The sequence below is a fragment of the Candidatus Accumulibacter cognatus genome (genome assembly GCF_000584975.1).
In the GTDB taxonomy this organism is placed as follows: domain Bacteria; phylum Pseudomonadota; class Gammaproteobacteria; order Burkholderiales; family Rhodocyclaceae; genus Accumulibacter; species Accumulibacter cognatus.
The window spans coordinates 1-57046 of sequence record NZ_JDST02000012.1 but is presented as its reverse complement, the minus strand read 5'-3'; the positions used below and the strand labels follow the sequence as shown (position 1 = coordinate 57046).

Genomic DNA, 57046 nt, shown 5'->3' with positions numbered 1-57046 from the left:
ATGTGCTAGCTATACCCTTGCCCTTTGCGTCCATCAACGCAGCCGTCTTTCTCGAGCAACTTTCAATTCGACCCCACAATCGAGGTCGACTCCTAACTTCTGATCTTACCAGATGCCAATTCTTGCATCAATATTGAAATCTATCTGATCAGTAGCCATAATGCGCGGCTGGCTTACCCGAGGCTTCGCATTCATGAGCGACACCACTCTCCTTTCCGCGGAGTAGCCTTTCGACAACCAGGCTGCCCTCCACCCGCCACGCCTTTTGGAGCAAGTGCGGGAGGCCATTCTGCTGCGGCATTACAGCATCCGCACGGAGCAGGCTTACACGGATTGGATCAAACGCTTCATCCATGTTCCATGGCAAGCGCTCTCCCCGTGAGATGGGGGCGACGGAGGTGGAGGCGTTCCTGACCCATCTTGCCGTCGACGAGGAGGTGGCCTCGGCGACGCAAAACCAGGCCTGATCGGCGCTGTGGTTTCTTGACCGCAAGGTGTTGGGCGTCGAGCTTCCGTGGCTCGATGACGTGGTGCGAGCCGGGCCATCGCGGCGCTTGTCGGTGATGCTGACCCGTCTAGAAGTGCAGAGGGTGCTGGAGCGGATGGACGGGGTCCATGGCTTGCTCGCCCGTCTGCTTTACGGCACAGGGATGCGCTTGATGGAGGGGATCCGCTTGCGCGTGCAGGATCTGGATTTCGAGCAGGGCGAGATCCTGATTCGTGAGGGCAAGGAGGCCAAAGATCGTGTCACGATGCTGCCGGATTCGTGGGTGGCGGATCTCCGTGCTCACCTGCTGCGGCGAAGGCAAGTCTTCGACGACGATCTGCGGAGGGGCAAAGCGGCCGTTCACTTGCCGGATGCCCTGGAGAGTAAGTACCCCGCGGCGAATACGAGCTGGGGCTGCCAATAGGTTTTGCCTCGGGCAGTTACTCGGTCGACCCGCGTAGCGGCGTGGAGCGGCGTCATCATCTCGACGAGAAGCAGCTGCAGCGGGCGATGAAGAAGGCGGTGACGGCAGCGGGGATCGCCAAGCTGACAACTCCGCACACGCTTCGCCACTATGCCGAGCAGGGCATAGTCGCCATTCCTTCGCCACACACCTGCTGGAAAGTGGAGACGATATTCGCACGGTGCAGTAATGGCTGGGCCATGCGGATGCCGCGAAGACGATGATCTACGCGCCTGTGCTCAAGCGGGATGAGCGAGACGTTCGCAGCCCGCTCGACGCGCTCGGGTAGCAAGGCGCTCCGCGGCCTCATGCGCGAATCGGCCGGATCAACCCGAAACTTTCCGCCTGGCATGCTCGGCAAACGCCCGAATTGCTGACGAAAGAACGTTTCAAGGTCACTACTCAATGCGGCCACGCCGAAGCTCAAGCGAGGCGAGGACGAGGGGGCTGGCCCTGGAAACGGTCAAGACTTTCATGATCAAAAGTCATGACCTGGCAGCATTCGCCTGGAGCGCGTCCTCTACTCATTGTCCGAGGATTTCCAGCAACATGCGGTCCACTCCCGTTTGCCAATCCGGCAGAACGAGGTCAAAGGCGGCTTGTAGCTTGCGCGTATCGAGACGGGAGTTGTGGGGGCGTGGGGCGGGGACCGGGTAGGCACTGCTCGGTACGGCTTGGATGGCCTCTGAATCTACCCTGATCACCTGTCCGGCCGCGCGTGCATGCTCGATGACATGCCGGGCGTAGCCGTGCCAACTGGTCTCGCCACCGGCTACCAGATGGTAGAGGCCGGCGAGGTCTGGGCGATGCTGTACGCTGCGAATGGCGTGTGCGGTCACGTCCGCCAGCAGATCGGCACCGGTCGGCGCGCCGATCTGGTCAGCGACGACCTGGAGTTGATCGCGCTCGCTCGCCAGCCGCAGCATGGTGCGGGCAAAGTTGTTGCCGCGCGCGGCAAAGACCCAGCTGGTGCGGAAGATCAGATGCCGGTCGCAGCGAGCCACCGCCTGCTCGCCTGCGAGCTTGGTCTTGCCGTAGACCCCGAGCGGGCCGGTCGGGTCGCTTTCTCGCCACGGCGCTTCGCCGCTGCCATCAAAGACGTAGTCGGTCGAGTAATGCACCAGCCAGGCACCGAGCCGCCCGGCTTCCTCGGCGAGCACACCGGGTGCCAGGGCGTTGATGGTTCTTGCCAGTTCGGGTTCGGACTCGGCCTGGTCGACCGCCGTATGGGCGGCGGCGTTGACGATGATGTCGGGAGCGACCGTGCGCACACAGGCAGCCAGCCCGTCGAGATCGGTGAAGCTGCCGCACAGGCCGCCGGCTCCTTCATAATCGAGGGCGACGATCTGGCCGAGCGGTGCCAGGCTGCGCTGCAATTCCCAGCCGACCTGTCCGCGCTTGCCGAAGAGCAGGATCTTCATGGCTGGCGCCCGCCGTAATTCTTCTCGACCCAATCGCGGTAGGCACCGGACTGGACATGGCGAACCCAGTCCTGATTCTCCAGATACCACTGTACGGTCTTGCGGATACCGGTGTCGAAGGTTTCCGCCGGCTTCCAGCCCAGTTCCCGTTCGATCTTGCGGGCGTCGATGGCGTAGCGGCGATCATGGCCGGGCCGGTCAGTGACGTAGCTGATCTGTTCGCGGTAGGGCTTGCCGTCGGCACGTGGTCGAAGCTCGTCGAGCAGCGCGCAGACCGTGTGTACGATGTCGAGATTGGGTTTTTCGTTCCAGCCGCCGATATTGTAGGTCTCACCGGGACGTCCGGCCTCAAGGACGCGCCGGATGGCACTGCAGTGGTCCTTGACGTAGAGCCAGTCGCGAATCTGCTGGCCGTCGCCATAGACGGGCAGGGACTTGCCGGCGAGGGCATTGACGATGATCAGCGGGATCAACTTCTCGGGGAAGTGGTAGGGGCCGTAGTTGTTCGAGCAGTTGGTGGTGAGCACCGGCAGGCCATAGGTGTGATGGTAGGCGCGCACCAGGTGGTCGCCTGCTGCCTTGCTTGCGGAATAGGGGCTATTGGGCTCGTAGCGATGGGTTTCACTGAAAGCAGGTTCGTCGCTGGCCAAAGAGCCATAGACTTCGTCGGTGGAGACCTGCAGGAAGCGGAAGCCCTGTCTGGCCTCGTCGGCTAGGCCGTTCCAGTAAGCGCGCACCGTTTCCAGCAGATGGAAGGTCCCGACGATATTGGTCTGGATGAAGTCCTCCGGGCCGTGAATCGAGCGGTCGACGTGTGATTCGGCCGCGAAGTTGATGATTGCGCGCGGCTGGTATTGCTCCAGCAGGCGGTTGGTCAGTTCGCGGTCGCCAATGTCGCCGTGCACGAAGATGTGCCGCGGGTCGTTGGCCAGCGAGGCGAGGTTTTCGCGATTGCCCGCGTAGGTCAGCTTGTCGAGGTTGATCAGTGCTTCATCGCTCTGCATCAGCCAGTCGATCACGAAGTTGGCTCCGATGAAGCCGGCGCCGCCGGTAACCAGAATCATGGGGAATGCCTTTCAAGCAGGGTTGCGGGGGAAGGTATGCCGCGATCGGCGGGCGAATCATAGCGCGCGCAGGGTCCAGGCGGTATTGGCAGCAGACTCATCTGCCGTAGCTGTCCTCCAGACGAACGATGTCATCTTCTCCGAGGTAACTGCCGGACTGGACCTCGACGATTTCGAGGTCGATCTTGCCGGGGTTTTCCAGGCGATGAATCACGCCGAGCGGAATATAGGTGGACTGGTTTTCAGAGAGCAACAGCGATTCGTCGCCGCGCGCGATCTGTGCCGTGCCCTTGACGACGATCCAGTGCTCGGCGCGATGATGATGCTTCTGCAGACTGAGGCTCGCGCCTGGCTTGACCAGGATGCGCTTGACCTGGTAGCGCGGTCCGTTCGCCACCCCTTCGTAGCTGCCCCAGGGACGATGCACGATGTGCCGGAATTCGGTTTCGCTACGTGTCGCGGACTTCAGTTCTTCGACCAGCGCCTTGACCTCCTGCGCTTTCGACTTGTCGGCCACCAGCACCGCATCAGGGGTGGCGATCACGATCAGTTCCCTGATTCCTACCGTCGCCAGCAATCGTCCTTCGGAGAAGAGGACGCAATCGTGGGTGTCGACGCTATGCACATCGCCGCGTTGCGTGTTGCGGTTGTCACCGGTCTGTGCGATGGTCGACAGGGCATCCCAGGCGCCGATGTCGTTCCAGCCGGCAGCCAGCGGAATCACGACTCCCCGCTCGGTCTTTTCCATGACCGCATAGTCGATCGAGTTCGACGGGCTGGCCGCAAAAGCGACCGGATCGAGGCGGAGAAAGTCGAGATCGCGACGAGCACTCGCCACCGACGTGGCCACGCAGTTGTGGATCGCCGGCGCGAAGCGGTCGAGTGCTTCGAGGTAGATATCGGCGCGGAACAGGAACATGCCGCTATTCCAGAAGTAGTCACCCGAGTCCAGATAGGCTTGTGCAGTTTCGGTATCGGGTTTTTCGACAAAACACGCGAGCGCATAGCCGTTAGGCACCGGATCGCCACGGCGAATGTAGCCGTAGCCGGTCTCCGGGCGTTCAGGCAGCACGCCAAAGGTGACCAGTGCCCCGGCGCTGGCATGCGGGATCGCTGCCCGGACCGCGTTCTGGAAAGCGACGACATCGCCAATCACGTGATCCGAGGGAAGTACCAGCAGAAGCGGCGGCGCTTTTTCACCCGCTTCGCAGAGGGCCTGCAGTGCAGCCGCAGCAACTGCCGGCGCGGTATTGCGCGCTGCCGGCTCAAGCAGGATGTCGGCCTGCTGCCCGATTTCCAGGAGTTGTTCGGCGACCAGGAAGCGGTGGTTTTCGTTGGCCACGGCAATGGCCTTGCCGAGTCCTGCGAGGCCGTCGAGTCGTCGCAAGGTATTCTGGAGCAGCGAAAAATCATCAATCAGGCAGAGAAACTGCTTGGGATAATGCGTTCTTGAAAGCGGCCACAACCGGGTTCCGGAGCCTCCACAAAGGACGACCGGACGAATCACAGGGGAGTTCATTGACAACGTCTCCAAAACAGGGCCGACTCGCTGTGAAGGAATGGCAGGAGGCGGCATTATAAGCGCTTCGATGTTGTCTCCCAGCCTTGCAGGCGGCCGGCATCTCCTATAATGCGCACTTCCCGGCTACCGCCTTCATCACCCTGGCCCACCGATGCGCATCCTATTGGTAAAGACCTCGTCGCTCGGTGACGTAATTCACAACCTGCCGGTGCTCAGCGATCTGCGTCATGTCTTTCCCGGAGCGCTGATCGACTGGTGCGTCGAGGAGTCCTTTGCTGACATCCCCCGTCTGCATCCAGCGCTCGACCAGGTCATTCCGGTTGCCCTCAGACGTTGGCGCCGGAATCCTGGCCGGCTCGCCACCTGGCGTGAACTGCGCGATTTCCGGCGACTCATCCATCGCAAGGCGTACGACATCGTGCTCGATACGCAAGGCTTGCTGAAAAGCGCACTGATTGCCCGGCAAGCGCAAGGCAGGCATTGCGGTTACGCCGCCGAAGCCGCGCGTGAACCCATGGCAGCACGGTTTTATGACCAGACCTTCGTCATTCCACGCAATGTGCATGCGGTGCAACGCAATCGCTGGCTGGCCGCTGCTGCTTTCGACTACCCGCTCGACCTGCCGCTCGACTACGGGATTTCGGCGCCGCCGATCGAAATCGGCTGGCTACGTGGCGATCGTCTGGGGGTTCTGCTGACGGCGACCAGTCGCGACGACAAGCTGTGGGATGAAGGGCGCTGGTGCGAACTGGGCCAGGCGCTTTGCGAGCGCGGGCTGACGCTGGTTCTGCCGGCCGGCAACGCGATCGAGAGGCAACGTGCCGAGCGTATCGCCGCAGTACTCACCGCTGCTGTCGTGCCACCGCCGCTGAGTCTGCCGCAGGTCGCCGCCGTGCTTGCCCGGGCCAGTCTGGTCATCGGCGTCGATACCGGCCTTGCACACCTCACCGCAGCCTTGCGCGTACCGGTCATTGCCCTGTACATCGCGACCGATCCGGCGCTGACCGGGGTTCATGGCAGCGGCTTCGTACGCAATCTCGGCGCTGCCGGCGCTCCGCCGTCGGTCAGCGAGGTGCTGACGGTTGCCGAGCACGTCTTGCGCCGATGAGCCGTCTGCTTTACTCGCTGCTTTTTTATCTGGCGATGCCGCTGGTCTGGCTGCGTCTGTTCTGGCGAGCGCGCAGGCAGCCCGAGTACCTGCAGCAGCTGGGTGAGCGGCACGGCTTCTACGCTTCGCGCCCACCTCGGCCGCTGCTCTGGCTGCACGCCGTTTCGGTCGGCGAGACACGTGCTGCGGCCCCGCTGATTGATTCGCTGCTGCGTGCCTACCCCAGGCACAACGTGCTGCTGACGCACATGACGCCGACCGGTCGCGCTACCGGTCAGGAGCTGGTGGTGAGGCACCCGGGGCGGCTGACGCAGGCCTATCTGCCTTACGACCTGCCCGATGCCTGCGGGCGCTTTCTCGATCACTTCCAGCCCGAGCTCGGGTTGCTGATGGAAACCGAAGTGTGGCCAAACCTGATCGAGACGGCCAGGCGGCGCAAGCTGCCGATGGCGTTGATCAACGCTCGTCTGTCGGAGCGTTCGCAGCGTGGCTATGCACGTCTGCCGAGCCTGATCGGGCCAGCCCTGGCATCGCTGAGCGCGGTTGTGGCACAGACTGCGGCCGACGCCGAACGTCTGCAGAGGATCGGCGCACGCCAGGTCAAGGTCTGCGGCAACCTGAAATTTGACGTCACCCCTGCGCCGGCCATGCTTCAGCAGGGATCACGCTGGCGGCAAGCGCTCGCTGCCCGCCCGGTCTGGCTCGCTGCCAGCACCCGCGAAGGCGAGGAGGCGTTGATCCTCGATGCCTTGACGGAACTCGACATTCCCGACCTGCTTTTGCTGCTGGTGCCGCGCCACCCGCAACGCTTTGCCGAGGTTGCCGAACTGATTGGCCATCGCCGGCTGGCGTTCTGCCGCAGAAGCCGCGAGGAATTGCCGAACCGCAATACGCAGGTCTGGCTGGGTGACAGTATGGGTGAAATGGTCGCCTACTACGCGCTCGCGGATTTGGCACTGATCGGGGGGACCTTGCTGCCGTTTGGCGGCCAGAATCTGATCGAGGCGGCAGCCTGTGGCTGCCCGGTCCTGCTTGGCCCGCACTGCTTCAACTTTGCAGAGGCTAGTGCGGACGCCATCGCCTGTGGAGCTGCGCGTGCAGTTCCGGATGCGGGTGCAGCGGCGCTGGCGGCCAGGGATCTGCTCTTGCATCCGCAAGCGCTACTGGCCATGCGTACTGCCGCGGCGACCTTCAGTCAGGCCCACCGCGGTGCGACGGCGCGCACCATGGCATTGATCGAACAGCTTCTCGTGAAAGTTGCGTCAACGACTCACGAAACTCACCCGTCCTGCCAGTGAGAGAGGGTTCGTGGAGCGAGGGCAACAACCGTTGATGGCTTTCATGATCGGGGTTGCCCGCAACCGCCATGACCGTCAGGGTGCCTCGAACAGTGAGTTGATTCGTTCGAGATCGCTTTCGGTGAGCGCTCCGACCGCAGCCTTCAACCTGAGCTGGTTGATCAAGGTGTCGAAACGGGTTTTGGCCAGATCGCGCCGAGTGACATAGACCTGATTCTCGGCATTGAGTACGTCGATGTTGATGCGCACACCGACTTCGTAACCCAGCCGGTTCGATTCCAGCGAACTCAGACTCGACACCAGTGCCGCCTCGAGTGCGCGGACTCCGGCAAGACCATTGACCACGCCGAGATAGGCCTGGCGTGCGCCAAGCGCCGCGTTGCGGGTCGCATTGTCCAGCGCAGCCTGTTCCCCAGTGCGCCTGGCGATGGCTTCACGTACTCGCGAGTTGACGGCACCGCCCTGAAAAATCGGGATATTGAGCTGCAGACCAAGCTGACCAGAGGTGGTGTCGATCGAACCGACCCCAAATTGTCCTGGGCCGTTGTTCTGCCCGTAGTTGGCGACTATGTCCACTGTCGGGTAATGCGCGGCGCGGCTGATGTCGACTCCCTTGGCGGCCGCTTCGGCGGCTGCCTGCTGTGCCTGAACGACAAAACTGTCACGTTCGGCCGCCTCTACCCATGGTTCCATTCTTGCCGGTTGCGGTGGTTCGATCACGGCTTTCGGCCTCAGCCGATTCAGTTCTCCCGGATCCTTGCCTACCAGCACGCGCAGCGCGTAACGTTTCACCTCGAGATCGTTGTCGGCAGCGATCTCCTGAGCAGTCGCCAGGTCGAAGCGCGATTGTGACTCATAGGTATCGGTAATGGTTGCCGTACCGACTTCGAAGTTCTTCTTCGCCTGCTCGAGTTGCTGAGCGATTGCCGTCTTGTTGGCCTGTACAGCGCGCAGGTTTTCGATTGCGAAGAGTACGTCAAAGTATGCCTGGGCGACGCGCAGGATCAGATCCTGTCCAGCTTGCGCAAGGTTGGCCTCGGTCTGGATGAGCAGCAATTTCGACTGGTCGTACTGAACATAGTTCTGCCAGCGAAACAGCGGTTGCGTCAGGTTTACGCCAAAGCTGTGGCTGTTGTACTTGTTCTGGTAGCTTTGCCTGTCGGGGCCGATCGTCGCCTTGTAGTGGGTGTCGTTCCAGAAGGTGTTGCCGGTTGCGCCGATGGTCGGCAGAAGGCCCGCGAGAGCCTGCGGCAGCTTCTCGCGTCCGGCCTCGGCAGCCGCACGCGCAGCCGCATACTGGGCGTCGTAGGCGAGTGCTTCACGATAGACCTGCACCAGGTCAGCGGCCGATGCGGGAGCAGCCGACAGGAGGGCCGCCAACACCAGGATGGCCCTGCTGACGCAGGGTTTAAAGGGCATGACGCTCACTCACTTTGAGTAGGCGATGAAGCAATGATCATCGCCAGCCGCTCTGAAGTCCGAGCATCGAGAAGCGCAGCATTCTGGAGCAGCCTTCAGAAGACGAAACTCTGGCACTTCCTGGTGGTCAAAGGCGCGACCACGGTTTCAAAAAGATTGATCGTGTTGAAAGCCTTGTCAGCGGTGCGGATGATCAGCTGTGCTTCCATCACGGGCGCTTCGCCGATGAATGCAGCGAGGCGACCGCCAAGCTTGAGTTGCTGCAGAAATACGTCGGGCAGCTCCGGCAGAGAACCCGAGATGACGATCACATCGTAAGGGGAGGGGCCCGACCAGCCCTGTGAAGCGTCGCCGGTCTCGACGCTGACGTTGGCAACGCCGGCATGCCGCAGGTTACGGCGGGCGATTTCTGCGAGGACCGGGTCGATCTCGACGCTATGGACATACTCGGCTTTTGATGCGAGGAGTGCAGCCATATGCCCACTGCCGGTCCCCACCTCAAGAACGATGTCGGTGTTCCTGACCCCCACTTCCTGGAGAATGCGCGCTTCAATTTTCGGGGGCAGCATCGTCTGGCCGTGGCCAATCGGCAACTCCAGATCGGCAAACGCCAGCAACGTGAGCGCCTCGGGGACAAAGACTTCACGCTTGACCGCGGCAAGCAGCCCGAGCACTTCCGGATCCAGTACCTCCCAAGGGCGGATCTGTTGCTCAATCATGTTGAAGCGAGCCTGTTCCATGTCCATCTTTTGCGCAGCCATAGCATTCCCCGTCACAATTTAAATATTAGTACAACCTAATATTATATCTCGATCACAAGATTATACCTTGATCGTGAATCGGCCGCCCATTGCGATTCGGGCCAGCATGCGGTCGGTGCGACGGCAAGCCGAATTGGACCCACGTGACGCGGGATGGGCTGCGAGGTTGTGCAGAAATCATCGCGAGCAGGCCGAGATGCAAGGCGCGAGGGAGCGAACGACGAGACATAGCAAGAGGATAGGCGAGGAGTGAGCGACTGGGCAAAGCAGCAGACCGGTCGCGCGGTAGATTTATTCACAACCTCTGAGACGGTTGAGGTCTTCTTTTCCGACAAAAACAAACGGCGCCCGAAGGCGCCGTTTGTTGACGAACGTGCAGCCCTATTATGCGCCGAGGCCCTTGACCTGTGCCGACAGGCGGCTCTTGTGGCGTGCGGCCTTGTTCTTGTGGATGATCTTCTTGTCGGCGATGCGGTCGATCACCGATACCGACTCCTGGTAAATGCTCTGCGCCGCAGCCTTGTCGCCAGCCAGAATGGCCTTTTGCACGCGCTTGACGGCGGTGCGCAGACTCGAGCGCAGGCTGGTGTTGTGGGCGCGTTGCTTGACGGCTTGGCGGGCACGCTTGCGAGCTTGTGCGCTGTTGGCCATGGATGTTTGTCCCTATAAAAACTGCTGCTTGGGTCGAAAGGCGGCGATTCTACAGAATGCCGCCGCCTGACGCAAGCAAGATGTTTGGGTGTGCTTCAAAAGTGAAAAAACGGGCGCCAGGGCGCCCGTCGATTCTGCGAACAGCCTTGAAATCAGAAGCTGTGCGTAATGCCAGCACCAAGTGCGTAGTTGCTTTCGCCGGTGGCACCGACGATGCCAGGAATGGCGATCGCCTGTCCAGCGTTGCCCGGCAGCACGTTATTGTTGTTGCTGAAGTAGCTATACGCGCCGTAAAGAGAGGTGCGCTTCGACAGCGGATAGGTGTACTGGGTGCCTGCGCCCCAGCTGACGCCGTCACCGGTCCATTTGCGGTCGCTGGTCAGTCTGCCGTAGCTCAGGCCGAGCGTGCCACGACCGATCGGCGCAGTCACGCCAAGCGTCCAGAGGTTGCTGTCCTCGATGCCGGAAACCCTGAGGCCCGTGACAACATCCCTTTTGTTCTTATTGTCCAGAGCCTGGTAGCTGGCAAAGAGCTTGACGACTTTGAGATCGTAACTGCCGCCGACGTACCATTCATTGATGCTCTTGCCGGTACCGGCCAACTCATAGGGAAAAGTAGTGGTCGGGACGGAGACATTGGTACGTGATTGCCAGACCGCGTCAAAGTTGATCGGGCCATTCGCATAGTTGAGGCCAAGACCGTACTTGCCGTTATCCGAGACACTGACCCGCTTGTCGTTGTAGGTGCCAAAAGCATCCCTGGTCTCGCCGAAACTGTAGATCGCACTGGCCTTGAAGCCGGACAGGCTGGGGCTGGTATAGGTGATGGCGTTGTTGAAGCGGGCCGGGCTGTTCGGTGTGATCGTCATGCCATTGAGCGCACTGAGGCTCGACTGGATGGCAAAGTCGCTCGCATTGAGTGCGTCGTTGTTGGCGGTTGCGTTAAAACCCGGAGCATATTGACGACCGAGGGCAACGGTACCGTACTTGCTGTCCAGGCCGACGAACTGCTGGCGGGCGTTCAGGCCGCAGGTGCCAATGCCGCAGTTGATGTCCGGATCGAGACCGTACTCGAGCGTGAACACCGCCTTCAGGCCGTTGCCCAGGGCTTCTTCGCCCTTGAAGCCGAGGCGATTGCCGGCGCCGATACCGGTGATGCCACTGAAGGTATTTTTTCCGGGAATCTTGATTCCGAGAGCGTCGCGGCCGGCATTTCCTGAACTGTAGGCGTAGGCCAGATCAAGAACACCGTACATGGTGACGTTGGTCTGGGCCGTGGCGACGCCCGAGGCCAGACTCGCAACGGCCAGGGCAATGAGTTTCTTTTGCATGGTGCTATCTCCTGTAGGTCTGTAAACATGAAGCTCAAAATCCATATCCACCATCCTGAGCCGCTGTGGCAGCGAACTCATTGGCGGAACACGGCCCGATTCTGGCAGCCAGAAGCGTCTGAAGCAACCTCTGCAACCATTTTTCAGGCAAGTGAAGAGGATTTGTTGTATTTTTGTTACGCTGATGATGGCCTGCTTTTGACAGGGGAAGAGTTTCACTCGGCCTGATTACTGGGGTTTTCCTGGAAGCTGGCCAGAACAAGCGCTATGAGCGCTCATGCATGCGCAAGGACATTGCGGAGAAACAAAAAACGGGCGCCGAAGCGCCCGTTTCAAAGCTAGCTTGACCGAGGTCAAATTAGAATTTGTGATTGATACCGGCCAGGACAGTATTGTTGTCCTCGCCGCGCGCTGCAACTCCGGTGACGGGGCCGCCGGCGTAGCTCCGCTTGTCGTTTTTAACCCAGACATAACCGGCATACAGCGTGGTGCGCTTGGACAAGGCGGTCGTCCAGCCCAGAGCAGCGGACTGCGAATCGTCGTTGAGCGGGCGCTTGACTTTCACGCCGCCAACCCACTGGCTACCTTGATCCCAATACAGTTCGGAATAGCCGAGATGAATGTTGCTGGAGCCGAGAACCGGGATGACCGCGCCGATCTGCCAGCTCTGGTTGTCCAGGTTAGCCGCGTTCTTGTCGTTCTGGCCCTGCCAGCTGGCCATCAGCTTGACGAACTTGAGGTCGAAGCTGCCACCGACGTACACTTCGTCAACCGACTTGCCATTGGCTAAAAAGAGGCCGGTCAGCCCGGGGACCGAGATCAGCGAGCCGTTGGTCACGTGCTGACGTTGCTGGTAGACGACGTCGACGTTGAACGCTCCTTGGGCGAAATTGGCGCCGAGACCCCACTTGCCGTTATCGGAGACGCTGACCAGCTTGTCGTTGTAGCTGCCGCCGGAGCTGGTTTCACCGAAGGAGTAGATCGCCTTGCCGGTGAAGCCACCCCAGTTCGGGCTGGTGTAGGTGATCGCGTTATCCCAGCGGGCACCGCTGTTCGGGGTGATGCTGTTGCCGGCCTGGGCGGTCAGGAAAGACTGTGGTTCGAATACGGCACCACCAAACGGATCGTTGTTGGCGCTGGCCTGGTAGCCAGGAGCGTACTGGCGACCGAGCGCGACCGTACCCCAGCCGGAGTGGGAGAGGCCGACGTACTGCTGACGGGCGTTGAGACCGCCGGTGTTGCCGACGCCGCTGTTGTTGTCGAGGTTGAGCGAGTATTCCAGGGTGAAGACTGCCTTCAGGCCATTGCCGAGGGCTTCTTCACCGCGAAAACCGAGGCGGGAGCCAGCCAGCAGGCCGGAATTGATGCCGCTGAAGGTGTTGGTACCCGGAATGCCGACGTTGCCCACTCTGCCGGCGTCGCCGGTGCTATACATATAGCCGATGTCGGCCACGCCGTACATGGTGACGTTGGTCTGGGCAAAAGCAGCGCCCGAGGCCAGGCTGGCGACTGCCAGTGCGATGAGTTTCTTTTGCATGGTGAATCTCCTCTAGGTTTGAGATCAATGAAGCTCGCTGCTGCTTCATCAAACTGGACCTCTCGAAAAAGAAACGAGAAGTTCCGGCGATTCTGGCAAACGGCGATGGCCTGAGCAAGTTCCCTGAACGCTTTCCTTGAATGCAGGCCAAAGGTTGTTGGGTTTTTGCAACAGGCCTCGCCATTGTGTTGGCGAATGAGCTTCTGGCCGCCGGACTGCTGCGCCTGCGTCTGCCAGTAATTCAGTGGCCGGTGACGAAGCGGAAGGGGATGGCAAAGATGGCCTTGCCGGTGTCGACGAGTACGGTGGCTTCCCATTCCATACTGCCGGTGATGCATATCGGCAGGCTGGCCGATGCAGTGAAGCGGTCGCTGCCGCTCTGTCTTACGAGTTGCGGTCGGTTGTAGCCCATCTTCATGTTGCTGCCGCTGAAATCGACTTCAACCTTGCGCACCTCGGTAGCCTGAAAGCTGGCCTGCAACTGCAGCGGCTTGAGCACCGGGATCGGTCGTGGTTCGATCGAGAATTCGACCTGCCCGCCGTTGGGCAATTTCGCGACACAGGCTTGCCGGCCGAGATTGCAGCCCGACAACGGCAGGGCGATGTCGGCTTTCGGGCTGAGCAGCGGTGCGAGCTGGTATCCGGCACCGGCGAGGCTGGCGATTGCGAGCAGGATGGATGCGTCGAGCAACAGATTCTTGGTCATCAGGTGGGGTATCTGTTGATGTTCGTGGTGGCGGCAGAATATCGTCCGGGCCATGTTTCCTTGCGAACAAGGGAGCCGCCAGCGGCGGAGGAGCGGTTCGGGGTGAGGCGACCGGGGCCAGCACAATTTTACTCAGATCCTGAGGTATCTCCATAAATTCGGCCATCCAGGTCACTCGGCGAGAGGGGCGAAGTGATCACCCGGGATTCATTCATCCAGAAGCCCGATCGCTTTGGCCAGGTTCTTCATGATGAGTGGCGAAATGTGCGTTTTTTCTTTTGTTTAACGCCTTCCGGAACGTATCCTACGCTTGTTTGCCGCCTTGAGGCAGCGGCCAGACGACTGTCTTGAACCCGCTTGAAGCAATAAACGACCTGGACCGGGAAGTTTGAGCGTTCGGCCAATTCATCTATACTGTGGTGCATTTGGCGCGACTCGTCAGCGTCGCAGCATCGGGATTTGTCGTCATTCTGCCGTAAGCCGTTTCCAAGCTGGCAACTACAAAGGAGAGCATGATGGTTGCACGCCCACATGATGTGGTTGGCGTTTTGTTTCGTTGGCTGTTGCTCGGGGTGCTGGGATGGCTGGTCGCGGGTTGCTCTTCGTATCCGCCAGCGCCAGTTTCAGCAGCTTCGGCAGACTATCGTTATATCATTGGGCCTGGTGACAGTGTGAATATCATTGTCTGGCGCAACCCGGAGCTTTCCATGTCGGTTCCTGTGCGTCCGGACGGAATGATTGCCGGTCCGCTGATCGAGGATATGCCGGCCATGGGTAAGACGCCGACGGCCCTCGGTCGGGATATGGAGAAGGCGCTTGGGACCTTCATCCGGGATCCGGTCGTGACGATCGTGGTCACCGGTTTCGTAGGAACCCAGAGCGAGCAGATTCGGGTGATCGGAGAGGCCTCCAAACCGCAGGCGCTGCCGTATCGTCAGAACATGACCCTGCTCGACGTGATGATCGCGGTTGGTGGCCTGACTGATTTCGCCGATGGTAATGGCGCGTCAGTGGTGCGTGCTGATGCCGACGGCAGCAAGCAGCAGTACAGTGTTCGCCTGACCGACCTGATCCGGCGCGGAGACGTCTCGGCCAATGTGGACATGAAGCCCGGCGATGTGCTGATCATTCCGCAGAGTTGGTTTTGACCGATCTGAAATCCCCGGCTGCCATGCTGTTGCATGACGCAACAGTTGCCCCTTTAACTGCTCCTGATAAAGTCTGAATCCGATGGATGAACTGCTTCGACAAGCGACAGCAATCCTGCGTGGAATGTGGCAGCGTCGCTGGCTGGGAATCATCGTCGCCTGGGTCGTCGGGGCGGCCAGTGTTGCGGCGGTTCTGGCCATTCCGGACAAATACGAGGCATCGGCGCGTATTTTTGTCGATACCCAATCGATTCTTCGGCCGCTGATGGCCGGTTTGGTGACCCAGCCCAACGTTGATCAGCAGGTCATGATGCTGAGTCGGACCTTGATTACCCGACCCAATGTCGAAAAGCTGATCCGGATGGCGGATCTTGACCTCAAGATCGACTCGAAATCCGAGCGGGATGCGTTGGCAGAGACCCTGATGTCGTCCTTGAAAATCAACAACACGTCACGTGACAACATCTATACACTCAGTTACCGGGACGTTCAGCCGGAGCAGGCAAAGCGTGTGGTGCAGTCACTGGTCTCGATCTTTGTCGAGTCCAATCTCGGCGACTCGCGCAAGGATAGCGAGTCTGCCCGCAAGTTTCTCGACAAGGAAATCGCCGGGTACGAGAAGAAGCTTGAGGAGGCCGAGGCGCGGTTGAAGGAATTCAAATTGCGCAACCTCGCGAATGAAACCTCCGAGGGCAAGGATCATTTCAGTCGTATGAGCACGGCTGGCGCACTCCTTGAACAGAGCCGCCTCGAACTGCGCGAGGCCGAACAATCCCGCGATGCACTTAAACGCCAGCTCCTCGGTGAGGAACCGGTATTGCTGCCGGAAGCCACGCAGGAACCAATTGCTGGTGTGTCAATTCCAGAAATCGACAGCCGTATAGACGCCCTCCAGCGCAATATGGACGCGATGTTGCAGCGCTTCACCGAGAAGCATCCGGACGTGGTCAGTACGCGCCGCCTGATCAAGGAACTGGAAGTGCAGAAGCAGGAGGAGATCGTTGCTCGCCGCAAGTCGGCACTGGCCAATCCGACCGCTTCGGTGAATTCCAGCCCCGTGTATCAGCAACTGAAAGTTTCACTGTCCGAAACCGAGGCGAGAATCGCCGCTCTGCTGACGCGCGTTGCCGAGTATCAGGCGCGCTATGATCGTTTGAAATCTGCGATCGCTCTCGTACCCCAGCTCGAAGCCGAGTTTACACAGCTCAACCGCGACTATGAGATCAACAAGAAGAATTACGAACAACTGGTGCAAAGGCGTGAATCGGCCAGCCTGGGAAGTGAGATGGATAATGCCGCGGGAGTTGATTTCCGCCTGATCGATCCGCCGCGGGCGTCGCCCAAACCGGTTGCGCCCAATCGCACCCTGTTTCTCCCGCTGACCATGCTGCTTGCGCTGATTGCCGGAGTGGCGGTCACTTTTGCCGCCAGTCAGCTACGACCGGTGTTTTTTGATGCGCGCGCTCTCAGGGAAGCATGCGGCCTGCCGCTTCTGGGAACGGTCTCCCTGCTTGCCGACGAAGCGAGAAAAGGCCGCGAAAGGAAAGATTTGCTTCGCTTTGCCGCGGCTTGTATCTCGTTCGTGGGTGTCTATGGAGCGGGGCTTCTTGTGTTCTTCGTTCTTTCCGCCCGTACTGCCTGAGGAAAACTGATGAGCCTCATTGAACAAGCGGCGAAGCGACTGGAGCAACTGCGCAAGGCGGGGGTCGAGATACCTGGTTCAATCGCTGAGCATGAGCGGTTGCCAGCCGACTTGCGCGCCGCAGTGCCTGCCCAGCCACAGACGGTCCAGGTGCAACCACCGGACGTTCTGTCTGCGACCACCGCGTCTGCATCTGCTGCGCATACCCCGCAGTCCCGCCGGATCGAGCTTGATCTGAATACGCTTGCGACCACCGGTCTGATCAGCCCGGATGCGCCGCGATCCCAGCTTGCCGATCAATACCGGGTCATCAAACGGCCCCTGATTGCCAATGCCATGGGCAAGAGTGCTACACCGATCAAGCGGGGTAATCTGATCATGGTGACCAGCGCAATTTCTGGCGAAGGCAAGACCTTTACCGCGATCAACCTAGCGATGAGCATCGCCATGGAACTGGACAACACGGTCATGTTGGTCGATGCGGATGTGCCGAAGCCCTCCGTCCTCAAGATGCTCGGTTTGCCCCCAGCGCCAGGCCTGCTCGACGTACTGACCGATGAATCGGTTGCCTTGTCGCATGTCTTGATGAGAACCAACGTCGACAAACTGAGCCTCCTGCCAAGTGGCACACAGCATCAGCGTGCGACCGAACTCCTGGCCAGCGAAGCCATGATCAAGCTGCTTGATGAAATGGCCAATCGTTATCCGGACCGGATCATCATTTTTGATTCTCCCCCACTGCTGATGACCACGGAATCAAGGGTGCTAGCCAGTCATATGGGTCAGGTGATCGTTGTGGTGAGGGCCGAACGTACGGCCCGCAGTGACGTCAAGCATGCTTTGGCAGCCATCGAGTCCTGTCCGGTCAAGCTGATGCTGCTCAATCAGGCACGCGCCACCACCCAGGATGGCTATGGCTATGGCTATGGTTCAGATGGTTCTTGAACGGGCGGGGCGCAGAGCATGCGCCGAACGCAAGGGCGCATGTTCAGCGCCACGCTTTCGCGAACGAAGCTCTGGCCGGAGCCGTCAGGCCTCGGTATCCTTGCTTGGCTTCTCATTGCTGTGCATCGGCGTTCCAGCGCATGCCGAGAATTGGCGGATCACGCCGACCCTGGCTGTTACAGAAACCTTGACCGACAATGTCTTTTTGACTGCCAGCGACAAGAAGCACAGTCTGGTGACCGCCATCACGCCGGGTATTGCAATCGATGGCAAGGGTGCTCGTGCCAGCCTGCGCCTGAGCTATACGCTGACCGGGCAATTCTACTCGCCGAACTATTCGGACACCGATCGACTGCCTGGGCAGAAGTCAGCGTCCAATAGCCACCAGAATGCGCTTACCGCGGTAGGAATGCTTGAGGCGATTGAAGACTGGTTATTCATCGAAGCCACCGGGACCATCTCACAGCAATACCTTTCGGCCTTTGGAACCGTTTCGCCAAGCAATGGCAATGCCAACGTCAACAACAACCAGACTGAAACATCAAGTTACTCCATCTCGCCGCACATCAAAGGTAAATTGTTTTCTGCGGCCGAGTATCTCCTGAGCTATCGGGCGACGGTCACCAGTTCGCAGTCAGGTCTGGTGTCCGACACCACTGCAAGCGAGTGGCTGGGCAAGCTCAACGGTAGTACTCGCTGGTCCGCGCTTGGCTGGGCGCTTGACGCCAGTCGCTTGACCAGCAACTATCAGCGACGGGACTATGAGGATACCAAGTATCAGCTCAGCCTGTTGTATCGCATCAATCCGCAAATCCAGGTTTCGATGTTTGGCGGGCAGGAGTCACAGAATTACGTCAGTCTGAACCAGGAGACACATACTACCCACGGTTTCGGCTTTGTTTGGACGCCCGGTCCGCGTACCGAACTCTCTGCGACCAACAACAAGCGCTTCTTCGGGAATGGCTACGACGTCAAATTCCATCATCGTATGTCCCGTTCTATGATCACCTATACGGCCAGCAGGAATATTTCGGCGCATCCGCCTGGGGTAGGGAACACCGGGCAGGGCAGCAACTACGATGCCTATTATGCGATCATCGCCGCCAATAACCCAGGTGCTTCGCCGGAATCAATCCGGGCACAGGTCTCGCAAGTTCTGCAGGGCAGAGGAATCCCGGCCGACGGCACGGTGGTCAATGGGTACCTGACGAACCGTCCTTCCCTGCAGGAGTCGCAACAACTCTCATTAGCCTTGCTCGGCGTACGCAATAGTGTCACCTTGAATGCAACCGAGAGCAAGCAACAGCCGCTGGGGCTGGTCAACGGCTTGACCGACGACTTTTCCTTGGCAAATCAGATCACGCAACGTGGATTTGGCATCATCTGGGGTCATCAGTTGTCTGGTCTATCATCACTCTCGCTCTCGCTCAACCAGCAGCGCAGTATCAGCGCCAGAAGTGGCCAGTCTGATACCAGAACGCAAGGGGCGTATCTGCTTCTTACCACCAGAATCTCGCCGAAGACGCAAGCGAATATCGGCGCACGAAGGGTGGTTTCCGATGGCGGGGCAATTTCCAGCGGAGGGCTCGGAGCCGGCTATACGGAAAACGCGCTGACCGGCACACTTTCCCACAGCTTCTGAGCAAACCGCATGTACGAGTCCTTCTATGGCTTGACGAGCAAGCCTTTTCAACTGAATCCCGACCCTGCCTTCTATTTTGCGAGCAAACAGCATCGCCGTGCGATGGCCTATCTCGAATATGGCTTGAATCAGAACGAAGGCTTCATTGTCGTTACTGGCGAAGTTGGGGCGGGCAAAACGACGATCGTACGCGGCTTGCTCAACGACCTGGATATCGAGAAGGTGCTGGCCGCTCAACTGGTCAGTACGCAACTCGACGCCGACGACATTTTGCGGATGGTGGCTGGTGCTTTCGGCGTCGCGACCCGGAATATGGGCAAGTCGGACATGTTGCTTGCCCTGGAGGCCTTTCTGGTCGATGTCACTCGCCAAGGCAAGCGGTGCCTGTTGATTGTCGATGAGGCGCAGAACCTGACCCCGCGGGCGGTTGAAGAGCTGCGTATGCTTTCCAATTTCCAGTTTGGAACACAGGCCCTGCTGCAGAGTTTCCTGATCGGCCAGCCTGAGTTCCGGAAGATCATGCAAAGCCCGCAGATGCAGCAATTGCGTCAGCGCGTGATCGCCGCCTGTCACATTGGTCCGATGGATCAGGATGAAACCCAGGCCTATATCGAGCACCGGCTCAGGTGCGCTGGATCGAAAGGTTCGCCACGCTTTGATGCCGGGGCCTTCGAGGCACTGTTCGAGGCCAGCGGAGGGGTGCCCCGACGCATCAATGCGCATTGCGATCGTCTTCTGTTGTCCGGTTTTCTCAATGGCAAGAGCGAATTCACGCGTGCCGACGTCGAGGAAGTCGCTAAAGAAATCAAGGAGGAAACCCAATCGGCTTCCCAGTTGCCAGCAAACCCGCCGATTGAAGCCGGCGACCATGCGTCGGTCAGCCTTCAGCCGACGGACAGCAGCATTCCCGACATCGACCTGTCGCGTCTGACCCTGGACGCGAGCACTGCCGATCAGGCAGCACGTGTCATTTCGGATCTGAAAAGTGGACAGGTCGAGCAGCGCTTGATACGCATCGAGCGCAGCATGTTCCGTCTTGAACGCAACAATGCCGCACTTCTTTCCCTGCTCCAGCAACTGATTGATGCCATTCGCGCAAAACCTTGAAGGGAGAAATCATTGGCTACTAATGAGGCATGGCCTGCGCAGCTGGGTCCGGTGATCTGCGTCGTCGGCGCGCGTCCGAACTTCATGAAAATGGCGCCGATTCTGCGTGCCTTTGCTACCCACCGTCCGTCGCTTCCGACGCTGCTCGTCCATACCGGCCAGCATTACGACAGGGATATGAACGACCGTCTGTTCGACGACCTGCGTCTACCCCATCCCGACATCAATCTCGAAGTGGGGTCAGGAACCCACGCCCTGCAGACGGCGGAAGTAATGCGACGTTTCGAACCCGTGCTCGATGCGCAGCAGCCATCCTGCGTGCTGGTGGTCGGTGATGTGAATTCGACCCTTGCCTGTACCCTGGTCTGTGCCAAGAAGGCAGTGCCGGTGGTGCATGTCGAGGCCGGGCTGCGCAGCTACGATCGGGCGATGCCGGAGGAAATCAACCGCGTTCTGACCGATCAGATCGCCGATCGCCTATACACTACCGAGCGCAGTGCGCATGCAAATCTGGCGCGCGAGGGGGTTGCCGAGGAACGGGTGTGTTTCGTGGGCAATGTGATGATCGACTCGCTGCTGTCGAATCGCGAGTCCGCCCACTCCGCAGCGAAGACCCTGCAGATGGCCGGCTTCGATCCGGCGGTTGTCGACGATCCGCGCGGTTATGGTGTAGTCACCCTGCATCGCCCGTCAAACGTCGATCGTGAGGAAAACCTGGCGCCCTTGCTGGCCGTGTTACGCGAAGTTTCTGATCAGGTGCCGTTGATCTTTGCCCTGCATCCACGGACGCGCGCCAACATCGATCGTTTCTCTCTGGGCGAACTGCTCGCCAGTGAACGTATCGTCCTCCTGCCGCCACAGGGTTACCTGGAGATGCTCGGCTTGCTGGCGGGTGCGAAACTTGTTCTCTCCGATTCCGGTGGCCTGCAGGAGGAAACCACGGCCCTTGGGGTGCCCTGCCTGACGATTCGGGAAAATACCGAACGCCCGATTACTGTCGAGCAGGGAACCAATACCCTCGTCGGCTGTGATCCTTGCGCAATTCGCATCGGGGTCAACGAAATTCTTGCCGGTGCCGGCAAGACTGGTCGTGTTCCGGAGTTCTGGGACGGTCGCGCGGCAGAGCGAATCGCCGCTGATCTATTTCAATGGCTGATTGCTCATCATGCGCAGCGCAGCCGCTAGAAACCACGAGCCACGCGAGATGCCCATTCAGCCGATGACCAATGTATTGACCATCGATGTCGAGGACTATTTCCAGGTCTCGGCGCTCGCTCCATATATTCCGCGGAATCAGTGGGCACAACGTGAATGCAGGGTCGAGCGGAATGTCGACAGGATTCTGCTGATGCTCGACGCGAATCAGACCAAGGCGACTTTTTTCACACTGGGATGGATCGCCAAACGCTATCCTCATCTCGTTCGGCGCATCGTCGACAATGGCCATGAGTTGGCCAGCCACGGCTACGGTCACCAGCGTGTCAGTGATCTGACCGAAGCCACTTTTTCTGCGGACATCGAACTGGCCAAGAAACTGTTGGAGGATATCTCGGGTCAGGAAGTCAGGGGTTACCGGGCACCGAGTTTTTCGATTGGCGAAGGAAACCTCTGGGCTTTCGACTGTCTCGAACGTGCGGGCTACCGCTACAGTTCGAGCATTTACCCGATTCGCCATGATCACTACGGAATGCCGGATGCACCGCGCTTTGCCCACCGGGTGCGCGCCGGTCTGCTGGAACTGCCGGTGACCACCGCGCGCTTCTTTGACCGCAACTGGCCAGCCAGTGGTGGCGGCTACTTCCGGCTACTGCCGTATGCGCTGTCGCGCTGGCTGCTACAGAAGGTCAACCAGCGTGATCGTCAGCCGGCCATCTTCTATTTTCATCCCTGGGAAATCGATGCCGGGCAGCCGCGCATTGCCGGCATCAGTGCCAAGACACGCTTTCGCCACTACGTCAATCTGCAGTACACCGAAGGGAGACTGCAGCGATTGATCGCAGATTTCAAATGGGGGCGGATGGATCAGGTGTTTCTTGATGGTCCGCTGGCAGAGTCGGTGGTGAAGCAATGAACCCCGCCATCGAGAAAGTGCCCGGTTCTGCCAACCTGGCAGGAGCACTCGGTGTCCAGCGCCTGAACCCCGACGACCCGGCTGCGCTTGCACGCTGGGACGCCTTCGTTGAAACGTGTCCGGAGGCCACCTTTTTCCACAAGTCTGGCTGGCAGACAATCCTGCGCGAGATCTTCGGTCATCGCACACACTTTCTTTTCGCCGAGCGTTTGGGTGTGATCGAGGGGGTGCTGCCGTTGGCACAGGTGAAAAGCCTGCTCTTCGGGAATTCGCTGGTCTCCCTGCCCTTCGCGGTTTATGGCGGAGTGGCGGCCGCCAGTCCGGCAGCCGCCGAGGTGCTGGAATGTGAAGCGCAGGCGCTTGCCAGGCATCTTGGGGTCGCGCACCTGGAACTGCGGAACATTCAGCCTCGCCATACGGATTGGCCACGCCAGGATCTTTACGTCCGCTTTCGCAAGGCCATCGCACCCGAGGTCGACGCCAATATGCTGGCCATCCCGCGCAAACAGCGCGCGATGGTGCGCAAAGGAATCAAGAATGGTTTATTCAGCGAAATTGACGCCAGTCCTGGGCGATTTTTCGCGCTATACGCCGACAATGTCCACCGTCATGGCACACCGGCAATGCCCCGTCGCTATTTTGACGCCCTGCAGCAGGTGTTTTCTACCGACTGTGAGGTACTGACCGTCGTGGATGGGATGGGGCGTTCGTTGAGCAGTGTGCTGAGCTTTTATTTTCGCGACGAGGTGCTGCCTTATTACGCGGGTGACGCCTTGGCGGCACGCGAGCTCGCGGCCAACGATTTCAAGTACTGGGAACTGATGCGCCGTTCCTGCGAGAGAGGGTTGAAGGTTTTCGACTATGGTCGCAGCAAGCAGGGCACTGGTTCTTATGCTTTCAAGAAAAACTGGGGTTTCGAGCCGCAGCCGCTGGCTTACGAGTATTGCCTGTATGGTCGCGATGCCATCCCGCAGAATAACCCGTCGAATGCCAAATACCGGCTCCTGATCGACGCCTGGCGGCGCTTGCCGATCGGTTTTGCCAATTGGCTGGGGCCGTTCATTGTGCGTCACCTGGGTTGAGATCGGTCGATGGCGATTTCTGTCGGCGCCGATCACCTGGAATTGAGCACGGGTGACCCTAACCAAGTGTCTGTTGGAAACAAGTTCATGAACCAAGCCCCAAGCCCGATCGCCCTCGCCCCTCATCCCGGCTGGCGGGTGGCGCTTCCCGCAGTGCTTCTGACCCTGACCGCGATCCTGGTCGTTTTTCGCGAAACGGCGCTCACGATGGTGGACGTCTGGATGCGTAGCGGCACCTATGCCCACGGCTTCATTGTGCCGCCGATCAGCGTGTGGCTGATCTGGCGAATGCGCGAGAAAGTCGCGGTGCTGGCGCCCAGGCATTGGTATCCGGCGGTTCTTCTGTTGGCGGCAGCCGGTTGCGCCTGGCTGCTCGGAGAGGTGGCAACGGTCAATGTGGTTCCCCAGTTTGCGCTGATTTTCATGCTGGTATTCGCCGCACTGGCGGTGCTTGGCCCGGTAGTCGCGCGCAGCATTGCTTTCCCGCTGTTGTTCCTGTTCTTTGCCGTACCTTTCGGTGACTTTACCCAACCCAAACTGATGGAATGGACTGCCAAGTTTACCGTTCTCGGTTTGCGCCTGACGGGTGTACCCGTGTACAGCGATGGACTGAACCTGGTGATTCCCTCGGGCAGTTGGTCGGTCGTCGAGGCTTGCAGCGGTGTTCGTTACTTGATCGCTTCGGTCACCGTGGGGACCCTGTTTGCTTACCTGACTTATCATACCCTGCGGCGGCGACTGATCTTTGTCATGGTCTCGATTCTGGTGCCAATCGTTGCCAACTGGGGACGCGCCTACATGATTGTCATGATCGGCCATTTGTCGGGCAATACCTTGGCCGTCGGCGTCGACCATCTGATTTACGGCTGGGTTTTTTTCGGTTTCGTGATCATGGTCATGTTCTGGATCGGCGCGCGCTGGCGCGAAGATGAACTGCCAGGGTCAGCAAAGGTATTGGCGACGACGGCCGGTAGTGGCACGGATTCCGCGATCTGGCGGGCCGCTTGCACGACAGTGCTGGTGGCTGCGATCTGGCCGATCGCGAACTGGCAGGTCGAGCGCGGCACGTCTCCACCACTTGACCAGCTCGCCTCGCTCGGGCCGATCATTGGTTGGCAGCGTGTCCCACAAGGACAAGGATTGCCCAACTGGCAGCCGAGATTCCAGAACTACTCGGCAAGTACCCAAGCGACCTTCGAAAACGATGGCCATGTGGCTGGACTCTTTCTCGGGTACTACCGCAACCAGGATCAGCAGCACAAAATGGTCACTTCGATGAATGTCCTGGTGACCAGTGATGATCCCGTATGGAGCAAGGTGAGTGGTGGAACGAGCGAGATCGCGATCGACCAGCAGGCACTCAAGGTGCGCACCGCCCTGTTGCGTGCACACAGCAGCAGTGCGCGCCTGGCGGTCTGGCAATGGTATTGGATCAACGGACACTGGACTGCCAGCGATGTTCTGGCCAAAGTTTACACGACGGTGTCGCGGCTGACCGGCAGCGGGGACGATTCGGCGGTGATCGTTCTTTACGCGCTTCAGCATCAGGCGGGCGAGGCGGAAGCTACCCTCGATGCTTTTGCCCGCGCTGCAGGGCCGGTCATCGCAGCCGCGCTGCAGCAGAGCAAGGCCGCCCGATGATGGGCGGGTGCTACCGGTGCTGCGCAATTTGCCGGAGTTGCGCAAGCCGGGTTAGGCTGTCCGTAGCAGTGGGGCGGGCGTGAAACAGGATACCAGACCGCTGATTCTGCATGTCATTCATCACCTGCATACGGGTGGTTTGGAGAACGGCTTGGTCAATCTGATCAACCATCTGCCGGAATCCCGTTATCGTCACGCGGTGGCGTGCGTCGAGGATTTTTCAGACTTTCGCCTGCGGGTAACTCGTCCGGATACCCCGGTGATTGCACTGCACCGTTCGCGTATCGGGGTTTGGCGACTCAGACAAGGGCTCTTTCGTCTTTGCCGCCAGTTCCGGCCGACGATTGTGCATTCGCGCAACCAGTCCGGGCTCGATGCCCTGTTACCCGCCAGACTGGCGGGGGTTCCCCATTGTATCCACGGCGAGCACGGTTGGGATGTGGATGATCTGAATGGGGAAAGGGTCAAGCCCGCCTTGTTGCGCCGGATCCATTCGCCGCTGGTCGACCGCTACATCACGGTATCCAGGGATCTCAGGAACTATCTTGTGCAGCGAGTGCACATCTCCTCCAGACGCGTCACCCAGATCATCAATGGCGTCGATACGGTACGTTTCTGCCCACCATCGACTCGCTCGCAGCAGCTTCTTCCGGAAGGATTTGCGGGTCCGGATGCCATGGTCATTGGCACTGTCGGTCGGCTGCAGGCGGTCAAGGATCAGGAAACCCTGCTGCGGGCGTTTGCCCGGCTGGTCAGCGGTGGTGGTGAGGTCGAGTCAAGGGCGAGGCTGGTGATTGTCGGAGAGGGTCCCTTGCGCGATACTCTGATTCGCCTTGCCGACTCCCTGGGGATTTCAGCGCGCACCTGGTTTCCGGGAAATATCAGCAACGTTGCCGAGATCCTGCACACGTTCGACCTCTTTGTTCTGCCATCGTTGGCCGAGGGTATTTCCAATACCCTCCTGGAAGCGATGGCCAGTGGCCTGCCTCTGATCGCCACCGCCACCGGTGGCAATCTGGAACTCGTTACAGAAGGTGTCAACGGCCGACTGTTTATGCCGGGTGATATCGATGCTCTGACCCGCTTGCTGAGCCAGTACCTCGGCGAGCCCTCGATGTTGCGCACGCACGGCGGCAACGCGCGCGAGATGGCGGTCAGGCGTTTCAGCCTGCCGGTGATGCTGGCGAGCTACCAGGCGGTATACGAGGAATTCTGTGATCGACGCTAGCCTGTTCCGGGAATGCGCGGCAGGGAATCGCCAATCGGCGAAAGCAGATTCTGTGTTCAGGTACTGACTCTCTCAGGCATGATGTTTCGACGAAGCGCTTGGGCAAGCAACAGGTATTTTTCTGACTACGAGAGACATAGATAAACCATGTGCGGCATAACCGGAATTTTCGATACTAGAGGCCGACGTGATATCGATCGCGCCGTGCTCATGCGGATGAACGAGTCACAGCACCATCGTGGCCCGGACGAGAGTGGTTTGCATGTCGAACCAGGCGTTGGCCTGGGGCACCGGCGGCTCTCTATCATCGACCTGTCGACCGGCCAGCAGCCGCTCTACAACGAGGACCAGAGCGTTTGCGTAGTGTTCAACGGCGAGATCTACAATTACCAGGAACTGATCCCGGAATTGCTGGCGCTTGGACATGTTTTCCACACCCGTAGCGATACCGAGGTCATCGTGCACGCCTGGGAAGCTTGGGGCGGGGATTGCGTTCAACGTTTTCGCGGCATGTTCGCCTTTGCCCTCTGGGATCGCAACCGCGAAACGCTTTTCCTGGCACGTGACCGGCTAGCGGTCAAGCCACTCTACTATGCTCTGCTGCCGGACGGGATCCTTCTCTTCGGTTCCGAACTCAAATCCCTGCTGGCCCATGGCGCTCTGGCCCGCGACATTGATCCGCTGGCGGTTGAAGAATACTTCGCGCTCGGTTATGTGGCCGAACCGAGAACCATTTTTCGTCAGGCCAGGAAGCTGCCACCCGGCCACACGCTGACGCTACGCCGCGGCATCCCGGTTGCACACCCGAAAGAGTATTGGGATCTGCGCTTCAGCCTTGACAACCAGTGTTCGATGGAGGCGGCCTGTGCGCAACTCGACGACAAGCTCAGCGAGTCGATTCGCCTGCGCATGATCTCGGAAGTGCCGCTCGGCGCCTTCCTTTCCGGGGGGGTCGATTCAAGCGCGGTCGTCGCGCTGATGGCCGGGCTCTCGGCCGGGCCAGTCAATACCTGTTCGATTGCCTTTGATGACCCGGCGTTCAACGAAGCCGAATTTGCCCAAACGATTGCCAGCCGTTATCAAACAAACCATCACAGCGAACTGGTGGCCAGCGATGACTTCGATCTGATCGACACCCTGGCCAGGCTTTACGACGAACCTTATGCCGACAGCTCGGCGATTCCGACCTACCGGGTTTGTCAGTTGGCACGGAAACATGTCACGGTGGCCCTCTCGGGCGATGGGGGGGATGAGACTTTCGGAGGTTATCGCCGTTATCGTCTACACCTGATGGAAGAGCGCCTGCGCTCGGCGATGCCGCATAGCGTACGCCGACCACTGTTTGGCCTGCTGGGCCGCGTCTACCCGAAAGCGGACTGGGCGCCGCGCATGTTCCGCGCCAAGACGACGTTTCAAGGCATGGGGAGAACTTCGGTGGAAGCTTATTTCCATTCCGTGTCGATCCTGCGGGGACCGATGCGCAGCGAACTTTTTACCGATCGTTTCCGCCGTGAAATCGACGGTTACAGCGCTGAAGATGTTTTTCGCTACCATGCGGGGCGGGCGGACACAGACGATCCGCTGGCCATGATCCAGTACCTCGATCTCAAAACCTATCTGGTCGGTGACATCAATACCAAGGTTGACCGCGCCAGCATGGCGCACTCGCTAGAGGTGCGAGAACCGCTGATGGATCACCCACTGGTCGAATGGATGGCGACGTTACCTTCTTCGCTCAAGGTGCGCGGACGAGAAGGCAAGTTTCTGCTAAAAAAAGCAATGGAACTTCGTTTGCCACAAGACATTCTGTACCGCCCGAAAATGGGTTTTGCCGTGCCGCTGGCCCGTTGGTTCCGCGGCCCGCTCAGGGAGCGCGTTCGCCAGGCCGTGCTTGGCCCACGCCTGGCAGCGACCGGCTGGTTCAACCAGGATTATCTGCGACACCTGGTCGATGCCCATCAATCGGGGGCGAGCGACTACAGTTCGCCCTTGTGGACGGTGCTGATGTTTGAAGCCTTCCTGCGCAATGTCCTGGATGCCCAGCCGACCGATCCGGTGGCCATGGTCGCCGCAGCGCAAGCACCACGATGAGCCTCCGTGTTCTGCACGTGCTTGACCATTCGTTGCCGTTGCACAGCGGCTACAGCTTTCGTACTTTGGCCATTTTGCGTGAGCAGCGCGCGCTGGGCTGGGAAACGGTGCATCTGACGACGCCAAAACAGGGTGCCGGGGCAGTCCTGCAGGAAGAGGTCGATGGCTGGCTTTTTCATCGTACGCCGAGTGCCGAAGGCAGCGGCCTGCTCCATCAGATGCGATTGACGACCACTCGCCTGCAGGATGTCGTACGGGCTACGCGACCGGATCTCATTCATGCCCATTCACCCGTCCTCAATGCTCTGCCGAGCCTCTGGGTCGGTCGCCGGCAGCGCCTACCGGTGGTCTATGAGATGCGCGCTTCCTGGGAGGATGCAGCCGTCGATCATGGCACGACGAAGGAAGGTAGCCTGCGCTACCGGGTATCGAGAGGGTTGGAGAGCCTGGCACTTCGCCACGCCGATCAGGTGACGACGATTTGTGAAGGTCTGCGTGGCGATATCGCCATTCGCGGTATCCCGCCCGAGCGAATCACGGTGATCCCGAACGCCGTAGACGTCAGCCTGTTTCGTTATGGTGTCGAACCCGATGCCCGGTTGCGCCGTTCGCTGGGACTCGAAGGCGCGACCGTCGTCGGTTTTGCCGGTTCATTTTATGGGTACGAAGGCCTTGATCTGCTGATCGAGGCGGCCCGCAGGATGCTTCCCCGACATCCGCGGCTGCGTGTGCTGATGGTCGGTGGCGGACCGCAGGAGAGCAACCTGAAAGCACAGGTTGTCGCCGCCGGGATGCAGGAGCAGGTGATTTTTACTGGCCGGGTAGCGCACACTGATGTGCAACGCTATTACGAACTGATCGACGTGCTGGCGTATCCGCGTTTACCGATCCGGTTGACCGAACTGGTCACGCCGCTCAAGCCACTTGAAGCCATGGCGCAGGGGCGGATGCTGGTCGCCTCTGACGTCGGTGGCCACCGCGAGTTGATCCGGCACGGCGAAACCGGTTTCCTGTTTCGTGCCGGTGATCCTGCGTCCCTCGCAGTGGCGATCGAAGACCTTCTGGCCAAACGCCCTTTGTGGCCACAGATTCGTCGGCAAGCGCGTGGCTTTGTCGAGGTCGAGCGTACCTGGGCCGACAGTGTGGCCCGCTATCGCGAGGTCTACTGTCGAGCACTAGCCCGTTATGATCGTCGTCCAACCATTTAATCCAGGGGCTGCATTGTGTGTGGTATTCACGGTATCTATCGTTTTGACGGGCTGAGCGTCGAGCCCAGAATTCTCTCCGCGATGGGTAATCGCACGCGTCACCGCGGTCCCGATGATGAAGGCAGTCACGTCGATGGCCCCTGCGGCATCGCCATGCGCCGACTGTCGATCATCGACCTGGCTGGTGGTCACCAGCCACTTTCGAATGCCGATGGAACGTTGTGGCTGGTGTGCAATGGCGAGATCTACAACTTCCGCGAGTTGCGCAGCGAGCTGCAGGCAAAGCACTATCATTTCAAGACCGGCTCCGATTCCGAGGTGATGTTGCACCTTTATGACGCCGAGGGTGACGACTTCATCCACCGGTTGAACGGCATGTTTGACTTTGCGCTCTGGGACGCGCGTCGGCGTCGCTTGCTGATTGGCCGCGACCGACTCGGGGTGAAGCCGCTGTACGTGCTGCAGGACGGGCAGCAGCTTGCCTTTGCCAGTGAAGCCAAAGCCCTGCTGGCCTTGCCAGGTGTCCGTGCAGAACTTGACCGGCAGGTCGTTGCCGACTACCTGCACCTCGGCTACGTCGCCGCGCCTGACTGTATCTTCCGGGGAATTCGCAAGTTGCCACCAGCCACGCTGCTGGCGGTCGAAGGCGGTCAGGTGCACGAATGGCGCTACTGGCGGCTGCCCGATCGGGTTCGCCAGGATATTTCCGAGAGCGAGTGGAGCGAATCCGTGCGGACTCAGCTTGAGGAATCTGTACGCATGCAGATGGTCAGCGATGTCCCGATCGGAGCCTTTCTCTCGGGGGGCGTCGATTCGAGCGCAGTAGTTGGTTTGATGGCCCGTCACTCGCCGCAGCCGATACGCACCTATGCCATCGGTTTTGCTGGTGGCGAAGCCGAGGCACTGTATAACGAATTGCCTTATGCACGTCGAGTTGCCGAACTGTTTTCAACGCAGCATCGCGAGATTCTCGTTCGTCCCGACGTCGTCGCATTATTGCCAAAGCTGCTATGGCATATGGATGAGCCTTTGTCGGACACTGCATTCATTACCACCTTCCTGGTTTCTGAGTTTGCGCGCCAGGATGTCAAGGTGATCTTGTCCGGGGTCGGTGGCGATGAGCTGTTCGGCGGCTACCGCCGCTACCTCGGTGGCCATTACGCCCAGCGTTATCGGCGCTTGCCCGACTGGTTGCGGCGTTCGGCGAGTTTTGCGGCTGCGCACTTGCCTGCCGATCGGCACTCCGGGTTTCTCAATACGCTGCGCCTGGCCAAGGGTTTTCTGGCATCCGCTGAAATGACTGCCGACGAACGCTATCGCAGCTACCTGCAGGTGCTCGATCGACAGGCAGTCGCAGCTTTGTTGATCGAACCGGGTGGGGCGGCGTCCGATTCGCTGGCGCGTGCTTTTGCTGCCGCCGGTAATGCGGACGAACTCAACCGCATGTTCGCGGTCGATGCCGAAACGCAACTACCTGACGATTTGCTGCTGCTCACCGACAAGATGAGCATGGCCGTGTCGCTTGAATGCCGGGTGCCGTTGCTCGATCATGAACTCGTCGAACTGGCGGCGGCCATGCCGGCATCGATCAAGATGCGTGATGGCCGGCTCAAACATCTCTTCAAGGCGTCGCTCGCTGATTTGCTGCCCGACGACATCCTTAACCGCAAGAAGCGTGGTTTTGGCACGCCGATGGGCGCCTGGCTGAAGCGCGAACTGGCACCCCTGCTGAGTCGATTGCTGGCGGCCGATGTGGTGACTGCACGGGGTCTGTTCCGCCAATCGGCGGTCGACCAGTTGGTGGCAGCGCACGCAGCCAACCGCATGGACGGTACCGACATCCTGCTGGCCCTGATGAACCTCGAGATCTGGAGCCGGATTTATCTCGACCATCGAGACCCGGGCAACGTTGCCGAAGAACTGAAAAGCTACGTCGCATGAACATCCTTTACGTCTGCCACCGTTTTCCATTCCCGCCCAAGCGTGGCGGAAAAATCCGGCCTTTTAACATGATCCGCCATCTCTCGGCCAGCGGCCATCGGGTGACGGTCTGTTCGCTCGTGCGTTCATCTCAGGAAGCAGAGGAAGGCCGCGGGATTGCACCGCACTGTGCCGCGTTCGAGATGGCTCAGGTTTCTGATCCGGTACAGACTCTGAGAATGGTCGCCCGCCTTCCCGTGCTGCAGCCTTCATCAATGGGTTATTTCTATTCCGCGTCGCTGCGGCAATGCGTGAGCCGACTATTGAGCGCGCAGCAGTGGGATCTGATCTTTGTCCATTGCTCATCGGTCGCGCAGTATGTCGAACAGGTTCGCGACGTGCCAAAGATCCTCGACTTCGGTGACATGGATTCGCAAAAATGGCTCGAGTATGCCAACTACAAACCCTTTCCGCTTTCCCTCGGCTATCGGCTGGAAGGCATGAAAATGCTGGCGGCTGAAAAACGTCTGGCCAGACTGTTCGATTTCTGTACGGCGACCACCCACGCCGAGTGGGAGACACTCGAAGGCTATGGCACTGGCGTGGCGACCGACTGGTTTCCCAACGGTGTCGATAGCGAGTTTTTCTGCCCTTCCAACGAACCCTATGACGCGGATACCATCAGCTTCATTGGCCGGATGGACTACTACCCGAATCAGGAATGCATGGCGCGCTTCTGTGAGCAGATCTGGCCTTTGCTCAGGCGCTGTCGGCCGAACATCAAATTGTTGATCGTCGGTGCCGATCCATCGCCAGAGATGCAAAAGCTGGGTGATCTTCCTGGTGTCACCGTCACCGGTTCGGTGCCCGATGTTCGCCCATACATTCGCAACTCGGCGCTGATGGTGGCGCCACTCAACATTGCCCGCGGTACGCAGAACAAGATTCTCGAGGCAATGGCCATGGGTGTGCCGGTGGTGACCAGCCGGGTTGCCGCAGGTGGCGTCGACGCCGAGTCCGTGAAGCATTTCCTTGTTGCTGATACAACAGAAGAATATTCTGCAGCGATTCTGCGGATCCTGGACGATCCGGCGGAACGACAGCGACTGGCACTGGCTGGACGGCAGCGCATGCTCAGCAACCATGCCTGGCCGAATTCGATGGCAAGACTAGACCAGATTGTTGATCGCTGCATCAGGAACTTCTCGCAAAGCAAAAGGAAACTCGCATGAAAATTAGCATTTTCGGTCTGGGCTATGTCGGTGCGGTGTCGCTGGCGTGTCTTACTCGTGATGGTCACGAGGTGATCGGCGTCGATATCGATGCGACCAAACTGGAACTGATCATGGCTGGCAAGACTCCGGTGGTCGAGGAGGGGATGGTCGACCTGATGGCCCTTGCCGTGGCCAGTGGTCGCGTCACCGTCACCACCGATGCGCAGCAGGCAGTGCTCGACAGTGAGGTTTCCCTGGTTTGTGTTGGAACGCCGTCCGCATCCAACGGTAGTCAAGATCAGGGGGCGATCCTGCGTCTGGCGGCAGAGATGGGCTGTGCGATCGCTGGCAAGCATGAGCCGCACATCGTCGTCTTTCGTTCGACGCTGGTGCCCGGTACGGTTGAGGACGTGCTGCGGCCGATTATCGAAGAAAAATCCGGTAAAAGGGATGGCGAAGGTTTTTTTCTCTGCTTTCAGCCGGAGTTTCTGCGCGAAGGATCGTCGATTCGCGATTACGACAAACCTCCGTTCACCATCGTCGGTGCCAACCATGCGTATCCTGTCAAGCGCTTGCGCGCACTGTTTGGCAATTTGCCGTGCCGCTTCATTGAAACCTCGGTTCGCTCCGCCGAGATGATGAAATATTGCTGTAACAACTTTCATGCGCTCAAGATCACCTTCGCCAATGAAACGGCACGCCTTTGCGAAGCTCTCGGCGTCGATGCCTTCGAGGTGATGGATCTGGTCTGTCAGGATACACAGCTCAATATTTCGACGGCGTATCTCAAGCCCGGCTATGCCTTTGGCGGCTCGTGTCTGCCGAAGGATCTGCGCGCGACGACCTACCTTGCCAAGATCCACGACGTGGACATCCCGATGCTTGGTGGCATCATGCAGTCGAACCGCAATCATCTGGAACTGGCGCTGCGAAAACTGCTTTCCCTCGGCAAGCGAAAGATCGGTTTCGTCGGACTGTCGTTCAAGACCGGTACTGACGACCTGCGAGAGAGTCCGCTGGTGACGCTGGCAGAACAACTCATCGGCAAGGGGATGCAACTGGCCATTTATGATCCGGAGGTCCATCTGGCAAGTCTACTTGGAGCCAACCGCAGCTTCATCCAGACGCATCTGCCGCATATCGGGCAGATGATGCGGCCGGAACTCGAGGAGGTCATTCGAGAGTCGGAGGTGCTGGTGATTGGGCTCGCCGGACAGGCGGTCGCGGATACCCTGGCCAGATCATGCAGTTCCGGGCAGGTGCTGCTTGATCTGGTCCGGCTTCCAAATCGTCCAGCGATTGCGGCCAGAGTGCTTGGATTGTGCTGGTAGGGACAGGCCGCATGTCGGACTCCGCTCGGCGCTGGCATCTGAGTGTCTGGGTCAGTCTGATCATCCTGGCTGGCGCGCTGTTATCCTTGGCGCCATACATGACGAGTCAGCTGGCGCTGCTGATTGCTCTCTCTGGATGGGTCTTGGCCAAACGAGAACTGTCGCGGCGTGTCGAGGGGTGACGGAGATGGCAGGCGTCGTAAAGCAGGTGACGGGTGGAGATCCCTTGTCGCTGATCTGTGTGGTTGGGCCGCTGCCGCCACCGTCTGGTGGCATGGCGAATCAATGCGAGCAACTCGTTCGTTTGCTGCGGGCTGACGGCTTTGATGTCGAACTGGTACGCACCAACGCGCCCTATCGACCGGCCTGGGTGGGTCATTTGCCGGTGCTGCGCGCCGGTTTCCGTCTGCTGCCGTATCTGCTGGAGCTATGGCTGGCGGCTGGGCGCGCGAGCGTGATGCATGTTCTTGCCAACTCCGGCTGGGCCTGGCATTTGCTTGCCGCCCCGGCGATGGTCATCGCTCGCCTGCGTGGCACGCCGGTGATCATCAACTACCGGGGAGGGAATGCCGATACTTTCTTTGCGGGAGCGCCGCGAAACGTACTCAACATGCTCGCCGGGGCAGCATTGAGAGTCACTCCTTCGGCATTTCTGCAGCGGGTCTTTTCGCGCTACGGGCTGACTGCCGAAGTCATTCCAAATATCGTCGATCTTTCCCGATTCATTCCAAGCCCGCCACGATGTTTTGGTGACGCGCCACATCTGGTGGTCACCCGCAATCTCGAAGCGATCTACGATATTCCGACAGCGATGCGAGCTTTTGCCCGGGTCAAGCCCTCATTTCCGGGCGCCCGCTTGACTGTCGCCGGCAGCGGGCCGGAGCTTGGACACCTGCAGCAACTGACTGTTGAACTTGGTCTGCAGGACAGCGTATGTTTCGCCGGTCGCATCGACAACGCCGACATTCCCGCGCTGTACTCTTCAGCGGATTGCCTGATCAATCCGAGCACCGTCGACAACATGCCGATCTCTATTCTCGAAGCTTTCGCCAGCGGTGTGCCGGTGGTCAGCACTTCTGCGGGCGGAATCCCCGACCTGGTTGAGCAAGGAGTCAACGGTTTGCTGGTGCCGATCGCTGACCACGAGGCGATGTCGCGAGAAGTCCTGCGTGTCCTGCAGGATGCTGGCCTGGCTATGGCTCTCAAACAGGCGGGTCTGGCACAAGCCAGAAAGTATTCTTGGCCGCAAGTACGGGGGCAGTGGCTGGACGCTTACCGGCGGGTCGGTGCAGCGAAGAGTAAGTTGACCCCTGTGATCCGTACTAATGGAGATTTGCCATGACTGCACTTTCCGAGACACTGCTGCGGAAATGCTACGCCAATAGCCCTCATCCCTATCGTTTGTACGAAGAGCACGTCACGCAACTACTGACTCCAGATTCCGTATTGCTCGACGCAGGTTGTGGGCGTACCGTCCCGGTCCTGAGAAAGTATCTTGGACGTGCCCGCCGTCTGATCGGGATCGAATTGGTCAGCTTTAGCGACGTTCCTCCTGGGATCGAGACCTATAATGCCGACCTGTCTGACATGCCGTTGCCCGACGCCAGTGTGGACCTCATCATGTCACGCAGCGTTTTCGAACATCTGACTGACCCCGCGGCAGTGTACAAGGAGTTCGCGCGTGTCTTGCGCCCGGGAGGCGTGCTGGTGTTCCTGACCGCCAACATGTGGGATTACGGTACTCTGGTTGCGCGTCTGGTTCCCAACCGCTTCCATAGCAGGATCGTCAAGCAGGTGGAAGGAAGGGCGGAAGAGGACACTTTTCCGACCGCCTATCGGACCAACACTCGTGCCGATGTGGAACATCTGGCGACTTCGGCTGGGTTCACTGTAGAGAACTTCGAGTACCTTAGCCAATACCCCAACTATTTGATGTTCAATGGTGCCCTGTTCTTCCTGGGCACATGCTACGAGAAATTGATCAGCCGCTTCGAGATCCTGCGCTTTCTCCGGGGCTGGATCATGGTCACGCTGCGCAAGCCGGGCCTGAGTCGCTGACAGCAGCTGCGGGTTAGTGGCTGGTCGGTGGTAGAGCACTGAAGAACAGGATGGCGGACATGGTTCAGCGGGGAATCCTTGGTTTGCGACTACGATGGCTTGACCAACCCGCCAGGGTTCGGGAAATGGTGCGGTGCTTACCAGCGTCCTCGCCGGATGGAGAAAAAGCCGGACAGGTGCGGGCGACAATGCGGTGTATTCGTTTGCAGGTGCGAACGCAACCAGGTGCTTTTTGTCGTCGGCTTGCCGCGAGGAGAAGCTCGTGAACTTGTATACAGCCATGTGTTCACATTTCCTCTTTCCCTTGCATGAGCGTCTCAAAGGGCACGATTCAGTGGCCGTGCGCAAGAGGCTTGAGGAAAGCCAGTGGTGGTCAGCGGATCGACTGGTTGACTATCGCACGGGTCGTCTGCGCGACTTCCTGGCCGACATTGGGCTGCGCGTTCCCTATTACCGGGATTTGTTCCGGCGTCTTGGCTTCGACCCGAGGTCGGTGCGCAGTATTGATGACTTGTCCGCCTTGCCGTTACTGAACAAACACGACATTCGCGTCAACGTCGACCGACTCAAGGCAGACAGTCACGGTCCGCTGACGCGCTACAACACTGGTGGTTCTTCCGGTGAGCCGCTGATCTTCTATATGGGCCGGGCGAGGAAGAGCCACGACGTGGCCGCCAAGTGGCGCGCCACGCGCTGGTGGGACGTTGACATCGGCGATAGCGAACTGGTGGTCTGGGGGAGCCCAATCGAACTGGGTGCGCAAGACCGTATTCGACGTCTGCGCGACGGGCTGATGAGAAGCCATTTGCTGCCGGCCTTTGAAATGTCAGCGACGAACCTCGATCGCTTTGTGGATACCATCCGAACCCGGCGTCCGACAATGCTTTTCGGTTACCCATCGAGCCTTTCTCTGATCGCCCGCCATGCGCAGCAGAAACACCTGGAAATGAGCAGGCTGGGTATCCGTGTCGCATTTGTGACTTCAGAAAAGCTCTACGATGAGCAGCGCACCCTGATCAGCGAAGTATTTGCCTGCCCGGTGGCCAACGGTTACGGTGCCCGCGATGCTGGATTCATTGCGCACCAGTGTCCTTCCGGTAGTCTGCACATCAGTGCCGAGGACATCGTGATCGAAACCGTGGGTCCGGATGGCAGGCATGTAGGGCTCGGGAAGCCCGGCGAAATCGTTGTCACACACCTGGCGACAGCGGATTTCCCTTTTGTCCGCTACCGCACCGGCGATATCGGTCTCCTGAGCGACAGGATCTGCCCCTGCGGCCGCAACCTGCCTGTTCTGGAAGAGGTACAGGGGCGCACCACAGACTTTGTGATCGCCCAGGATGGTACCGTGATGCACGGGCTGGCGCTGATTTATACGGTTCGTGACCTGCCTGGTGTCGAGCGTTTCAGAATCGAGCAGGTGTCCATCGATCAAACGGTCGTCAAGGTCGTTACCGGATCGGCTTTTGGCCAGGTGTCGGAGGATCGTATCGTGCGCGATTTCAAGGCGCGTCTGGGCAGAAACGTGGATGTTCGCATCGAAAAGGTCAGTGAAATTGCCAGCGAAGCATCCGGAAAGTTCCGCTACGTCGTCAGCCACGTGAAACCCCTTGTGGGTGTTGAGAAAGTTACGGATGCGTGACCTGCTGATACTGGGCATCATCATCGCAGCCCTGCCTTTTGCAATCGCTCATACCTGGATCGCCGTGATTTTGTGGACATGGATCAGCCTCATGAATCCCCACAAACTGGCCTTTGGCTTCATCCTCAACGCACCGATTGCTGCCGTGGCTGCCGGTGCTGCGCTACTCTCGATGGTCTTCACACGCGACAAGCTGCGCATGCCGTGGACTCCTCCGGTCATTGTCCTTCTGCTCCTGGTCCTGTGGATGTGTTTGACGACGGTTTTCGCCATTGATCCAATCGGTTCATCGAGCCAGCTCAATAAGGTCATGAAGATCCAGATCATGACTGTTGTCGCCTTGATTGCTCTGCAAACACGCAAACACATCGAGATGTTCATCTGGATCATTGTTCTCTCGATTGGATACTATGGGTTCAAGGGTGGCATCTTTACCATTCTCACAGGAGGAGGCTCCAGGGTTTGGGGGCCTCCAGGCAGCTTTATTGAAGAAAATAACGCCCTGGCCGTGGCGGTGATCATGACCATCCCTCTGATCAACTACCTGCGGATGGTCGCAACCCGCCTCGTTTTTCGCCTCGGTTTGCTAGCGCTGATGTTGCTGTGCACGCTTTCGGCCTTGGGATCGCAGTCGAGAGGGGCATTCCTGGCGATCTCTGCGATGGGGCTGGTGCTGTGGTATCGATCCGAGAGAAAAGTTGTGAATGGAGTGGCCATCGCTGTCATCGCCGCCGGTTTGATTGCGTTCATGCCCAGTTCGTGGGAACAACGGATGCGGACGATAGAGACATATCAACAGGATAACTCTGCGCAATCCAGACTTGGCGCATGGCGGTTCTGCGCTAATGTTGCCAATCACCGCCTGCTGGGCGGCGGCTTCGATCTCTATACACCCTTGAATTATGCGGTATATGCTCCTGCGGAAAGTGTCGGAACGCCTGTGGCACACAGCATCTACTTCTCGATACTTGGTGAGCATGGTTATGGTGGCCTGTTCCTGTTCCTGTTGTTATGGTGGCTAACCTTTCGTTGCGCAGCCCGGATACGCCGGCAGGCTAGGGATCGGCCAGAGATGGCATGGACCTATCATCTTGCCGGCATGTGTCAGGTCTCCATGGTCGGCTATCTGGCGGGTGGCGCGTTCCTCCAACTGGCCTATTTTGACTTGCCTTACAACATTCTGGTGGTTCTTGTCGTGACTGATCGGTGGATTAGAGAGGGGGGATGGCACCAGGAAAAAGTCGGCGCTTTTGGTTCCGGAAAACCCATTACTGCTGCCGCTGCACCCCATCCGGCAGCAAATAAATTGACATGATCATTAAAACTCTCGCCCATGCACTATCCCCGGCAGGGGTTCGTGGACGACTCTCGATCCTGATCTTTCATCGTGTTCTCGCCCATCGGGATGCCATTCGTACCTGGGACATCGATGCGAATGATTTTACACGCGCGATGACCTGGCTGAAGGAGTCGTTCAATGTCCTGCCTCTTGACCAGGCGATTGCTCGACTGATTGACCGTACCTTGCCCGCGCGCGCAGCCTGCATCACCTTCGATGATGGATATGCGGATAATTTCACGGTCGCGATGCCGATCCTCAGAGATCATGGTCTGACAGCAACCTTCTTCGTGGCGACAGGCTTTCTTGATGGTGGACGGATGTGGAACGACACGGTGATTGAGGCAGTCAGCCATTGCGGTAAATCGCGGCTGGATCTTTCTGAAGAAGGTCTGGGAGTGCACGAATTGAATTCGGCTGTCACTGTTCGTCAGGCGATCATGAACATCCTCAATGAGATCAAGTATCGGGAGCCTGCAGAACGTCGCAGGACGGTAGATTACATTGCTGCAGTCGCCGGTGTCAGGTTGCCGAATGATCTGATGCTGACCTCGGAGCAGGTGAGGGCCATGCGCCGGGCCGGCATGTTGATTGGTGCGCATACCGTCACACACCCGATTCTCGCCTGTCTGAAGCCGGATGAAGTGCGCAGCGAGATTCTCGACAGCCAACAGTTCCTGGAGTCGCTGTTACAGGAACGCGTCAGCTTGTTTGCCTACCCCAACGGAAAACCCAATATCGATTATCGTGCTGGAGACGCCGAGGTCGTTCGCGGCCTGGGCTTTGATGCAGCCGTCACGACAGCATGGGGAGTCGCCGATTCTCGGTGCGACCTCATGCAGCTGCCCCGCTTTACCCCCTGGGACAAAACCCGACTTCGCTTTGGCGCAAGACTCATCAGGAACTTGTGGCAGAATGAGCAGCTTCGATCGGGACAGATGGCGTGTCCATGATGGGAGAGAAGCAAGGCGCATCGAGTCATGATGAATCGATCTGGGGTCCTGTCCAGATATTCCGTGCCGTTGCTTAAACACGTCCATGCAAACCGATGTCAATGACCCCCAAGATTTCTGTCATCATTCCCTGCTATAACGCAGAACGATACATTGTCTCCGCGATTTCCTCCGTATTCGCGCAGGACTGGCCAAATCTCGAAGTGGTGGTGGTCGATGATGGCTCCTCGGATCGCTCGGCCGAGCTCATTTGTGCCAGTTTTCCCGAGGTCAGGCTGGTGCAGCAGCGCAATCAGGGCATTGCTGTCGCGCGCAACCATGGCATCGCATGCGCACAGGGCGACTGGATCGCTTTCCTTGATGCTGATGACATATGGTTGCCAGGCAAGCTGCAGGCACAGTGGGATACACTAAGTGCCATACCCGGCACGCGCATGTGTCACACTGCCTTCGAGTTTTGGACCAGCACTGAACCTTCGCCGGAACCCGCCTTTCTGGCGGCATTGCAAAGGCGCTCGGGTGATCGCAAGCGCTGGCTCGGCGTGAGCGGCTGGATCTATCCTCAGTTGTTACTTGATTGTGCAGTGTGGACATCGACCGTGTTGGTGCATCGATCGGTATTCTCTGAAGTAGGCCCGTTTGATCAAAGCCTGCGGATTGGTGAAGACTATGATCTTTGGTTGCGCATCTCCCGCGTAACCCAGATTCTGCATGTGGCATTCCCGTATGCCCTGTATCGGCTGCATCCCACGAGTATTACAAGGTCAATTGTCCAGGAGAACCATCGTGGCCTGGTGATCAGCCGTGCCTTGGCACGCTGGGGTTACCTCTCGCCAGACGGCAGCAGCGCACGCAAGGCGGACGTGGATCGTGCATTGGCAAATACCTGGAGCGAGTTCGCGTGTGTCCACCTTACTGCCGGTAATTTTATTCGTGCCCGGCAGGCTGCCCTGACGGCACTACGTATCGACCTTACCCATGCAAAGGGATGGAAAGTGCTCATCAGCACCTTTGCAGGATCTTTGTTTAGCCAAAAGTAACCAAAGATATTGCATGGGTGATCTGCGCCGGTCGAGACTTTTCTCAAGGTGAAATGAAGAATGAAAGTTGCACTATTATGTTCCGGATTGGGCAATGTCTATCGTGGGCACGAAGTATTTGCACGTGATCTCTTCACACTTTTGGGAGACTCGGTTGACATTACTCTCTTCAAGGGTGGGGGCAAGTCTGCGCCGAGGGAGTGGGTGATTGACAATATTCCGCGCAATGCCGGATGTCTTGATCACGTTCACGTCGTGGCGTCTCCCAAGTGGGCCGCGGCAATTGCTGAAGGAGAGCGCTGCCGGATAGAGGGCGAAACTTTTGCCTATGCCGCGCTTAAACCCTTACTAGAAGGGGCGTTTGATGTCGTTCATTGCCTGGAACGTGAAGTATGCAACATCATTTATGATAATCGTCATTTGTTCAGGTCTACCCCGAAGATCCTGTTTTCCAACGGTGGAGCAATACCTGCCAGAGACCTGCCGCGCTGTGATTTCGTTCAGGAACATACCGAACTCAATTTGTCTTATAGTGCCAAAGGCAAGTCGTTTATGATTCCACATGGCGTGGATGTCAGCGTTTTTCACCCTGAGGTGGTTTCTGATTTTAGATCCCAGCATGACATTCCGCAGAATGCATTTGTAGTGATCAGCGTCGGCGCTATCGCCTATGGGCACAAGCGCATGGATTATGTCGTCAAAGAAGTCTCGGCCATTAAGGATGCGTATCTGCTGATCGTCGGCCAGGAAACCAAGGACACCGCCGAGATCAAGGCCCTTGGCAAGCGCCTGATGGGTGAAAGAATCATTTTCACCAAGGTTCAGCACAGCGATTTGCCCAAGGCATACGCCGCCGCGAATGTGTTTACCCTCGGTTCTGTTTTTGAGACCTTTGGAATTGTCTACATTGAGGCTATGGCAATGGGTCTGCCGGTGATCTGCACCAATCACAGGAATCAGCGCGCCATTGTCAAGGAAGGAATCTTCATCGACATGCGTCAGGCCGGCGCTCTGACCAAAGCCCTTCGCGATACGGATCGGTCAACTCTGGCGGCGCTGGGGCAACGTGGCAGAAAAATCGTGCTTGAACACTATGACCTCGCGGTACTGAAGCGAAAATACATCGAGCGCTACGACACGATTGCGAGTTCTCCGACCTCTTTGCCCACTTATTCATTCGCAAACAAGCTCGCATGCAATGCAAGGAATGTGGTCCGGCTTGCTGCGCGGTTGACGCTTGGTCGCGCCGAGTAGACGAGACTTCTTGAAGTGTGAGAAGGATGACCGAGAGTGGAACATGGGAGAAGAAATGAAGTCTAGGAGCATGATCTCGAGAGGGTGCTTCTCTGCGTTCAAGTTGCGAGTGATAGTATTTGTATCAATATTCATGGGGATGTTGACTGTCGCCTCAGCCCAACCCGCGGGTGATATCACCAAGGAAGAGATGGCGCTGATTCCGCCCTATTGCCCCTACGCTCAACTCTTCCCGAAACATAATACCTCCGAAAGACTACAGTGGGAGGCGCGACTGGGTCGGGAGGGCTTCCAGGCCATTCACCATTATTGTTGGGGGCAGATCAATCTTCAACGTGCCCTTCGTAGCCGAACGTCAGCAAGCGAAAGAAAATTCCTGCTGAAGACGGTTGTTGCGGATTACCAGTTTGTTATCAGGCACGTCGATGGGCATGCGAGGGATTTCGTTCTGCTCCCAGAAATCCTTACCCGGAAAGGCGAGGCGGAATTGCTACGCTCGGATTTTCAAGATGCCAACATTTCGTTTGCCCGGGCTCGAGCGATTAAGCCGGATTATTGGCCAGCTTATTCAGCCTGGGCAGAGTTCCTGATCCGATCGGGACAGAAGGTTGCGGCTAAGCAGCTGGTAAAGTCGGGACTAGAATACAGCCCTGGTGCAAGAGTGCTTCGTGATCAATATCAATCACTTGGCGGTGATCTGTCGGATATCAAGCCGATAAGAAAGCCACCACCACCAGAAAGCATTGCCGAGGAAAGCAAGGAAAGCAAACAGACGGGCGAGGAAATCCCGGAGATCAATTCCGCCGATCCTCCTTCTGAGGGGAGTCCACAGCACTGACCGAATCGCAGCAGCAGGATCACTGAATTTGACTGCGCTCCGTCGGCGATCATCGATACGCTAGTTTCCGCAGAAAGCGGATAGCCTGTGTTGCTGGCCCGGCCAACTGACGGTGTACTCGCCACAGCAAAGGTGCGCGCGCCAGTGCCGCGGAGACGGTCAGACGGTCACGGATGAGTTCTCTTGCCCACAGTGATCCCTGAGCACGCAGACGGCGCACAAAATCGGCATTCAATTGCACCCATATGTCCAAAGGTGCTGTATATCCATAGCCGTTAGCAACCAGAAACCCGGCCAGCAACTCGGCTGCCGTGTCATCGGCAGTGATGTCCGTGCCCTCGAACTGTGAGAGGCCGAGTTCGGATGCTATCCGGGTCAGACGCTCGCGGTAGATGGCCTTCGTCTCTCTCTTGTGGACTTTCGCGTGATACATGAGCGAGAAGAAGTGGTCGTTGAGGGCGAGGACCATCACGCAGTCACCATGCACCTGCGCACGTGCAAGCATGTCGGCTTCCCATCGCGTATCGTAATAGTTGTCCCCGACCGAGCGCAGATCAAATTGCAGTGGCATGCCCCCTACTTGTGTGACACATGAGAATTTGCCGCATTTGTCGACCAGGATATTGGCATTGGCTACAGCAGAAAACTCGTGCGCTGACCTACACAGTGCGTCTATATCGGCATCACCACTGGGCAGATCTGCCGGCAACTCCTCGAAGTTGCGCAGGACCGCGTAGTCCACTGAACGTAGCAGGTGTCTGAACAGCACCGCGAGTGATTCCCATCCGCCGGTACCGGCCAGACTCGCTGATACCGTGCTGGGCACATCCGAGAATGGTTCATGAAGGTCCAGCAACCGCTCGAGTTCGATAGTGCCAACCAGCAGGCTCATGTCTCTAAAGAATTCCCCGAGCGAGTTGCTCGAGTGAATTCGGAAGCCTCCTCCGGTCCATTCGCGGTACTGAGACTTGGCAGCAACAACGGAGCGGTTAACCAGTTCGACCTTCTTGGAGAAGGTCCGGGCGTACACATAGACGGGAGCCGTATCTTCTACGACTACGAGGGCAAAGGGCCCAGATCCACAGATTTGCCTCCGTTTGAACCCCTGAGCGCCATTTGAGGAGCCCTCTGGCGGCATCCCATACAGGCGCAGGAAACAATCGTCCACTTCTTGTTCGGGCCACGCAATGTACCGCACGTCGAGTACAACAAAACGGCTTTGAATGTCATCAAGAATGGCTGGCCAGTGCTCGCGGGAGGTTTCCCATAATACGAACATCTGGAGGTCGCGCTCGAAATTGTGCGCGTAACCGGCGATTGACGACCGATACTCGTATCTCAACTGGTTAGGTCGAAAAGATAGTAAAGGGAGCAAGTGACACCCCGAGTTCCCTACGTTGTGATCATGATTCACTATTGTCCCCTTTATGCATGTGATCGATTTTACGACCCGGTACGGCTCAACCACCGTCCAGCGCTGGCTGCTGGCAAGGTGACCCACTCCTGGTGTTTAGCTGCCGGCCACTCCATCATCCATGGCCCTCGCAGCCGCAAGTGCATGAGCCACATCAAAATGGCAACAAAACGCAAGTCGTCAGTCGACATGCGAAAGGCTGTACACACCCGTTCGATCAGCCGTCTAAGGAATGGCTCGCAGCGGTCGTCCCAGAGGTCACACAGCACCTGAAACTCAGGGCAACCGCGCCAGTGCGAGAAACCGAACGCGACCAGGTACAGGGCATCAGCTCCGGGTAGAGCACGCATACGGCAGCGCTCCCAGTCGATAATGCCGCTTAGCGCGGGTGAGTCATCTTCGGCAAAAAGCAGGTTCTGAAACCAGTAGTCGCCATGAGCGAGCACCGTTCGGAAATTCCGTCTCTCGGGCCAGCTCCGCAAGGCTTCGAGCGGCCGTCTGATCTGTGCAGAGAGAGCCGAGTGGCATTCGAGGTTTCGAAGTCCGTCGAAGATCATTTGGAAATCTGCACCCTCGTCACAAGGTTCTGCAAGGGAGTCAAGCCATAACAGAGGCTTCAGCGCAGCCTCTATATATCCCTCCAGCGCCTGTTCCGAAAGGCGGGCTGGATTGACGGTGCGCCCCCCAAGCCGTTCCTGAAATAAGACCCACGCGCCATCAACCCGGCGCCATTCGATAACCCGCGGGATGAAATTGTCGGCATGACATTTAGCAAGGACTTTGCGGGCCGTTTCCAGGCCTTGCCTTTGACGGCTCAGATGATCTTCGTTAGCGCTGATGTGAATGGCCAGGGTGGCGCCCGACCGCTCGCCAAAAACGACAAGAACATCTTCGGTGGCCAGGAAGAGTTCGAGTTGGGTGTTCCTATCAATTGCCAGTCGATCGGCCAGTAGGGTGAGTCGGGCGTCGCGCAGTATGCATGATCCGCTCAGTAGGGCACGCACACTTAGCCGTTCGTCCGCGCGGACCCGTCCAATCGCCATAGGAACTCCTGCCCCGTGAACAGCCACGAATGTTCCACGAGAGCGAAGCAGTTCGACAGCATTTACTGCGATTTGCAGTCCGCGACGCAACAAGCCTGGCCAACTTCCGTCGTAAAGTCCAGGTGCAGGAGGGGATACCGCACCAGTGAGTCGTGCCAAGTGAGTAAACGACTCGATACTCATTTCCGCCTCGGACTGTAGCTTGGTTGTAGCCGTTCACCAGGGACTTTCCGAATGCCGTCGACACATTCCTCGCTGAGACTACAGCCTGTTAGCATGCCCCGCCTGTGAATGTAGACGTCTCGCCAGCGACCCGCGGATCTCGCCTCATCCGCAGACAGGGGAGGGAAAGAGGGGAGGAAAATGGTCATCGCTTGCATGGGCAAGAGTAACTGTGGAGTCGCTGGCGTAGCCATCATCGTTAGCCGCCAATACGAGCACGCCTGACGTGGAGAATCTGCTTGAGTACATCCTGGAAATCCTTGATATGCTGCCGGGAAAGAATCAAGAGAACCAGAAGGTAGGTAAGCAGGCCGATGGTTGCATGGCAAACGAGCATCATGATCGGTGAGGTGCCAATCGCCAAGGTCAGGGGGCGGGCGACAGCAATCGCGCCCCATAGTACGCTTGCTGCCACGATTGGTGCGCCCAGAATTGAGAGCAGATCTCTCGTTGAGAGCCCGAGGATGCCGATCGCCACTCGCAAAGGGACAAGGGTATAGACTGAAGCGAAAAGGGCAGCGAGAGCCACCCATTCAACGCCAAACTGCAGTCCCACCAGCCCTCCCGTAAAGAACAGAAGCGAACCAATCACGTTGTACTTTAATGCCAGACCGACGCGATTGCTGGCGTTGAGGAGGGGACTTGAAATTGCCGTTGAACCACGCACGGCTGCACTCAGCCCAAACGTCGACACGAGCGGAATCATTTCTAGCCATTGGTTGCCGTAGAGGACCGGCACGATATCGGCGGACATCGCGGAAACACCGAAACCAACCGGCAGTATCAGCGTTGCAATAACGCGCGCACTGCGGATGAACACCTGCTGAAGTCGCTCCATCTCGCATTGAATGCTCGAGAATGCCGGAAATAGAATCTGCTGCAGTGGTGCGGCTATCCGAGCACGTATTTCATCCGTCAGTGACCTGGCATTCTGATAGTAGCCCAGGGAGACCGCTCCCAGGCTGCGGCCGACCATCAACAGATCGATATTCATGTTGGCGTAATACAGGAGACCCGCGCTCAGATAAATCCCGCTGGTTTTCCAGCTGGTGCTCAGATAGTGCCAACTGAATCTGAAACGTGGAACGTAGCGCACCACAAGAAACCCGAGAACGACGGTCATGCCCGCACTAACGAGCGCACCGCTGACAAGACTCCAGGCGCCGAAGCCGCCGTAGGCCATGCCAATCGCAACCAGCGCACGGATCACATTCACTAGGCTCTGAATCCAGAACTCGGTACGGAACATCATGAGACGTGCCAGCAGGACATTCGGCACATTGGTCATGCCGCCAAGCAGGAAGCTGAAGCAAAGCACGCGCATCAACTCGCCTGCGCGCGGCTCGGCAAAAAGCCAGCCCATCAGGAAGGAAACGGCGAAGACAAAGACGGACAAGACGGCACCCAGCGTGAACGATGCCCAGAATACGGTGTCGATTTGCAAACGATTGATGACTTGACGCTGGGTCAGCACGTTGGTCATCCCAAAAGTACTGAAGAGCGCGGCGAACTCGGTCACCACCGTGGCCATCGCGACATAGCCGAAGTCCGCGGGTTCGAGCAATCTCGCCAGGACTGCGAGCGAACCGAAGGTGATCAATGTGCGCAGTGCGATGCCCGCGAACTTGAAACCGGCGCCGATGACCACACGGCCGCCAAGCTGGCGTGAGTCAAGAACAAAGGCACGACGAACTATCGTGTCACGACGCCTCATGAACAAGGTTCCGTGATCTGGCACTGGCCACGGCGCACCAAACGGTCCTGCCCTGCGCGTAATGTACCTGAATGTCCAAGAATCAGGTTTTCAACATGCTTGGTCATGGTCTCTCCCTTTCAGTCAAGTCTATCGCCAAGCCAGTAAATTTCCAAACGGCGGCGGGCGTTTGTGCGGGCAGGATGGCAGGGGTCAATGCGGCAGTGGCTCGCGCATCCGACCACCGGGAGCATCGATGATGAGGGTTCGGAGTAGGGGAGGAGACGATCGAGGAGAGTGGAAGCGTAAACAGTCGGATAGTCCAGCATCGCTGAGTCTTGTTTTGCCCGGCGCAGGGCGACATAGTTGCAGTCCCCGCACCCGTGCAGCACGCACGATACGGCGGATCATAAACTCGCAATCCGCCGTGCCCGTGCCTGGGTTGATGTCGCGAGGGGGACAATTGCCCCTTTTGTCATAGGCCTGCAGGCTACAGACCCGCTTCCGCTCTCAGCGCCGCAGCTTTGTCGATGGCCTCCCAGGTGAACTCGGGTTCGTCGCGACCGAAATGGCCATAGGCGGCGGTCTTTCGGTAGATCGGGCGCAATAGGTTGAGTGACTGGATGATTCCTTTGGGACGCAGGTCAAAGTGTTTGCCGATCAGTTCGACGATGAGTTCGTCACTGACCTTGCCGGTGCCGAAGGTGTTGACCATCAAGGATACCGGCCGGGCAACGCCGATTGCGTAGGCGACCTGCACTTCACAGCGCTCGGCGAGACCGGCGGCGACGATGTTCTTCGCCACGTAACGAGCCGCATAGGCCGCCGAGCGATCGACCTTCGATGGATCCTTGCCCGAGAAGGCGCCGCCGCCATGCCGGGCAGCACCGCCATAGGTATCGACGATGATCTTGCGGCCGGTCAGACCACAGTCGCCGTGCGGGCCGCCGACCACGAAGCGGCCGGTCGGGTTGACCAGATAACGGGTCTTGCCAGTCAGCAGTTCCGGCGGCAACACCGGTTTGATGACTTCCTCGATCACGGCTTCCGAGATCTGGGCATGTGATACGTCTGGACTGTGTTGCGTGGACACGACGATAGTGTCGATCGCCACCGGTCGGCCATCGGCATATCTGACCGTGAGCTGGCTCTTGGCGTCCGGCCGCAGCCACCGCAGACGACCGTCGCGACGTACTTCGGCCTGGCGCTGCATGATCCGGTGCGCGTAATGGATCGGTAGCGGCATCAATGACGAGGTCTCGTTGCAGGCGTAGCCAAACATCAGCCCCTGGTCACCAGCCCCCTGGTCGAGGTCGATTCCCTGCCCTTCGTTGACTCCTTGTGCGATATCCGGCGATTGACGGTTGATTGCTGTCAGAATTGCGCAGCTTTTGTAGTCGAAGCCGATTTCGGAGTCGTCGTAGCCGATGCGGCGAACCGCCTCCTGGGCGATTTCGCGATAATTGATATGGGCCTTGGTGGTTATTTCGCCCGAGATGACGACCAAACCGGTCGACACCAGGGTTTCGCAGGCGACCCGGGCCGGCGGATCGTCGGCCAGAATGGCGTCGAGGATGGCGTCGGAAATCTGATCGGCAACTTTGTCCGGATGGCCTTCGGAAACCGATTCCGAAGTGAAAAGATACTCTTTGCTCACGCTAGGTCTGCTCCAAATGAAAAACCCCGAAACGGCTGCGTGGCCGGCTTCGGGGTGCGAGCTGACGACGCTTTAGCAGTATTTTGGTGGCCGCTTCAGCGGCCCTCCGCCCTGCAAGTTGTCCTGATTAACTCGGCGGATGGATAATTATAATTTTACTTTTCTCGGCGGGTCAAAATGTTCTGACCGCCCGCTGCCAACTTTCTCACATCCGGACTCGCGCGTGATCACCCTGTTTCGTCTTCTCAGCCACCTGCCGCTGGCGTGGCTGCATGTGCTCGGCACGTTCCTCGGCTGGCTGACCTGGCTGCTGTCGCCGACTTATCGTCGGCACATGCGCGAAAATATGCTGCTCGCACTCGGTGCGGACGAAACCCGACGGATGCGCTCGACGGCCATCGGCGAAGCCGGTAAGGGCGCGCTCGAACTGGCCCGAATCTGGCTGCGACCGCTTGCCGAGACAGCGGCGCGTGTCGTCGAGATATCCGGCTGGGAACTGGTGGAAGCCGCTTCCCGACGCGGCAAGGGGATCCTCTACCTGACGCCTCATCTCGGCTGTTTCGAGATCACCGCGCAATACCTGTCCACGCATGCTCCGATCACGGTGCTTTACCGGCCACCCCGGCAGGCCTGGCTGCAGGCCATGATCGAAGCCGGGCGGGCGCGTGCCCAGTTACATTTGGCGGCTGCCGATCTGTCCGGGGTACGCAGTCTGATCAGGGCTCTCAAACGCGGCGAAGCCGTCGGCATGCTGCCCGATCAGGCGCCAAAAGCGGGCGAAGGTCGCTGGCTCGACTTCTTCGGCAGACCCGCCTATACGATGACTCTGGCGGCACGGCTGGTCGAGAGCGGTGCCAGCGTGATCATGGTCTGGGCTGAACGACTGCCTGCGGGAGCAGGTTACCATTTCCACCTGCAGGAACCGACGCAGCCGATCCACGGTACCATCGAGGAGCGTGCGCAACAGATCAACCACGAGATCGAACATCTGATTCGCCAGTGCCCAGGGCAGTATCTCTGGGGTTACAACCGTTACAAGCAGCGTCGTGGCAGCACGCCGTCGGGGGCGGCGCCGACCAGTGTGGGCGAAGATGCGCCGCAGCACGCGGCGGGCAGCAATGGTGGGGGCAGGGGTTGATGCTGATTGCCTTCTGCCTCTATAAATACTTTCCGTATGGTGGCCTGCAACGGGATTTCTTGCGCATCGCGCTCGCCTGTCAGGCGCGCGGCCATGTCATTCGGGTGTACACACTGGAATGGCGAGGCGATATCCCGGCCGGTTTCGAAGTGGTACGGGTGCCGGTGCGAGCGTTGACCAATCCTCGCCGCTATGCAAAGTTCAGTTCCTGGATCGGGATCGATCTGGCGAAAATCCCGGCCGATCGGGTCGTCGGGTTCAACAAGATGCCGGGCCTCGACGTCTATTTTGCTGCCGACCCCTGTTATGAAGACCAGGCCAGGACGCGCATGCTGCGCAATCCATTCTACCGGATGACGGCGCGTTACCGCCATTTCTCGGCTTACGAGCGTGCGGTTTTTGCAGCGCCTGGCCAAACCGAGATTCTGCTGATTTCACCGCGGCAGAAACCGCTTTTCCAGAAATACTACGGCACCCCCGATGCGCGCTTCCATCTGCTGCCGCCAGGCATCGCCCAGGATCGGCGGGCGCCAGCCGAGGCCCCGGCAATCCGGGCCGAATTCCGCGACGAATTCGCTCTGCAGGAGGAGGATCTGTTGTTGCTGCAGATCGGTTCCGGCTTCAAGACCAAGGGGCTCGATCGCAGCCTGAAAGCACTCGCCGCCTTGCCCCCCGTGCTCCGCGGTCGTTGCCGGCTGATCGCCATCGGTGATGACGATGCCCGACTCTTCCTGGGTCAGGCGCGTGCCCTCGGACTGGCCGAACGTGTCAGCATCCTGCGCGGGCGCAGCGACATTCCGCGTTTTCTGCTCGGTGCCGACTTGCTGATTCATCCCGCCTACCACGAGAACACCGGCACGGTGCTTCTCGAAGCGGTGGTTGCCGGTCTGCCGGTGTTGACCACCGCCGTTTGCGGTTACGCGCATTACATTGCCGAGGCTGACGCCGGTCTGGTCGTTCCCGAGCCTTTCGAGCAAGTGTGCCTGGATCAATACTTGGTGCAGATGCTCGATGACTTGCCGGCGCGACGGCGTTGGCAGAAGAACGGACTGGCTTTTGCCGATCAGGCCGACATCTACTGCAATGCTGAACGGGCGGCCGAGGTGATCCTCAAAGACCGGCAATGAGCACTGACGAGTTGTGTCTCGAAGAACCCTTTCGCTCGCTGTGGGCGAGCGAGGATCCTTTTTCCGCCGTCGAGGCGCTCGAAGGCCAGGTGTTTCGCGAACTGGAGGGGCGCCGCACCTTGCGCAACGAGATTGCAGGCCGTGGCTATTTCGTCAAGATCCATCGCGGCATCGGGTGGGGGGAGATTTTCAAAAATCTCCTCTCGCTGCGTTTGCCGGTTCTCGGCGCACAGAACGAGTGGCAGGCAATCCGACGGCTGCAGGAACTCGGTATCGACAGCATGCATGCCGTCGCTTTCGGCCGGCGCGGTAGCAACCCGGCGCGGCAACTCTCGTTCATCGTCACCGAAGAACTGACGCCGACGGTCAGTCTCGAGGACTACTGTCTCGGCTGGGCGAACAATCCTCCTGCGATTCGCCTGAAACGTGCGCTGATCAGGCGTGTGGCCGATTCGGTGAGGCGGATGCACCAGGGTGGCGTCAACCATCGAGACCTCTATCTCTGCCACTTCCTGTTGCACCTCGACCCGAAGCCGACGCCGGAGAGTTTCAGGCTGTCGCTGATCGATCTGCATCGCGCCCAGCTCCGGGCCAGAACGCCACGCCGCTGGCGCGACAAAGACCTTGCCGCGCTCTATTTTTCGGTACTCGACATCGGCCTCACGAAACGTGACCTGTTGTGCTTTCTGGCCGCGTATTTTGTTCGGCCGCTACGCCTGTTGCTGCGCGAGGAGGCCCCATTGCTCGCCTCGCTGGCGAGCGAACAACAACGTTTGCAGACGCGTTTCGCACGCAAGTCCGCCGCGGGGGAAATGACATGATCAACTGCTCCCTGAATCCCGAAGACGCTGCCAGCGTCGTCGCAACCATTTTCGGTGAGATCGATCGCGTTTTTGCGCTTGAAGGCGACTTGATTGCCCATGACTCTCTAAGCCGCGTGCTGAGCGTCAGCGCCGGAGGCAGGCGCTACTACGTCAAGGGCTACAGCGGCGCCGATCGTGCGCTTTATTGCAGGTCGCGAGAAGGCGGCCCTGCCCTGACGACCCTGCCCATGACGCCTGGCCTGTGTGAGCGACGATGGCCCTGGACGCACTGACCCTGGCCAGCACCCTGCAGACTGCTGGTCGCCATCCAGCGCTGCCTTTTCGGGTGGCGCTCGCCGATGGGCGTCAGCTCGAAATGCTTCGCCTGTTTCGCGTGCTGCCCGGCAAGCGCCTGGTCGGAGAGGCCGAACTCGCCGGCAACCGGGTACTCGCCAAGCTGTTCATCGGGCGCCGCAGCGAGCAGCGCTGGCGGCAGGAACGCGCGGGCCTCGAAGCCCTTGTTTTTGCCGGCTTGCCGACGCCTGCACTGGTCGCCGCCATGCCGATGGCTGGCGGCGGTCATGCGCTGTTGACAGACTTCCTTGATCCGGCCGAGAGCCTGGCCGAATGCTGGTCACGCGTTGCCGGGCGCACCGCCGCTGACGACGAAACGCTGTCGCTCCTGGCGCCGGCGTTCACCCTAGTCGGGCGTCTTCATGCCGCTGGGCTGGTGCAGGACGACCTGCATCTGGCGAATTTTCTGCGCCACAACGGTCGCTTGCTAGTCATCGACGGCGACGCGGTGCGCGTCGTCAGTCAGCCACAAGCGATGCCGATGGCGGACGCCTGTGCCAATCTGGCCGTGCTGCTGGCACAGTTGCCTGTCGAATGGGAAGATCGGTGGGCGGCACTTCTGCCGGCTTATCGGGCTGGGGCGGGGGAAGTGTCGCCCGATCTGCCGGCCTTGCGCAGCCAGGTCGCGCGCGTTAGGGCTTGGCGTTTGCGTGATTTTCTGGCCAAGACCGTTCGTGATTGCACGTTATTCGCTGTCGAGCAGAGCTTCACTCGCTTCAGCGCAGTGCTGCGTCAGGATGCAGAAGTGTTGGCGCCGTTGCTCGATGCGCCAGACTGCGCGATCAGCGCGGGTCTGACCTTGAAGGACGGTGGTACCTGCACGGTCTCCCGTGTGCTCGTTGGCGACCGCATGCTGCTGATCAAGCGCTACAACCTCAAGGGGGTGAGTCACGCGCTTGGCCGCCTGTGGCGCCCGAGCAGGGCCTGGCATTCCTGGCAGGAAGGGCATCGGCTGCAGTTTCTCGGGATACCGACGCCGGCGCCGCTGGCGCTGATTGAGGAACGCTGCGGGCCACTGCGCCGTCGCGCCTGGCTGGTCTGCGAATATTGCCCGGGGCCGAATCTGCTGATGCATTTATCTCCCGACCAGGTCCCCCCTGCGGAAGAGGCACGGGCCATGCTGAATTTGTTCGAGTCGATGCACCGGCAGCGCATCAGCCACGGGGATCTCAAGGCGACGAATCTGCTGTGGGATGCGGGGCGCATTCTGCTCATCGATCTTGATGCGGTCGTTCAGCATCGTTTGCCGGGAGCACATACGCGTGCATGGCGGCGTGATCGTGCCCGTCTTCTGCGCAACTGGCCGGCTGCTTCGATTCTCCGGCACTGGCTTGACGATCACCTGCCGGCGGCTTGATTCAACGGCCTCCATCCGGTGTCTGCAGAATTCCAGACCCTGGACAGAGATGTTGAACCGGACGCCTCCTTGCCTTCATCATCGCAGCCGGCCTTATCGATAGATGACCTGCATTGCCCGTGCATCGGATTCAATTTCCGGCAGGATTCCACCAAAGATATTGCGGACGACTTCGAAGCCGCCTCCCTGCAGGTCAAAATCTTGATGAAGCCATTCAACATGGGCGCCGGTGAGGATGTTGCCGATATAAACAATGTCTGCCAATGTGAGTATCGTTTCCGGGACTAACCACGGCTGGCTGTGATCAACGGTGGCGTCGACGATTTCTCCGGGTATGCCAAGAGTGCTGAGCAGCGTGACCCCGATGCTTTCATGCCACTGCGCGATGAGTTGCTTCACGGACATCGGGTCGGCACGCAACTTCGCATACCGGGCTGCGCGGCCGAGCAAGAAAAAGGCTCCGAGGTTGTGCACCAGACCAGCCAGCAGAGCTTCATCCTGGTTGATCAGCGTTTGGTTGCGGGCCAGGATGCGAGCACCCGCGGCAGTTTTAAGGGAATGCTCCCAGAGTGCGAGAGCGAGGTCGTTAAAGACCAGGATTTCTTTCGAACGGATGAACTGGCGCATGGCAATGGCCAGGGCTGTGGTACGTACCATGTCGATGCCCAGACGACCGATGGCGGCTTTGAGATCCATGACCGGGGCGTGGTGGGCTTTGTAGAGGGCTGAATTGGCCAACTGCATCAGCTTGGCGGCAACCAGGGGTTCGCCGCTGACGATGTTGCTGATTCGGGAAATGGGCAGATCCGGATTCTGCAATGCTTGGCGTAGGCGGAGGGCTGCTTCGAAGCAGGTAGGAAAGGCAAAGTCACCCGCCAATTCTCGGGTGAGATCCTGAATCATCTGGAAGCCTTCGGTGTTGAGTGCTTCTCCAACCATATCGGTGCTGGGTGCTCGGCTCGTGTTCATCAAGTTAACTTTCGCAATAACTTTCGCAAGAAGGGCTCCATGGCTGACTGCTTATTCCGCTTTGCTGTCTGGAGCCTTTTCGTTGGCTAATACCGCATCGTCCTGAAACTGCATGGCGTGCAGGCGTGCGTAGTGGCCATTCGCGGCCAGCAACTCCGAGTGGGTGCCACGTTCGACGATGCGCCCTTGTTCCATGACCAGGATTTGGTCAGCCTTTTCGACGGTCGACAGGCGGTGTGCGATAACCAGTGTCGTTCGCCCGGCCATCACCCGATCGAGGGCATCCTGGATGTGACGTTCCGATTCGGTATCGAGTGCCGAAGTTGCTTCGTCGAGAATCAGGATCGGTGCATCCTTTAGCAGTGCCCGGGCAATCGCCAAGCGCTGGCGCTGCCCGCCTGACAGCATCACGCCATTTTCACCAACTAGCGTGTCGTAGCCATCCGGCAGGCGGTCAATGAACTCGCTCGCAAAGGCTGCCTCGGCGGCCTTTGCGATCGCCTCCCGCGGCGCTGTCGAAAGGGCGCCATAGGCGATGTTGTTGGCGATGGTGTCGTTGAACAACACCACCTGCTGTGTCACCAGCGCAATATGCCGACGCAGGTTGAGCAAGGTGTAGTCCTCGACGTCGACGCCGTCGATCAGGATTTGGCCGGAGTTGTGGCGATAGAAGCGGGGAATCAGGTTGGCCAGGGTCGACTTGCCACTTCCCGAGCGCCCGACCAGCGCCACCATCTGCCCGGGCGTGACCGAGAGGCTGACCCCGTCGAGCACGCATTGCGTAGTCCCGGCATAGACGAAAGAGAGGTCCTTGATCTGCAGATGACCGCTGACATGATCCCTTTCGACGTGGCCATGATCCGGTTCAGGGACTTCGTCGAGTTGGGCGAAGATGCTCTCGGCACCCGCCAGACCTTTCTGAATCGTGGCACTGACTTCGGATAACTGGCGAATCGGCTTCGGCAACATGCCGGCCGCGGTGATGTAAGCGACCAAGTCGCCGGCTGAGGAATCGCCGCGCAGCAACAGGACCAGTATCAGCAGCGCAGCCATCGTGCTGAAGGTGACAAATTGCAGCACCGGCGTGTAGCCGGCAACAGTCTTGACCATGCGCAACTGCTTGGCGGTGTTGTCTGCGCTGGCCGCCCGGAAGCGCGCCGATTCATAATCCTCGCCGCCGAAACTGCGCACCACCCGGTAGCCCTGGATGGTTTCCGACGCGATATGCGTCAGATCGCCCATTGCGGCCTGTATTTTCCTGCTCTGCTTGCGAAACTTGCGGCTGGCGCGGCTGACCATCAGGGCTATGACCGGCAGGATGGCGACCAGTACCAGGGTCAGTTTCCAGTTCATCCACAGCAGATAACCGAACAGGAAGATGACAGTCATTCCTTCGCGTATCACCACCTTGATGGCTTCGGTCGCCGCGCCGGTGACCATGGTCACATCGTAGGTGATGCGAGAGATCAGATGCCCCGAGTTATGCTGGTCGAAATAGGCGTTCGGCAGGCGCAGCAGGCTGTCGAAAAGGACGCGCCGCAGATCATCGATCAGTCCCAGCGAAACCCTTGCCAGGTAGTAGGAGCCGAGAAAAGAGCCAATTCCTTGCCAGGTGACGACTATCACCAGTAGCAGGGGCATGCTGTAGATCAGGTCGATCTCGCCAAGCAGCGGGACGGCCAGTTGTGTTTCGCCGCTGGGCGCATTCAGTCCATCGACGAAATATTTCAGAATTGCAGCCATCATCGGTGACGATGATGCGAACATCAGGTAACCCAGCAGGCTGATCAGGAACAGGCCGAGCAAAGGGCGCAGATAGCCCAGGAGCCGGAAATAGATACGCAATGAGGAAACAGACGGGGTATTCGCGGAGGGCATTCTTGGGCCGTGCCGGAAATTCTGACGCCGGAGTGTAACACGTTGCCCGGATCAGCCTGGCAGGCTGGTGGCAATGGGGTTGGTGGGCGACTGTGGTGCTGACTGCGTCATCGTCCTCCCATCCGGAAGGGCATTGCCTTCCGGGGTTCTCTTCAATCGAGAGTGGCGGGCGCCCCCTCGTAGATTGCGGCGACCTGTGCCGCGGACACGCTATACCGTGCGCGGTCAC

Annotated in this window: 49 protein-coding genes and 1 pseudogene; 35 read left to right on the top strand and 15 right to left on the bottom strand. The window is 59.0% G+C overall.

Annotated elements, in window-relative coordinates:
- Positions 1 to 353 precede the first annotated feature (353 nt).
- The 3 genes and pseudogenes from AW06_RS21450 to AW06_RS21440 all read left to right on the top strand — a co-directional run.
- Complete coding sequence (locus AW06_RS21450; protein ID WP_337958735.1) at positions 354 to 467, top strand: phage integrase N-terminal SAM-like domain-containing protein; 114 nt, start codon at positions 354 to 356, stop codon at positions 465 to 467.
- Positions 468 to 563: 96 nt separating this feature from the next.
- A complete protein-coding gene (locus AW06_RS21445) occupies positions 564 to 911 on the top strand; it encodes a tyrosine-type recombinase/integrase (RefSeq protein WP_337958734.1) in 348 nt (115 codons plus the stop codon).
- An 88-nt stretch (positions 912 to 999) separates the two neighbouring features.
- Positions 1000 to 1137 (top strand): annotated as a pseudogene (locus AW06_RS21440) (integron integrase); the annotation flags it as partial.
- Between the two features lie 337 nt (positions 1138 to 1474).
- Here the strand turns inward: AW06_RS21440 and rfbD are convergent.
- The 3 genes from rfbD to AW06_RS03210 all read right to left on the bottom strand — a co-directional run bounded on the left by rfbD (position 1475) and on the right by AW06_RS03210 (position 4954).
- A complete protein-coding gene (gene rfbD / locus AW06_RS03220) occupies positions 1475 to 2371 on the bottom strand; it encodes a dTDP-4-dehydrorhamnose reductase (protein ID WP_034945470.1) in 897 nt (298 codons plus the stop codon).
- The gene (rfbB, locus tag AW06_RS03215) at positions 2368 to 3435 is read right to left on the bottom strand and encodes a dTDP-glucose 4,6-dehydratase (protein WP_034945467.1); all 1068 of its coding nucleotides are present in this window, start codon (positions 3433 to 3435) and stop codon (positions 2368 to 2370) included. Before rfbB ends, rfbD begins: the two co-directional genes overlap by 4 nt.
- Before the next feature lie 97 nt (positions 3436 to 3532).
- Positions 3533 to 4954, bottom strand: a complete 1422-nt coding sequence (locus AW06_RS03210; protein ID WP_034945464.1) for a mannose-1-phosphate guanylyltransferase/mannose-6-phosphate isomerase — start codon at positions 4952 to 4954, stop codon at positions 3533 to 3535.
- A 154-nt stretch (positions 4955 to 5108) separates the two neighbouring features.
- Here AW06_RS03210 and waaC point away from each other — a divergent pair, with 154 nt between their 5' ends.
- Together waaC and waaA are read left to right on the top strand one after the other, a co-directional pair.
- Positions 5109 to 6065: a lipopolysaccharide heptosyltransferase I gene (gene waaC, locus AW06_RS03205; RefSeq protein WP_034945461.1), complete on the top strand. Its 957-nt coding sequence runs from the start codon at positions 5109 to 5111 to the stop codon at positions 6063 to 6065.
- Positions 6062 to 7363 carry a lipid IV(A) 3-deoxy-D-manno-octulosonic acid transferase gene (waaA, locus tag AW06_RS03200; protein WP_046536169.1) on the top strand — a complete coding sequence of 434 codons (1302 nt, stop codon included), beginning with the start codon at positions 6062 to 6064 and terminating at the stop codon, positions 7361 to 7363. The genes waaC and waaA overlap by 4 nt, the downstream gene beginning before the upstream one ends.
- A 75-nt stretch (positions 7364 to 7438) precedes the next feature.
- On the opposite strand, the gene AW06_RS03195 is transcribed toward waaA, so the two are convergent.
- From AW06_RS03195 to AW06_RS03180, 4 genes are all read right to left on the bottom strand, one after another.
- On the bottom strand, positions 7439 to 8782 hold the full coding sequence (locus AW06_RS03195; RefSeq protein WP_034945458.1) for a TolC family outer membrane protein: 1344 nt from the start codon (positions 8780 to 8782) through the stop codon (positions 7439 to 7441).
- Positions 8783 to 8877: 95 nt separating this feature from the next.
- Positions 8878 to 9528 (bottom strand): protein-L-isoaspartate O-methyltransferase, encoded by a 651-nt coding sequence (locus AW06_RS03190; RefSeq protein ID WP_034945513.1) that lies wholly within the window; start codon positions 9526 to 9528, stop codon positions 8878 to 8880.
- A 399-nt stretch (positions 9529 to 9927) separates the two neighbouring features.
- Positions 9928 to 10194 carry a 30S ribosomal protein S20 gene (rpsT, locus tag AW06_RS03185; protein ID WP_034945454.1) on the bottom strand — a complete coding sequence of 89 codons (267 nt, stop codon included), beginning with the start codon at positions 10192 to 10194 and terminating at the stop codon, positions 9928 to 9930.
- Positions 10195 to 10346: 152 nt separating this feature from the next.
- The gene (locus tag AW06_RS03180) at positions 10347 to 11525 is read right to left on the bottom strand and encodes a porin (RefSeq protein ID WP_273704345.1); all 1179 of its coding nucleotides are present in this window, start codon (positions 11523 to 11525) and stop codon (positions 10347 to 10349) included.
- 27 nt (positions 11526 to 11552) lie between these two features.
- On the opposite strand from AW06_RS03180, the gene AW06_RS19790 reads away from it, so the two are divergent.
- Positions 11553 to 11753, top strand: coding sequence for a hypothetical protein (locus AW06_RS19790; protein ID WP_273704344.1), 201 nt, complete (start codon positions 11553 to 11555; stop codon positions 11751 to 11753).
- A 130-nt stretch (positions 11754 to 11883) separates the two neighbouring features.
- Here the strand turns inward: AW06_RS19790 and AW06_RS03175 are convergent, their stop codons facing one another.
- Complete coding sequence (locus tag AW06_RS03175) at positions 11884 to 13062, bottom strand: porin (protein WP_273704343.1); 1179 nt, start codon at positions 13060 to 13062, stop codon at positions 11884 to 11886.
- A 241-nt stretch (positions 13063 to 13303) separates the two neighbouring features.
- Positions 13304 to 13822, bottom strand: a complete 519-nt coding sequence (locus AW06_RS03170; protein ID WP_246148616.1) for a hypothetical protein — start codon at positions 13820 to 13822, stop codon at positions 13304 to 13306.
- Positions 13823 to 14283: 461 nt separating this feature from the next.
- Here AW06_RS03170 and AW06_RS03165 point away from each other — a divergent pair, with 461 nt between their 5' ends.
- The 24 genes from AW06_RS03165 (at position 14284) to AW06_RS03055 (ending at position 43162) form a co-directional block, all read left to right on the top strand.
- On the top strand, positions 14284 to 14916 hold the full coding sequence (locus tag AW06_RS03165; protein WP_046536171.1) for an XrtA/PEP-CTERM system exopolysaccharide export protein: 633 nt from the start codon (positions 14284 to 14286) through the stop codon (positions 14914 to 14916).
- Between the two features lie 82 nt (positions 14917 to 14998).
- Positions 14999 to 16558, top strand: coding sequence for an XrtA system polysaccharide chain length determinant (locus AW06_RS03160; protein ID WP_034945451.1), 1560 nt, complete (start codon positions 14999 to 15001; stop codon positions 16556 to 16558).
- A 9-nt stretch (positions 16559 to 16567) separates the two neighbouring features.
- Positions 16568 to 17503 carry an XrtA-associated tyrosine autokinase gene (locus tag AW06_RS03155; protein WP_034945448.1) on the top strand — a complete coding sequence of 312 codons (936 nt, stop codon included), beginning with the start codon at positions 16568 to 16570 and terminating at the stop codon, positions 17501 to 17503.
- Positions 17484 to 19145 (top strand): TIGR03016 family PEP-CTERM system-associated outer membrane protein, encoded by a 1662-nt coding sequence (locus AW06_RS03150; RefSeq protein WP_273704342.1) that lies wholly within the window; start codon positions 17484 to 17486, stop codon positions 19143 to 19145. The genes AW06_RS03155 and AW06_RS03150 overlap by 20 nt, the downstream gene beginning before the upstream one ends.
- A 9-nt stretch (positions 19146 to 19154) precedes the next feature.
- Positions 19155 to 20252 carry an XrtA/PEP-CTERM system-associated ATPase gene (locus tag AW06_RS03145; protein ID WP_034945444.1) on the top strand — a complete coding sequence of 366 codons (1098 nt, stop codon included), beginning with the start codon at positions 19155 to 19157 and terminating at the stop codon, positions 20250 to 20252.
- A 12-nt stretch (positions 20253 to 20264) separates the two neighbouring features.
- Positions 20265 to 21437: a UDP-N-acetylglucosamine 2-epimerase (non-hydrolyzing) gene (gene wecB, locus AW06_RS03140; protein WP_034945442.1), complete on the top strand. Its 1173-nt coding sequence runs from the start codon at positions 20265 to 20267 to the stop codon at positions 21435 to 21437.
- A 19-nt stretch (positions 21438 to 21456) separates the two neighbouring features.
- Entirely contained in the window at positions 21457 to 22323 is an 867-nt protein-coding gene (locus AW06_RS03135; RefSeq protein WP_034945499.1) for an XrtA system polysaccharide deacetylase, read from the top strand.
- On the top strand, positions 22320 to 23405 hold the full coding sequence (locus AW06_RS03130) for a FemAB family XrtA/PEP-CTERM system-associated protein (protein WP_273704341.1): 1086 nt from the start codon (positions 22320 to 22322) through the stop codon (positions 23403 to 23405). The genes AW06_RS03135 and AW06_RS03130 overlap by 4 nt, the downstream gene beginning before the upstream one ends.
- Positions 23406 to 23492: 87 nt before the next feature.
- A complete protein-coding gene (xrtA, locus tag AW06_RS03125) occupies positions 23493 to 25046 on the top strand; it encodes an exosortase A (protein WP_034945492.1) in 1554 nt (517 codons plus the stop codon).
- Between the two features lie 79 nt (positions 25047 to 25125).
- Complete coding sequence (locus AW06_RS03120; protein ID WP_034945440.1) at positions 25126 to 26274, top strand: TIGR03088 family PEP-CTERM/XrtA system glycosyltransferase; 1149 nt, start codon at positions 25126 to 25128, stop codon at positions 26272 to 26274.
- Positions 26275 to 26421: 147 nt separating this feature from the next.
- Positions 26422 to 28365, top strand: coding sequence for an XrtA/PEP-CTERM system amidotransferase (locus tag AW06_RS03115; protein ID WP_034945438.1), 1944 nt, complete (start codon positions 26422 to 26424; stop codon positions 28363 to 28365).
- Entirely contained in the window at positions 28362 to 29573 is a 1212-nt protein-coding gene (locus AW06_RS03110) for a TIGR04063 family PEP-CTERM/XrtA system glycosyltransferase (protein ID WP_034945435.1), read from the top strand. The genes AW06_RS03115 and AW06_RS03110 overlap by 4 nt, the downstream gene beginning before the upstream one ends.
- Positions 29574 to 29588: 15 nt before the next feature.
- Positions 29589 to 31514, top strand: coding sequence for an asparagine synthase (glutamine-hydrolyzing) (gene asnB, locus AW06_RS03105; RefSeq protein WP_034945432.1), 1926 nt, complete (start codon positions 29589 to 29591; stop codon positions 31512 to 31514).
- On the top strand, positions 31511 to 32725 hold the full coding sequence (locus AW06_RS03100; protein ID WP_034945429.1) for a TIGR03087 family PEP-CTERM/XrtA system glycosyltransferase: 1215 nt from the start codon (positions 31511 to 31513) through the stop codon (positions 32723 to 32725). Before asnB ends, AW06_RS03100 begins: the two co-directional genes overlap by 4 nt.
- Entirely contained in the window at positions 32722 to 34038 is a 1317-nt protein-coding gene (locus tag AW06_RS03095) for a nucleotide sugar dehydrogenase (RefSeq protein WP_034945426.1), read from the top strand. The genes AW06_RS03100 and AW06_RS03095 overlap by 4 nt, the downstream gene beginning before the upstream one ends.
- An 11-nt stretch (positions 34039 to 34049) precedes the next feature.
- Complete coding sequence (locus tag AW06_RS19785; RefSeq protein WP_273704340.1) at positions 34050 to 34220, top strand: hypothetical protein; 171 nt, start codon at positions 34050 to 34052, stop codon at positions 34218 to 34220.
- 5 nt (positions 34221 to 34225) lie between these two features.
- Entirely contained in the window at positions 34226 to 35380 is a 1155-nt protein-coding gene (locus AW06_RS03090; protein ID WP_273704339.1) for a glycosyltransferase family 4 protein, read from the top strand.
- Positions 35377 to 36096: a class I SAM-dependent methyltransferase gene (locus AW06_RS03085; protein ID WP_034945423.1), complete on the top strand. Its 720-nt coding sequence runs from the start codon at positions 35377 to 35379 to the stop codon at positions 36094 to 36096. Before AW06_RS03090 ends, AW06_RS03085 begins: the two co-directional genes overlap by 4 nt.
- A 262-nt stretch (positions 36097 to 36358) precedes the next feature.
- Positions 36359 to 37738, top strand: a complete 1380-nt coding sequence (locus AW06_RS03080; protein ID WP_034945420.1) for an AMP-binding protein — start codon at positions 36359 to 36361, stop codon at positions 37736 to 37738.
- Positions 37731 to 39053 (top strand): putative O-glycosylation ligase, exosortase A system-associated, encoded by a 1323-nt coding sequence (locus AW06_RS03075; protein WP_273704338.1) that lies wholly within the window; start codon positions 37731 to 37733, stop codon positions 39051 to 39053. The genes AW06_RS03080 and AW06_RS03075 overlap by 8 nt, the downstream gene beginning before the upstream one ends.
- A gap of 209 nt (positions 39054 to 39262) precedes the next feature.
- A complete protein-coding gene (locus tag AW06_RS03070) occupies positions 39263 to 40030 on the top strand; it encodes a polysaccharide deacetylase family protein (RefSeq protein ID WP_337958733.1) in 768 nt (255 codons plus the stop codon).
- Between the two features lie 101 nt (positions 40031 to 40131).
- Entirely contained in the window at positions 40132 to 41070 is a 939-nt protein-coding gene (locus AW06_RS03065; RefSeq protein ID WP_273704337.1) for a glycosyltransferase, read from the top strand.
- 60 nt (positions 41071 to 41130) lie between these two features.
- Complete coding sequence (locus AW06_RS03060; RefSeq protein WP_034945404.1) at positions 41131 to 42324, top strand: glycosyltransferase family 4 protein; 1194 nt, start codon at positions 41131 to 41133, stop codon at positions 42322 to 42324.
- A gap of 55 nt (positions 42325 to 42379) precedes the next feature.
- Entirely contained in the window at positions 42380 to 43162 is a 783-nt protein-coding gene (locus tag AW06_RS03055) for a hypothetical protein (RefSeq protein WP_046535643.1), read from the top strand.
- A gap of 49 nt (positions 43163 to 43211) precedes the next feature.
- Here AW06_RS03055 and AW06_RS03050 read toward each other — a convergent pair whose 3' ends face one another.
- From AW06_RS03050 to metK, 4 genes are all read right to left on the bottom strand, one after another.
- Positions 43212 to 44441, bottom strand: coding sequence for a hypothetical protein (locus AW06_RS03050; RefSeq protein WP_273704336.1), 1230 nt, complete (start codon positions 44439 to 44441; stop codon positions 43212 to 43214).
- A gap of 164 nt (positions 44442 to 44605) precedes the next feature.
- The gene (locus AW06_RS03045) at positions 44606 to 45619 is read right to left on the bottom strand and encodes a phosphotransferase (protein WP_034945395.1); all 1014 of its coding nucleotides are present in this window, start codon (positions 45617 to 45619) and stop codon (positions 44606 to 44608) included.
- Positions 45620 to 46040: 421 nt separating this feature from the next.
- Positions 46041 to 47489, bottom strand: coding sequence for a lipopolysaccharide biosynthesis protein (locus AW06_RS03040; RefSeq protein ID WP_273704335.1), 1449 nt, complete (start codon positions 47487 to 47489; stop codon positions 46041 to 46043).
- 535 nt (positions 47490 to 48024) lie between these two features.
- On the bottom strand, positions 48025 to 49191 hold the full coding sequence (gene metK / locus AW06_RS03035) for a methionine adenosyltransferase (RefSeq protein WP_034945390.1): 1167 nt from the start codon (positions 49189 to 49191) through the stop codon (positions 48025 to 48027).
- Between the two features lie 223 nt (positions 49192 to 49414).
- Here metK and AW06_RS03030 point away from each other — a divergent pair, with 223 nt between their 5' ends.
- Genes AW06_RS03030 through AW06_RS03010 form a run of 5 tightly spaced genes read left to right on the top strand, consistent with a single transcriptional unit; the run spans position 49415 to position 53970 of the window.
- The gene (locus AW06_RS03030; protein WP_273704334.1) at positions 49415 to 50329 is read left to right on the top strand and encodes a lysophospholipid acyltransferase family protein; all 915 of its coding nucleotides are present in this window, start codon (positions 49415 to 49417) and stop codon (positions 50327 to 50329) included.
- Positions 50329 to 51456 (top strand): glycosyltransferase family 4 protein, encoded by a 1128-nt coding sequence (locus AW06_RS03025; RefSeq protein WP_034945387.1) that lies wholly within the window; start codon positions 50329 to 50331, stop codon positions 51454 to 51456. The genes AW06_RS03030 and AW06_RS03025 overlap by 1 nt, the downstream gene beginning before the upstream one ends.
- The gene (rfaP, locus tag AW06_RS03020) at positions 51453 to 52277 is read left to right on the top strand and encodes a lipopolysaccharide core heptose(I) kinase RfaP (RefSeq protein ID WP_034945384.1); all 825 of its coding nucleotides are present in this window, start codon (positions 51453 to 51455) and stop codon (positions 52275 to 52277) included. Before AW06_RS03025 ends, rfaP begins: the two co-directional genes overlap by 4 nt.
- The gene (locus tag AW06_RS03015) at positions 52274 to 52552 is read left to right on the top strand and encodes a hypothetical protein (RefSeq protein ID WP_034945381.1); all 279 of its coding nucleotides are present in this window, start codon (positions 52274 to 52276) and stop codon (positions 52550 to 52552) included. The genes rfaP and AW06_RS03015 overlap by 4 nt, the downstream gene beginning before the upstream one ends.
- The gene (locus AW06_RS03010) at positions 52534 to 53970 is read left to right on the top strand and encodes a lipopolysaccharide kinase InaA family protein (protein WP_273704333.1); all 1437 of its coding nucleotides are present in this window, start codon (positions 52534 to 52536) and stop codon (positions 53968 to 53970) included. The genes AW06_RS03015 and AW06_RS03010 overlap by 19 nt, the downstream gene beginning before the upstream one ends.
- Positions 53971 to 54063: 93 nt before the next feature.
- Here AW06_RS03010 and AW06_RS03005 read toward each other — a convergent pair whose 3' ends face one another.
- Together AW06_RS03005 and msbA are read right to left on the bottom strand one after the other, a co-directional pair.
- On the bottom strand, positions 54064 to 54939 hold the full coding sequence (locus AW06_RS03005; RefSeq protein ID WP_138677652.1) for an HDOD domain-containing protein: 876 nt from the start codon (positions 54937 to 54939) through the stop codon (positions 54064 to 54066).
- Positions 54940 to 54990: 51 nt separating this feature from the next.
- Positions 54991 to 56817 carry a lipid A export permease/ATP-binding protein MsbA gene (msbA, locus tag AW06_RS03000; RefSeq protein ID WP_034945378.1) on the bottom strand — a complete coding sequence of 609 codons (1827 nt, stop codon included), beginning with the start codon at positions 56815 to 56817 and terminating at the stop codon, positions 54991 to 54993.
- Positions 56818 to 57046: the final 229 nt, after the last annotated feature.

Bases quoted from the DNA above. Each gene is read 5' to 3' on its own strand.
- AW06_RS21450 (WP_337958735.1), top strand. From the start codon at position 354: ATGTTCCATGGCAAGCGCTCTCCCCGTGAGATGGGGGCGACGGAGGTG.
- AW06_RS21445 (WP_337958734.1), top strand. From the start codon at position 564: ATGCTGACCCGTCTAGAAGTGCAGAGGGTGCTGGAGCGGATGGACGGG.
- rfbD (WP_034945470.1), bottom strand. From the start codon at position 2,371: ATGAAGATCCTGCTCTTCGGCAAGCGCGGACAGGTCGGCTGGGAATTG.
- rfbB (WP_034945467.1), bottom strand. From the start codon at position 3,435: ATGATTCTGGTTACCGGCGGCGCCGGCTTCATCGGAGCCAACTTCGTG.
- AW06_RS03210 (WP_034945464.1), bottom strand. From the start codon at position 4,954: ATGAACTCCCCTGTGATTCGTCCGGTCGTCCTTTGTGGAGGCTCCGGA.
- waaC (WP_034945461.1), top strand. From the start codon at position 5,109: ATGCGCATCCTATTGGTAAAGACCTCGTCGCTCGGTGACGTAATTCAC.
- waaA (WP_046536169.1), top strand. From the start codon at position 6,062: ATGAGCCGTCTGCTTTACTCGCTGCTTTTTTATCTGGCGATGCCGCTG.
- AW06_RS03195 (WP_034945458.1), bottom strand. From the start codon at position 8,782: ATGCCCTTTAAACCCTGCGTCAGCAGGGCCATCCTGGTGTTGGCGGCC.
- AW06_RS03190 (WP_034945513.1), bottom strand. From the start codon at position 9,528: ATGGACATGGAACAGGCTCGCTTCAACATGATTGAGCAACAGATCCGC.
- rpsT (WP_034945454.1), bottom strand. From the start codon at position 10,194: ATGGCCAACAGCGCACAAGCTCGCAAGCGTGCCCGCCAAGCCGTCAAG.
- AW06_RS03180 (WP_273704345.1), bottom strand. From the start codon at position 11,525: ATGCAAAAGAAACTCATTGCCCTGGCCGTTGCGAGTCTGGCCTCGGGC.
- AW06_RS19790 (WP_273704344.1), top strand. From the start codon at position 11,553: ATGAAGCTCAAAATCCATATCCACCATCCTGAGCCGCTGTGGCAGCGA.
- AW06_RS03175 (WP_273704343.1), bottom strand. From the start codon at position 13,062: ATGCAAAAGAAACTCATCGCACTGGCAGTCGCCAGCCTGGCCTCGGGC.
- AW06_RS03170 (WP_246148616.1), bottom strand. From the start codon at position 13,822: ATGGCCCGGACGATATTCTGCCGCCACCACGAACATCAACAGATACCC.
- AW06_RS03165 (WP_046536171.1), top strand. From the start codon at position 14,284: ATGGTTGCACGCCCACATGATGTGGTTGGCGTTTTGTTTCGTTGGCTG.
- AW06_RS03160 (WP_034945451.1), top strand. From the start codon at position 14,999: ATGGATGAACTGCTTCGACAAGCGACAGCAATCCTGCGTGGAATGTGG.
- AW06_RS03155 (WP_034945448.1), top strand. From the start codon at position 16,568: ATGAGCCTCATTGAACAAGCGGCGAAGCGACTGGAGCAACTGCGCAAG.
- AW06_RS03150 (WP_273704342.1), top strand. From the start codon at position 17,484: ATGGTTCAGATGGTTCTTGAACGGGCGGGGCGCAGAGCATGCGCCGAA.
- AW06_RS03145 (WP_034945444.1), top strand. From the start codon at position 19,155: ATGTACGAGTCCTTCTATGGCTTGACGAGCAAGCCTTTTCAACTGAAT.
- AW06_RS03135 (WP_034945499.1), top strand. From the start codon at position 21,457: ATGCCCATTCAGCCGATGACCAATGTATTGACCATCGATGTCGAGGAC.
- AW06_RS03130 (WP_273704341.1), top strand. From the start codon at position 22,320: ATGAACCCCGCCATCGAGAAAGTGCCCGGTTCTGCCAACCTGGCAGGA.
- xrtA (WP_034945492.1), top strand. From the start codon at position 23,493: ATGAACCAAGCCCCAAGCCCGATCGCCCTCGCCCCTCATCCCGGCTGG.
- AW06_RS03115 (WP_034945438.1), top strand. From the start codon at position 26,422: ATGTGCGGCATAACCGGAATTTTCGATACTAGAGGCCGACGTGATATC.
- AW06_RS03110 (WP_034945435.1), top strand. From the start codon at position 28,362: ATGAGCCTCCGTGTTCTGCACGTGCTTGACCATTCGTTGCCGTTGCAC.
- AW06_RS03100 (WP_034945429.1), top strand. From the start codon at position 31,511: ATGAACATCCTTTACGTCTGCCACCGTTTTCCATTCCCGCCCAAGCGT.
- AW06_RS03095 (WP_034945426.1), top strand. From the start codon at position 32,722: ATGAAAATTAGCATTTTCGGTCTGGGCTATGTCGGTGCGGTGTCGCTG.
- AW06_RS19785 (WP_273704340.1), top strand. From the start codon at position 34,050: ATGTCGGACTCCGCTCGGCGCTGGCATCTGAGTGTCTGGGTCAGTCTG.
- AW06_RS03090 (WP_273704339.1), top strand. From the start codon at position 34,226: ATGGCAGGCGTCGTAAAGCAGGTGACGGGTGGAGATCCCTTGTCGCTG.
- AW06_RS03085 (WP_034945423.1), top strand. From the start codon at position 35,377: ATGACTGCACTTTCCGAGACACTGCTGCGGAAATGCTACGCCAATAGC.
- AW06_RS03075 (WP_273704338.1), top strand. From the start codon at position 37,731: ATGCGTGACCTGCTGATACTGGGCATCATCATCGCAGCCCTGCCTTTT.
- AW06_RS03065 (WP_273704337.1), top strand. From the start codon at position 40,132: ATGACCCCCAAGATTTCTGTCATCATTCCCTGCTATAACGCAGAACGA.
- AW06_RS03060 (WP_034945404.1), top strand. From the start codon at position 41,131: ATGAAAGTTGCACTATTATGTTCCGGATTGGGCAATGTCTATCGTGGG.
- AW06_RS03055 (WP_046535643.1), top strand. From the start codon at position 42,380: ATGAAGTCTAGGAGCATGATCTCGAGAGGGTGCTTCTCTGCGTTCAAG.
- AW06_RS03050 (WP_273704336.1), bottom strand. From the start codon at position 44,441: ATGTTCGTATTATGGGAAACCTCCCGCGAGCACTGGCCAGCCATTCTT.
- AW06_RS03045 (WP_034945395.1), bottom strand. From the start codon at position 45,619: ATGGCGATTGGACGGGTCCGCGCGGACGAACGGCTAAGTGTGCGTGCC.
- AW06_RS03025 (WP_034945387.1), top strand. From the start codon at position 50,329: ATGCTGATTGCCTTCTGCCTCTATAAATACTTTCCGTATGGTGGCCTG.
- rfaP (WP_034945384.1), top strand. From the start codon at position 51,453: ATGAGCACTGACGAGTTGTGTCTCGAAGAACCCTTTCGCTCGCTGTGG.
- AW06_RS03015 (WP_034945381.1), top strand. From the start codon at position 52,274: ATGATCAACTGCTCCCTGAATCCCGAAGACGCTGCCAGCGTCGTCGCA.
- AW06_RS03010 (WP_273704333.1), top strand. From the start codon at position 52,534: ATGGCCCTGGACGCACTGACCCTGGCCAGCACCCTGCAGACTGCTGGT.
- AW06_RS03005 (WP_138677652.1), bottom strand. From the start codon at position 54,939: ATGAACACGAGCCGAGCACCCAGCACCGATATGGTTGGAGAAGCACTC.
- msbA (WP_034945378.1), bottom strand. From the start codon at position 56,817: ATGCCCTCCGCGAATACCCCGTCTGTTTCCTCATTGCGTATCTATTTC.